The 56567-nt window shown below is 70.8% G+C and carries 54 protein-coding genes, 1 tRNA gene and 2 pseudogenes (2 of these 57 only partly in view); 34 read left to right on the forward strand and 23 right to left on the reverse strand.

What is annotated here, in order from left to right; genetic code table 11:
* Positions 1-149: the beginning of a hypothetical protein gene (locus Adu01nite_RS47785; protein WP_239132423.1), read on the reverse strand. The gene continues 622 nt to the left of window position 1, outside the view; only the first 149 of its 771 coding nucleotides appear in the window; it begins with the start codon at positions 147-149; its stop codon lies off the left edge, out of view.
* A gap of 79 nt (positions 150-228) precedes the next feature.
* The gene (locus Adu01nite_RS15125; RefSeq protein ID WP_203727471.1) at positions 229-2280 is read right to left on the reverse strand and encodes a CARDB domain-containing protein; all 2052 of its coding nucleotides are present in this window, start codon (positions 2278-2280) and stop codon (positions 229-231) included.
* A gap of 56 nt (positions 2281-2336) precedes the next feature.
* Between Adu01nite_RS15125 and Adu01nite_RS48920 the strand changes: the two are divergent.
* The 3 genes and pseudogenes from Adu01nite_RS48920 to Adu01nite_RS15135 all read left to right on the forward strand — a co-directional run.
* Positions 2337-2714, forward strand: a pseudogene (locus Adu01nite_RS48920) (toll/interleukin-1 receptor domain-containing protein); the annotation flags it as partial.
* Positions 2715-2952: 238 nt separating this feature from the next.
* A pseudogene (fxsT, locus tag Adu01nite_RS48925) lies at positions 2953-3726 on the forward strand (FxSxx-COOH system tetratricopeptide repeat protein); the annotation flags it as partial.
* Positions 3727-3763: 37 nt separating this feature from the next.
* Positions 3764-4384: a tetratricopeptide repeat protein gene (locus Adu01nite_RS15135; RefSeq protein ID WP_369076820.1), complete on the forward strand. Its 621-nt coding sequence runs from the start codon at positions 3764-3766 to the stop codon at positions 4382-4384.
* 65 nt (positions 4385-4449) lie between these two features.
* Here Adu01nite_RS15135 and Adu01nite_RS15140 read toward each other — a convergent pair whose 3' ends face one another.
* Positions 4450-5457 (reverse strand): LacI family DNA-binding transcriptional regulator, encoded by a 1008-nt coding sequence (locus tag Adu01nite_RS15140; protein WP_203727525.1) that lies wholly within the window; start codon positions 5455-5457, stop codon positions 4450-4452.
* 168 nt (positions 5458-5625) lie between these two features.
* Between Adu01nite_RS15140 and Adu01nite_RS15145 the strand changes: the two genes are divergently transcribed.
* From Adu01nite_RS15145 to Adu01nite_RS15170, 6 genes are all read left to right on the forward strand, one after another.
* The gene (locus tag Adu01nite_RS15145) at positions 5626-6885 is read left to right on the forward strand and encodes a sugar ABC transporter substrate-binding protein (protein WP_203727474.1); all 1260 of its coding nucleotides are present in this window, start codon (positions 5626-5628) and stop codon (positions 6883-6885) included.
* A gap of 2 nt (positions 6886-6887) precedes the next feature.
* Positions 6888-7829 carry a carbohydrate ABC transporter permease gene (locus Adu01nite_RS15150; RefSeq protein WP_203727475.1) on the forward strand — a complete coding sequence of 314 codons (942 nt, stop codon included), beginning with the start codon at positions 6888-6890 and terminating at the stop codon, positions 7827-7829.
* Between the two features lie 70 nt (positions 7830-7899).
* The gene (locus Adu01nite_RS15155; RefSeq protein ID WP_203727526.1) at positions 7900-8661 is read left to right on the forward strand and encodes a carbohydrate ABC transporter permease; all 762 of its coding nucleotides are present in this window, start codon (positions 7900-7902) and stop codon (positions 8659-8661) included.
* A 9-nt stretch (positions 8662-8670) separates the two neighbouring features.
* A complete protein-coding gene (locus Adu01nite_RS15160; RefSeq protein WP_203727476.1) occupies positions 8671-10554 on the forward strand; it encodes a glycoside hydrolase family 127 protein in 1884 nt (627 codons plus the stop codon).
* 26 nt (positions 10555-10580) lie between these two features.
* Positions 10581-12284 (forward strand): CBM35 domain-containing protein, encoded by a 1704-nt coding sequence (locus tag Adu01nite_RS15165; protein ID WP_239132426.1) that lies wholly within the window; start codon positions 10581-10583, stop codon positions 12282-12284.
* Between the two features lie 58 nt (positions 12285-12342).
* Complete coding sequence (locus tag Adu01nite_RS15170) at positions 12343-13341, forward strand: LacI family DNA-binding transcriptional regulator (RefSeq protein ID WP_203727477.1); 999 nt, start codon at positions 12343-12345, stop codon at positions 13339-13341.
* Here the strand turns inward: Adu01nite_RS15170 and Adu01nite_RS15175 are convergent.
* The 3 genes from Adu01nite_RS15175 to Adu01nite_RS15185 are packed head-to-tail and all read right to left on the reverse strand — an operon-like array spanning position 13313 to position 16363.
* A complete protein-coding gene (locus Adu01nite_RS15175; RefSeq protein WP_203727478.1) occupies positions 13313-13894 on the reverse strand; it encodes a 3'-5' exonuclease family protein in 582 nt (193 codons plus the stop codon). The two genes, Adu01nite_RS15170 and Adu01nite_RS15175, sit on opposite strands and share 29 nt — an antisense overlap.
* Positions 13895-13907: 13 nt before the next feature.
* Positions 13908-15677: a sensor histidine kinase gene (locus Adu01nite_RS15180; RefSeq protein ID WP_203727479.1), complete on the reverse strand. Its 1770-nt coding sequence runs from the start codon at positions 15675-15677 to the stop codon at positions 13908-13910.
* Complete coding sequence (locus Adu01nite_RS15185) at positions 15677-16363, reverse strand: response regulator transcription factor (RefSeq protein ID WP_203727480.1); 687 nt, start codon at positions 16361-16363, stop codon at positions 15677-15679. Before Adu01nite_RS15185 ends, Adu01nite_RS15180 begins: the two co-directional genes overlap by 1 nt.
* 80 nt (positions 16364-16443) lie before the next feature.
* Here Adu01nite_RS15185 and Adu01nite_RS15190 point away from each other — a divergent pair, with 80 nt between their 5' ends.
* Genes Adu01nite_RS15190 through Adu01nite_RS15205 form a run of 4 tightly spaced genes read left to right on the forward strand, consistent with a single transcriptional unit; the run spans position 16444 to position 19805 of the window.
* Positions 16444-16968: a hypothetical protein gene (locus Adu01nite_RS15190; protein WP_203727481.1), complete on the forward strand. Its 525-nt coding sequence runs from the start codon at positions 16444-16446 to the stop codon at positions 16966-16968.
* Complete coding sequence (locus Adu01nite_RS15195; RefSeq protein ID WP_203727482.1) at positions 16955-17968, forward strand: efflux RND transporter periplasmic adaptor subunit; 1014 nt, start codon at positions 16955-16957, stop codon at positions 17966-17968. The genes Adu01nite_RS15190 and Adu01nite_RS15195 overlap by 14 nt, the downstream gene beginning before the upstream one ends.
* Entirely contained in the window at positions 17965-18627 is a 663-nt protein-coding gene (locus Adu01nite_RS15200; RefSeq protein ID WP_203727483.1) for an ABC transporter ATP-binding protein, read from the forward strand. The genes Adu01nite_RS15195 and Adu01nite_RS15200 overlap by 4 nt, the downstream gene beginning before the upstream one ends.
* A complete protein-coding gene (locus tag Adu01nite_RS15205) occupies positions 18624-19805 on the forward strand; it encodes an ABC transporter permease (RefSeq protein WP_203727484.1) in 1182 nt (393 codons plus the stop codon). The genes Adu01nite_RS15200 and Adu01nite_RS15205 overlap by 4 nt, the downstream gene beginning before the upstream one ends.
* Here the strand turns inward: Adu01nite_RS15205 and Adu01nite_RS15210 are convergent.
* The 4 genes from Adu01nite_RS15210 to Adu01nite_RS15225 all read right to left on the reverse strand — a co-directional run bounded on the left by Adu01nite_RS15210 (position 19802) and on the right by Adu01nite_RS15225 (position 24844).
* Positions 19802-22609, reverse strand: coding sequence for a M48 family metalloprotease (locus tag Adu01nite_RS15210; protein ID WP_203727485.1), 2808 nt, complete (start codon positions 22607-22609; stop codon positions 19802-19804). The two genes, Adu01nite_RS15205 and Adu01nite_RS15210, sit on opposite strands and share 4 nt — an antisense overlap.
* A complete protein-coding gene (locus Adu01nite_RS15215; RefSeq protein WP_203727486.1) occupies positions 22606-23079 on the reverse strand; it encodes a hypothetical protein in 474 nt (157 codons plus the stop codon). Before Adu01nite_RS15215 ends, Adu01nite_RS15210 begins: the two co-directional genes overlap by 4 nt.
* Before the next feature lie 146 nt (positions 23080-23225).
* A complete protein-coding gene (locus Adu01nite_RS15220; protein WP_203727487.1) occupies positions 23226-24749 on the reverse strand; it encodes an acetyl-CoA acetyltransferase in 1524 nt (507 codons plus the stop codon).
* A 22-nt stretch (positions 24750-24771) separates the two neighbouring features.
* Positions 24772-24844: transfer RNA gene (locus Adu01nite_RS15225), tRNA-Gly, on the reverse strand.
* Between the two features lie 62 nt (positions 24845-24906).
* Here Adu01nite_RS15225 and Adu01nite_RS15230 point away from each other — a divergent pair.
* The 4 genes from Adu01nite_RS15230 (at position 24907) to Adu01nite_RS15245 (ending at position 28550) form a co-directional block, all read left to right on the forward strand.
* Positions 24907-26577 (forward strand): FAD-dependent oxidoreductase, encoded by a 1671-nt coding sequence (locus Adu01nite_RS15230; protein ID WP_203727488.1) that lies wholly within the window; start codon positions 24907-24909, stop codon positions 26575-26577.
* A 50-nt stretch (positions 26578-26627) separates the two neighbouring features.
* The gene (locus tag Adu01nite_RS15235; RefSeq protein WP_203727489.1) at positions 26628-26948 is read left to right on the forward strand and encodes an STAS domain-containing protein; all 321 of its coding nucleotides are present in this window, start codon (positions 26628-26630) and stop codon (positions 26946-26948) included.
* A gap of 66 nt (positions 26949-27014) precedes the next feature.
* A complete protein-coding gene (locus Adu01nite_RS15240; RefSeq protein ID WP_203727490.1) occupies positions 27015-27341 on the forward strand; it encodes an effector-associated constant component EACC1 in 327 nt (108 codons plus the stop codon).
* A gap of 150 nt (positions 27342-27491) precedes the next feature.
* Entirely contained in the window at positions 27492-28550 is a 1059-nt protein-coding gene (locus tag Adu01nite_RS15245) for a glycoside hydrolase family 26 protein (protein WP_203727491.1), read from the forward strand.
* Positions 28551-28591: 41 nt separating this feature from the next.
* Here Adu01nite_RS15245 and Adu01nite_RS15250 read toward each other — a convergent pair whose 3' ends face one another.
* The gene (locus tag Adu01nite_RS15250; protein WP_239132427.1) at positions 28592-29848 is read right to left on the reverse strand and encodes a cytochrome P450; all 1257 of its coding nucleotides are present in this window, start codon (positions 29846-29848) and stop codon (positions 28592-28594) included.
* Positions 29849-30082: 234 nt separating this feature from the next.
* Between Adu01nite_RS15250 and Adu01nite_RS15255 the strand changes: the two genes are divergently transcribed.
* Positions 30083-30760: an endonuclease V gene (locus Adu01nite_RS15255; RefSeq protein WP_203727528.1), complete on the forward strand. Its 678-nt coding sequence runs from the start codon at positions 30083-30085 to the stop codon at positions 30758-30760.
* Between the two features lie 52 nt (positions 30761-30812).
* Here Adu01nite_RS15255 and Adu01nite_RS15260 read toward each other — a convergent pair whose 3' ends face one another.
* Positions 30813-32321, reverse strand: coding sequence for a lysyl oxidase family protein (locus Adu01nite_RS15260; protein WP_203727493.1), 1509 nt, complete (start codon positions 32319-32321; stop codon positions 30813-30815).
* 192 nt (positions 32322-32513) lie between these two features.
* On the opposite strand from Adu01nite_RS15260, the gene Adu01nite_RS15265 reads away from it, so the two are divergent.
* Positions 32514-33533, forward strand: a complete 1020-nt coding sequence (locus Adu01nite_RS15265; protein ID WP_203727494.1) for a M48 family metallopeptidase — start codon at positions 32514-32516, stop codon at positions 33531-33533.
* On the opposite strand, the gene Adu01nite_RS15270 is transcribed toward Adu01nite_RS15265, so the two are convergent.
* A complete protein-coding gene (locus tag Adu01nite_RS15270) occupies positions 33520-35469 on the reverse strand; it encodes an acyl-CoA dehydrogenase family protein (RefSeq protein ID WP_203727495.1) in 1950 nt (649 codons plus the stop codon). The genes Adu01nite_RS15265 and Adu01nite_RS15270 overlap by 14 nt on opposite strands.
* Before the next feature lie 37 nt (positions 35470-35506).
* Between Adu01nite_RS15270 and Adu01nite_RS15275 the strand changes: the two genes are divergently transcribed.
* The 3 genes from Adu01nite_RS15275 to Adu01nite_RS15285 all read left to right on the forward strand — a co-directional run bounded on the left by Adu01nite_RS15275 (position 35507) and on the right by Adu01nite_RS15285 (position 38939).
* Positions 35507-36142 carry a TetR/AcrR family transcriptional regulator gene (locus tag Adu01nite_RS15275; protein ID WP_203727496.1) on the forward strand — a complete coding sequence of 212 codons (636 nt, stop codon included), beginning with the start codon at positions 35507-35509 and terminating at the stop codon, positions 36140-36142.
* 163 nt (positions 36143-36305) lie between these two features.
* Positions 36306-37406: a hypothetical protein gene (locus Adu01nite_RS15280; RefSeq protein WP_203727497.1), complete on the forward strand. Its 1101-nt coding sequence runs from the start codon at positions 36306-36308 to the stop codon at positions 37404-37406.
* A gap of 567 nt (positions 37407-37973) precedes the next feature.
* The gene (locus Adu01nite_RS15285) at positions 37974-38939 is read left to right on the forward strand and encodes a hypothetical protein (protein ID WP_203727498.1); all 966 of its coding nucleotides are present in this window, start codon (positions 37974-37976) and stop codon (positions 38937-38939) included.
* 59 nt (positions 38940-38998) lie between these two features.
* On the opposite strand, the gene Adu01nite_RS15290 is transcribed toward Adu01nite_RS15285, so the two are convergent.
* A complete protein-coding gene (locus Adu01nite_RS15290) occupies positions 38999-39253 on the reverse strand; it encodes an SDR family NAD(P)-dependent oxidoreductase (protein ID WP_239132428.1) in 255 nt (84 codons plus the stop codon).
* On the opposite strand from Adu01nite_RS15290, the gene Adu01nite_RS15295 reads away from it, so the two are divergent.
* The 3 genes from Adu01nite_RS15295 to Adu01nite_RS15305 all read left to right on the forward strand — a co-directional run bounded on the left by Adu01nite_RS15295 (position 39246) and on the right by Adu01nite_RS15305 (position 40255).
* Entirely contained in the window at positions 39246-39473 is a 228-nt protein-coding gene (locus Adu01nite_RS15295) for a hypothetical protein (RefSeq protein ID WP_203727534.1), read from the forward strand. The two genes, Adu01nite_RS15290 and Adu01nite_RS15295, sit on opposite strands and share 8 nt — an antisense overlap.
* A 2-nt stretch (positions 39474-39475) precedes the next feature.
* Positions 39476-40006, forward strand: a complete 531-nt coding sequence (locus tag Adu01nite_RS15300) for a DUF1877 family protein (RefSeq protein ID WP_203727529.1) — start codon at positions 39476-39478, stop codon at positions 40004-40006.
* A 75-nt stretch (positions 40007-40081) separates the two neighbouring features.
* Entirely contained in the window at positions 40082-40255 is a 174-nt protein-coding gene (locus Adu01nite_RS15305) for a CsbD family protein (RefSeq protein WP_203727500.1), read from the forward strand.
* A 137-nt stretch (positions 40256-40392) separates the two neighbouring features.
* Here the strand turns inward: Adu01nite_RS15305 and Adu01nite_RS15310 are convergent, their stop codons facing one another.
* From Adu01nite_RS15310 to Adu01nite_RS15325, 4 genes are read right to left on the reverse strand one after another with little or no spacing between them, the layout of a single operon-like run.
* Positions 40393-41067: a glycosyltransferase family 2 protein gene (locus tag Adu01nite_RS15310; RefSeq protein ID WP_239132435.1), complete on the reverse strand. Its 675-nt coding sequence runs from the start codon at positions 41065-41067 to the stop codon at positions 40393-40395.
* 2 nt (positions 41068-41069) lie between these two features.
* Positions 41070-41669 carry a class I SAM-dependent DNA methyltransferase gene (locus Adu01nite_RS15315; protein ID WP_203727502.1) on the reverse strand — a complete coding sequence of 200 codons (600 nt, stop codon included), beginning with the start codon at positions 41667-41669 and terminating at the stop codon, positions 41070-41072.
* Positions 41666-42385: a PIG-L deacetylase family protein gene (locus Adu01nite_RS15320; RefSeq protein ID WP_239132429.1), complete on the reverse strand. Its 720-nt coding sequence runs from the start codon at positions 42383-42385 to the stop codon at positions 41666-41668. The genes Adu01nite_RS15315 and Adu01nite_RS15320 overlap by 4 nt, the downstream gene beginning before the upstream one ends.
* On the reverse strand, positions 42379-43290 hold the full coding sequence (locus Adu01nite_RS15325) for an acyl-CoA dehydrogenase family protein (RefSeq protein WP_203727531.1): 912 nt from the start codon (positions 43288-43290) through the stop codon (positions 42379-42381). Before Adu01nite_RS15325 ends, Adu01nite_RS15320 begins: the two co-directional genes overlap by 7 nt.
* A gap of 107 nt (positions 43291-43397) precedes the next feature.
* On the opposite strand from Adu01nite_RS15325, the gene Adu01nite_RS15330 reads away from it, so the two are divergent.
* Positions 43398-43538 (forward strand): hypothetical protein, encoded by a 141-nt coding sequence (locus Adu01nite_RS15330; protein WP_203727503.1) that lies wholly within the window; start codon positions 43398-43400, stop codon positions 43536-43538.
* Between the two features lies 1 nt (position 43539).
* On the opposite strand, the gene Adu01nite_RS15335 is transcribed toward Adu01nite_RS15330, so the two are convergent.
* On the reverse strand, positions 43540-44313 hold the full coding sequence (locus Adu01nite_RS15335) for a TIM barrel protein (RefSeq protein WP_203727504.1): 774 nt from the start codon (positions 44311-44313) through the stop codon (positions 43540-43542).
* The gene (locus Adu01nite_RS15340) at positions 44310-45305 is read right to left on the reverse strand and encodes a Gfo/Idh/MocA family oxidoreductase (RefSeq protein WP_203727505.1); all 996 of its coding nucleotides are present in this window, start codon (positions 45303-45305) and stop codon (positions 44310-44312) included. Before Adu01nite_RS15340 ends, Adu01nite_RS15335 begins: the two co-directional genes overlap by 4 nt.
* 82 nt (positions 45306-45387) lie before the next feature.
* On the opposite strand from Adu01nite_RS15340, the gene Adu01nite_RS15345 reads away from it, so the two are divergent.
* Positions 45388-46401: a LacI family DNA-binding transcriptional regulator gene (locus Adu01nite_RS15345; RefSeq protein WP_239132430.1), complete on the forward strand. Its 1014-nt coding sequence runs from the start codon at positions 45388-45390 to the stop codon at positions 46399-46401.
* 120 nt (positions 46402-46521) lie between these two features.
* Complete coding sequence (locus Adu01nite_RS15350; RefSeq protein ID WP_239132431.1) at positions 46522-47613, forward strand: tetratricopeptide repeat protein; 1092 nt, start codon at positions 46522-46524, stop codon at positions 47611-47613.
* An 8-nt stretch (positions 47614-47621) separates the two neighbouring features.
* Here Adu01nite_RS15350 and Adu01nite_RS15355 read toward each other — a convergent pair whose 3' ends face one another.
* Positions 47622-48827, reverse strand: a complete 1206-nt coding sequence (locus tag Adu01nite_RS15355; protein ID WP_307836634.1) for a pectin acetylesterase-family hydrolase — start codon at positions 48825-48827, stop codon at positions 47622-47624.
* A 163-nt stretch (positions 48828-48990) separates the two neighbouring features.
* Between Adu01nite_RS15355 and Adu01nite_RS15360 the strand changes: the two genes are divergently transcribed.
* Entirely contained in the window at positions 48991-49866 is an 876-nt protein-coding gene (locus tag Adu01nite_RS15360; RefSeq protein ID WP_203727508.1) for a tetratricopeptide repeat protein, read from the forward strand.
* Positions 49867-49872: 6 nt separating this feature from the next.
* Here Adu01nite_RS15360 and Adu01nite_RS15365 read toward each other — a convergent pair whose 3' ends face one another.
* Both Adu01nite_RS15365 and Adu01nite_RS15370 read right to left on the reverse strand, forming a co-directional pair.
* Positions 49873-51336 carry a benzaldehyde dehydrogenase gene (locus tag Adu01nite_RS15365; protein WP_203727509.1) on the reverse strand — a complete coding sequence of 488 codons (1464 nt, stop codon included), beginning with the start codon at positions 51334-51336 and terminating at the stop codon, positions 49873-49875.
* Positions 51337-51403: 67 nt separating this feature from the next.
* The gene (locus tag Adu01nite_RS15370; RefSeq protein ID WP_203727510.1) at positions 51404-52198 is read right to left on the reverse strand and encodes an IclR family transcriptional regulator; all 795 of its coding nucleotides are present in this window, start codon (positions 52196-52198) and stop codon (positions 51404-51406) included.
* A 107-nt stretch (positions 52199-52305) separates the two neighbouring features.
* Between Adu01nite_RS15370 and Adu01nite_RS15375 the strand changes: the two genes are divergently transcribed.
* The 5 genes in view from Adu01nite_RS15375 to Adu01nite_RS15395 are tightly spaced (each overlapping or abutting the next) and all read left to right on the forward strand, a layout consistent with a single transcriptional unit that may run on beyond the window.
* Positions 52306-53607 carry an ABC transporter substrate-binding protein gene (locus Adu01nite_RS15375; RefSeq protein WP_203727511.1) on the forward strand — a complete coding sequence of 434 codons (1302 nt, stop codon included), beginning with the start codon at positions 52306-52308 and terminating at the stop codon, positions 53605-53607.
* Positions 53604-54329 carry an ABC transporter ATP-binding protein gene (locus Adu01nite_RS15380; RefSeq protein ID WP_203727512.1) on the forward strand — a complete coding sequence of 242 codons (726 nt, stop codon included), beginning with the start codon at positions 53604-53606 and terminating at the stop codon, positions 54327-54329. The genes Adu01nite_RS15375 and Adu01nite_RS15380 overlap by 4 nt, the downstream gene beginning before the upstream one ends.
* The gene (locus Adu01nite_RS15385) at positions 54326-55042 is read left to right on the forward strand and encodes an ABC transporter ATP-binding protein (RefSeq protein ID WP_203727513.1); all 717 of its coding nucleotides are present in this window, start codon (positions 54326-54328) and stop codon (positions 55040-55042) included. The genes Adu01nite_RS15380 and Adu01nite_RS15385 overlap by 4 nt, the downstream gene beginning before the upstream one ends.
* Positions 55039-55923, forward strand: a complete 885-nt coding sequence (locus tag Adu01nite_RS15390; RefSeq protein ID WP_203727514.1) for a branched-chain amino acid ABC transporter permease — start codon at positions 55039-55041, stop codon at positions 55921-55923. The genes Adu01nite_RS15385 and Adu01nite_RS15390 overlap by 4 nt, the downstream gene beginning before the upstream one ends.
* Positions 55920-56567, forward strand: the 5' portion of a protein-coding gene (locus Adu01nite_RS15395) for a branched-chain amino acid ABC transporter permease (RefSeq protein ID WP_239132432.1). The gene runs 345 nt beyond the window's last position; the window shows 648 of its 993 coding nt (coding positions 1-648); it begins with the start codon at positions 55920-55922; its stop codon lies beyond the right edge, outside the window. Before Adu01nite_RS15390 ends, Adu01nite_RS15395 begins: the two co-directional genes overlap by 4 nt.

Genomic DNA, 56567 nt, shown 5'->3' on the forward strand with positions numbered 1-56567 from the left:
TCGTTGGTGGCGAGCTGCCACCAGAGCTTCACCAGGGTCCGGCCCTCCGCCTGGTCGTGCTCGCCGTTGAGCCACCGCATGACGACACCCTGGGCGAGGGAGCGCTGGTCCTTGTCGCGGAAGCCGGAATGCAGATCGATCAAAGACACAGCCGGACCCTACTGAGCAACCGATCCGCCCGCGACGGATATCGGCCGGGGCCGGACGCGGATCCGGCCCCGGCGCTGGTCACGGGCAGTTGACCTTGATCTCGCCGGCCGTGCAGATGTCCCGGCCCGGCCCGCCGTCGATCCTGTCGAAGCCGGGGCCACCGGACAGGATGTCGTTGCCCGGGCCGCCGTAGAGGGTGTCGTTGCCGGTGTCGGCCTGGACCCGGTCGTTGCCGGAACCGCCGTGGATCACGTCGTTACCGCGGAACGAGTTGACCGTGTCGTTGCCGCCGAGCAGGCAGATGACGTCGTTGCCGGCGCTGCCGAGCAGGATGTTGTTGCCGGCGGTGCCGACGATCGTGCAACCGAACGCGTTGTTGACCGTCGTCGGCTGCGCGGCGGTGTTGTTCGCCGGCACCGGGTCCGCCGGGCTCCCGGCGGTCTTCGCCGTCGCCGTGATGACTCCGGTCGCCTGTGGTTCCACGGTCAGGGTGATCGTCGCGGTCGCGTCCTTGGCCAGGTTGCCGACATCGCAGGTCACCACGGACCCCGCGATCGAGCAGGTGCCCTGGCTGCCGGCCGCGTCCAGGACCAGCGCCGCACTGCCGGTCAGCGTGACGGCGGCGGTCACCGCGGTGGCCGGGCTCAAGCCCTTGTTGGTCACCTTGCTCGTCGAGACGAACGTGCCGGCCAGGGCGACCGGGTCCGCGCTGTCGGTGGTGACCACGCTCAGGTCCGCCGCCGGCGGGGGTAGCGGCGCGGCGGTGATCCTCGTCGACGTGGTGCTGGTGTTGTTCTTGGCGATCGGGTCGTCCGTGTCGGCGGAGACGACGGCCGTCACGGAGATCGATCCGGCGGCCTGCGGCTTGACCATCACGGTGATCGTGGCCGTCTTGCCGCCGGCCAGGCTGCCGAGGTCGCACGTGATGACCGGCGCAGGAGCGGTGCAGGAGCCCTGGCCTACGGAAACGCTGTGGATGGTACGGGCGTCGCCCGCGAAGGTCAGCGTCGCTTTGACACCGGCGGCCGGGTCCGCGCTGTTGTCGGTGACGGCGGCGCTGTAGGTGTACGTCGTCCCCACCTCGACGGGGTCGGCGGAGGATGTGGTGGTCACGATGAGGTCGGCCGAGGGCGCGGTCACGGTGGCGATCGCCACCGCCTGCGAATAGTCGAGTCCGATGGAGAACTTGTCGAGTTTGTTGGTCGCCGTGTCGAGAACGGCGGCCGTGCCCGTCATGGCGAAGTAGATGCGCCTGCCGTCCGGAGTGATGTCCGCGTCGATGGCGTAGGCGGCCGGGATGCTGGTCACGGCATCGGTCGCGGTGTCGATCACCGAGATCTGGTCGGTGTTGTGGCTGACGTAGGCGCGGGTGCCGTCGCGGGTGACCACCACCGCCAGCGGGCCCGGTCCGGCCTCGACGGCGCCCTCTTCCGACATCGTCGAGGTGTTGATCATGCGTACGCTCGTGCTGTTCGGGCTGGTGACGTAGACACGGGAACCGTCGGGCGTGATCCCCATGCGCACCGCATTGCGGACCGGAATGGTGCCGCTCACCGTGTCGGTGACGGTGTCGATCACGGTCATCTCGTCGCCGCTGTTATTGGCGACATAGAGGCGGTCGTTCGGTACGGCCAGCACTCCGTACGGCAGGTTGCCGACGGTGATCGTCCGGGAGACCGTGTCCGTCGCGGTGTCGATCACCGACACGGTCCCGCCCGAGCCGTTGGTCACGTAGGCCTTGGCCCCGGATTTGGTGAACGCGATCTGCCGCGGGCTGGAACCGACCGGGATCGTCTTGACCACCGCGTTGGTGGCAGTGTCGATCTTGAACACCGCATCCGAGATGTGCGAGACGACGTAGGCGCTCCGGCCGCCCGGGGCGACCGCGACGTCGAGCGCGTTGGCGGGGAGCGCGATGGTGTCGACCACGGCGTCGGTGGCGGTGTCGACGACCTTCACCCGGGGCTGGTCGTTCGCCAGGCCGACGAAGTAGGCCAGCGTCCGGGTGACCACCGCCGCGGCCGCCGGGCTCGCCGGCAGTGCGACCGAGATCATCCCGGCGAGCAGCAGCATCACCGCGGCCAGCGGCAGCCGCGGGCCGCCCGGCGTCGGGGCATAGGTGTTTGGCACGAGATTCTCCCCCTTGATACCGGACAGACAGCGCTCTACGTCCGGAACTACACCAGATGGTGGTGAACCTCGCGGCGGGCTCACCCGCATGGCACCCGTTTGGGGAGAGTCGGTGGTGGCCGCCACCCGGCTTCGTTGGCACAGTGGACGTCGTGACAGCGCCCTCGCCGGACGCGGAAGCGGGATCGGCACCCGCATCGACCGTCGTGTTCGTGAGTCACGCCGGGCGGGATCGGGCCTGGGCCGAGTGGGTGGCCTGGGAGCTGGAGCGGGCCGGCTACGAGGTGGTGCTCGACCTCTGGGACTGGGAGGCCGGCGAGAACTTCGTCGAGAAGATGCGCGACGCCCTCGACCGCTGCGGCGTGCTGGTGGCACTGTTCTCCACCGCCTACTTCGAACCGCAGCGCTACACCTCGCCCGAGTTGACCGCCGTACTCGCCGACCGCAGCCCGGCTGGTCCCGGTCCGGGTCGAGCAGGTGGTGCCGCCGAAGCTCTACCGGACGCTGCTCAGCGTGGACCTGTTCGGGCTGCCGCCGGAGGAGGCCCGGCGACGCCTGATCACAGCGGTCGCCGGGAAAGGCCGCCCGGCCGGCCAGCCGGCCTTCCCGGGCACGGGCAACCCGGAGGCGAGCGGCCCTCGGCTGCCCGGATCGCTGCCGCCGGTGTGGAACGTGCCCGCCCGGAACCCCGCCTTCACCGGCCGGGATCGGATGATCGTCACGCTGCGGGAGGACCTGCAGAGCGAGGGCCGGGTCCTGGTCCGCGCGCTCTCCGGTCTGGGCGGGGTCGGCAAGACCCAGCTCGCGATCGAGTACGCCCACCGGTTCGCCGGCGAGTACGACCTGGTCTGGTGGGTGGCGAGTGAGCAGCCGGAGCTGATCGGCGAGCAGATCGCCGCCCTCGCGGTTCCGGCCGGCCTGATCGGTGCCGTCACCGACGTCACGACAGGGGTCGCCATCGCCCTCAACGCGCTGCGGTCCCGGCCACGGGTGTTACTGGTCTTCGATAACGCCGAGGCCCGCGAGGACATCCAGCAGTGGCTGCCGGGCGGAGGTGCGCATGTGCTGGTGACCTCGCGGAACCCGATCTGGTCGGGCGTCGCCACCTCGGTGGGCGTGGATGTATTCGCCCGCGCCGAGTCGGTAGCCCTGATCGGCACGCTCCTGCCCCAGCTGACCGCGCAGGACGCCGCCCGGTTGGCCGAAGCCTTGGGCGACCTGCCACTGGCCATCGGCCAGGCCGGCGACATGCTCGCCGAGACGGGCCTGCCGGTGGAAGACTATCTGGTGGCGCTGCGCGACCACGCCGACGACCTGTTCCGGGACCGCGGCCCGGCGAACTATCCGGTACCGCTGGCCGCGGCCGTCACCGAGGCCGCGATCCGGCTGCGCGCGGCCGACCCGGCGGCGGGGCAATTGCTGACGTTGTGCGCCTACTTGGCGCCGGAGCCGACTGCTGGGCCGCTACGAGGAAGCCCGCCACCTGAATGCGGACATCCTCCAACGCTGTCGCAAAGCCTTCGGCGACGACGACGCGGACACCCTCCTGACAGCCATCAACCTGGCCTCCGACCTGCGAGAACTGCATCGTTTCGAGGAGGCACTGGAGCTGACCACGGACACCCTGGCACGACGCCGGCGGCTCTTGGGCGACGATCACCCGGACAGCCTCGACGCGGCCATCGGACTGGCGTTGAGCCTGTTCGGACTCGACCGGTTCGCCGAAGCCCGCGAGCATGATGAGGAGACCCTGCACCGTTGCCGGCGCGTTTACGGGGACGACCATCCGTCAACTCTCATTGCTGCGAACAATCTCGCCCGAGACCTGAGATTGCTGGGACAGTTCGCGGAGTCCCTGGATCTCTACGAGGACACCCATGCCCGCCACCGTCGGGTGCTGGGTGCCGACCACCCGGCCGCCCTGGCATCCGCCTCGAACCTGGCCATCGGCCTGGCCGCCGCCGACCGGCTCGAGGAAGCCGTCCGGCTGGGCGAGGAGACGGTGGAGCGCAGCCGCCGGGTCCTGGGTGCCGACCACCCGTACACCCGGCGGTCAGTTCAATATCTCGCCGGCCACCAGGAACAGCTGGACGCCCGGCCGTAGCGGGCGGACGGCCCGGTGTTGCAATCCGGGAGAACTGGATGGCGGGGGCTTGTGCTGACTCGTACTTAAAAAGGGTTTACCGCTGTTGATGCTCTGGGGATCAGGCGGCCCGGCAGCGCTCGTCGGCCGTGTTCGGGCTCGCCGTTTATCGCCGCCAGCAGGAGCTCGGCGGCGGTTCGGCCGATGCCCTCCAGATCCATGTCGATGCTGGTCAGGGCCGGGCGCGAGCCGTCGACCATGACGTCCCAATTGTCGAAGCCGACCAGCGCCACATCCCCCGGAACCCGTTTTCCGGCTTCCTGCAGCGCCTCGGAAAGGCCTCTCGCTATCTGGTCGCTGCCGCAGAAGACCGCGTCGACGTCGGCGCCGGTGGACAGCAGAATTCCGGCCGCCTGACGACCCCAGGCCTCGCTCCATTCGCCGAACAGCACCGGCGCCGCGGGCTCCAGGCCCGACGCCGAGAGGGTGCGCATGGCGGCGGCCGCCCGGACCGTGGCGGAATGGTGGTGCTCGGGGCCGGTCACGTGGGCGATGCGACGTCGGCCGATCGCCAGCAGATGCTCGATGGCTCGGCGGGCGCCGTCCTGCTCGTCGGGGACCACCGAGCAGTCGTCCGGGTCGGTCGAGCTGATGAAGGCGTAGACCACCGGGACCGGCAGTGACGCGCCGATCGGCGGGCGTGCCTGGGTGCGGCGGCCGGTCACGATGATGCCGTCGACCTGGCGGCCGAGCAGGGTGCGCAGGTAGTACTGCTCGCGGATCGGGTCGTCGCGGGCGTCGCACAGGAAAACGCTCACCTGGCCGGCGCCGAGTGCGTCCTCGGCGCCGATCAGCAGCGGGATGCTGAACCGGCCGATGCTGTCGGTGGTGATCATGCCGACCGTGTAGGTGCGGCCGGCCTGCAGGCTGCGGGCCGCGGCGTTGGCCACGAAACCCAGCTGCTCGGCGGCCTCCTGCACGCGCTGGCGTGTCTCGGGTCGCAGGGCTCCCCGCCCGTTCAGCGCTTTCGACGCGGTGCCCGGGGAAACTCCGGCCAGTGCGGCGACCTCGCTGATCGTGGTGGCCCGATCGATGGTTCCCAGTGTTTCCTCCCCCGTTTCCCGGCTCCGGCAATCAGACCGTAACTTCCCCTTGACATGGCCGCAAGAGCCTCCCTACGTTCAGGGCAATCGTTTTCCTTCCGTTGCCTCAGCGAAGCAAAAGCCTCAGCGAAGATCCTCGGAATCCAAGGGGTACCGAATATGACCCTCTCCTCCCGCCGGGGGCTGCGCGCCATCGCGGCCCTCTCCGTCGCGGTCTGCCTGACCGCCGCCTGCTCCAACGACAACTCCTCCTCGGGTGACGGCTCCACCGCCGCCGGTGGCGGCACCTACAACATCTGGGACCCGTACCCGCAGTTCGACGACTCGTCGGACTGGGTGAAGCTGCTGGCCAAGTGCGGCACCGACGCCGGCGTGACCGTGAAGCGCACCGGCTACGACACCACCGACCTCACCAACAAGGCCCTGCTCGCCGCCCAGCAGGGCAACTCGCCGGACGTGCTGATCGTCGACAACCCGGTCGTCTCCACGCTGGCCGAGGGCGGCGTGCTCACCACCACCGACGACACCAAGGTCGACACCTCGGCCGTGGAGCCCAATCTGCTCGCCGCGGGGCAGCAGGACGGCAAGACCTACGGCATCCCGATCGGGGCGAACACCCTCGCGCTCTACTACAACAAGAAGGTTCTGGACGCGGCCAAGGTCGACCCGGCCACCGTCAAGGACTGGACCTCGCTGACCGCGGCGCTGGAGAAGGTCAAGGCGGCCGGCAAGAAGGGCATCACGTTCTCGGCGATCGGCACCGAGGAGGGCTCGTTCCAGTTCCTGCCGTGGTTCTGGGGCTCGGGCGCGCAGCTCACCCAGCTCGACTCGCCGCAGGCGGTCTCGGCGCTCGCGCTGTGGACCGACTGGCTGAAGAAGGGGTATGCCCCCAACTCCGTCCTCAACAACACGCAGACCACCAGCTGGCAGGAGTTCGCCACCGGTGACTACGCGTTCAGCGAGAACGGCACCTGGCAGCTGGCCAACGCCAAGAAGGCCGGCTTCGAGTACGGGATCATCCCGATCCCGTCGCAGGCCGGCGGCACGGCTCCGGCCCCGACCGGTGGCGAGTTCGTGACCGCGCCGGTGCAGACCGACACCAAGCGGTACGCCACCACCGCGAAGCTCGTCGCCTGCCTGTCCAGCGCCGACAACGCACTCACCACCGACACCACCCTGTCCTACGTCGCGGCCACCTCCGCCGTGCAGGACAAGCAGGTCGCGGCGAACCCGGACCTGAAGGTGTGGGTCGAGGCGGTCAAGGCGGCCAAGGGCCGGACCAGTGACAACCTCGGCACCAAGTACCCGAAGATCTCCGAGCCGCTGTGGGGTGCCTTCCAGGCCGCCCTTTCGGGTGGTAAGTCGCCCGCGGATGCCCTGAAGGCCGCCCAGACGACGGCCGCCTCGGCTACCAAGTGACCGTGGCTTCCGATCTGATCACCCGCGCCGCGGCGGCTCCGGCCGCCCCGGCGCGGGCTCCCCGCAGACGATCCCCGCAGTGGGCGGCGTGGCTGTTCCTCGCGCCCGTGGTGATCTACCTGATCGCGTTCTACGCGTACCCGCTCTACCGCAACCTGGATCTGAGCCTGCGGCATTACACCGTACGGTCGTTCGTGCAGGGCGGGGCGCCGTTCAGCGGTCTCGACAACTACCGGACCGTGGTGGACAACGCCACGTTCTGGCCGGCCCTGCTGCACACGGTGTTGTTCACCGGCATCTCGCTGATTTTCCAGTTCGCGATCGGCATGGCGCTCGCGGTTTTCTTCGCGCAGAATTTCAAGCTTTCCGCGACGCTGCGGGCGCTGTTTCTGGTGCCGTGGCTGCTGCCGCTGATCGTGAGCGCGTCGACCTGGTCGTGGATGCTCAACAGCGATTCCGGCGTGGTCAACTTCGCGCTGAAATCGGTGGGGATCGACCCGGTCAACTGGCTGACCTCGCCGTCCTGGGCGCTGACGTCGGTCATCATCGCGAACGTCTGGATCGGCATCCCGTTCAATCTCGTCGTCCTCTACAGCGGATTGCAGGCCATTCCGTCCGAGGTCTACGAGGCGGCCGCGCTCGACGGCGCGACCGGGTGGCAGCGGTTCTGGCGGGTCACGTTCCCGCTGCTGCGGCCGGTTTCGGCGATCACTCTGCTGCTCGGTCTGGTCTACACGCTCAAGGTGTTCGACATCATCTGGATCATGACGAAGGGCGGGCCGACCGATTCGTCGACCACCTTCGCGACCTGGTCCTACAAATTGAGCTTCGGCAATCTGCTGCCGCAATTCGGGCCGGGCGCGGCGGTCGGCAACCTGCTGATCATCATGGCGCTGATCTTCGGTCTTCTCTACATCCGCCTGCAGCGGAGGCAATCGTTGTGAAAAGGCAGCGGAGGCAGTCCCTGTGAAAAGCCAGCTGAAAACCGGCGCCGGCGTGATCCTGACCGCGATCATGCTGTTCCCGATCTACTGGATGATCAACGTGTCCTTCACCAAGGACACCGACATGCGGCACGATCCGCCGCACCTGTTCCCGTTCAACGGCACGCTCGAGGGCTACCGAGCCGTTCTCCACCAGCAAATGCCCTATCTGGGTACGAGTCTGCTGGTCGGTCTCGGCACGGTGATCCTGACCGTCGCCCTCTCCGCGCCGGCCGGCTATTCGCTCGCCAAATTGCGGCCGCGCGGCGGTGGAGCACTGTCCTTCGTGCTCCTGATGGCCCAGATGATCCCCGGAATCATCATGGCGATGGGCTTCTACGCCATCTACCTGAAGCTCGGCGTGCTCAACAGCGCGGCCGGACTCGTGCTGGCCGATTCGACCATCGCCGTACCGTTCGGGGTCCTGATCTTCACGGCGTTCATGTCCGGCATCCCGTCCGAGCTGATCAACGCGGCCGAGATCGACGGTGCCGGAACGTTCCGCACCTTCTGGTCGGTGGTTCTCCCGGTCAGCCGCAATGCGGTGGTGACGGTGTCGCTGTTCGCGTTCCTGTGGGCGTGGTCCGACTTCGTCTTCGCCACCACGCTCGACGGCGGCGGTAACCAGCAGCCGATCACGCTCGGCATCTACCACTACATCGGCAACAACAACCAGCAATGGAACGCGATCATGGCCACCGCCGTCATCGCCTCCATCCCCGCGACGCTGCTGCTCATCCTGGCGCAGCGCTACGTGGCCGCCGGCGTCACCGCCGGCGCCGTGAAAGATTGAGGAACGCCCATGACCGGCCCCGCCGCGCCCACCCCGTCGGCGCTCGCCGCCCTGCACCCGCTCGCCCTGGACGCGGTCCGGCTCGACCCGGACGGTCTGCTCGGCGGCTGGCAGGCCCGCAACGCGGCCGCCACGATTCCGCACTGCATCGAGCAGCTCGCTACCTACGGCAACCTGGACAACCTGCGCCGGGTGATCGGTGACGCGGACGCCGAGTTCAAGGGCATGTGGTTCGCCGACACCGACGTCTACAAGACATTGGAAGCGGTGGCCTGGGAGATCGGCCGGTCCGGCGGCAGCGCGGAATTCCTGACCGACATCGCGGCCCTGCTGGAAAAGGCGCAGGAGCCGGACGGTTACCTGGATTCCTATTACCAGGTCGAGCGGCGCGATCAGCAATGGTCGGATCTGGGCTTCAGCCACGAGATGTACATCGCCGGCCATCTGATTCAGGCGGCCGTCGCCGCGGCGCGGGCCGCCGCGGCTCCCCAATTGCTCACGGTGGCGCGCCGGTTCGCCGATCTGCTGGTACGCCGTTTCGGCGCCGGCGCCGCCGATGTGATCGACGGCCACCCCGAGGTGGAAACGGCGCTCGTCGAGCTCTATCGGGTCACCGACCACCGCCCCTATCTCGACCTGGCGCTGCGCTTCCTCGACCTGCGCGGGCACGGTTCGCTGGGCGACGGCCGGTTCGGGCCACGCTACTGGCAGGACCACGAGCCGCTGCGCACCGCCGACGAGGTGACCGGGCACGCGGTCCGGCAGATGTACCTGCTGGCCGGCGCGGTGGACGTCGCCGTCGAGACCCGCGACGAGAACCTTCTGGCGGCGGCCGAGCGGCTGTGGGACTCGGCCCTGGCGAGCAAGACCTTTCTGACCGGCGGCCAGGGTTCGCGGCACAAGGACGAGGGCTTCGGCGACCCGTACGAGCTGCCGCCGGACCGCGCCTACGCCGAGACGTGCGCGGCGATCGGCAGTTTCCAGCTCGCCTGGCGCCTGCTGCTCGCCACCGGCAAGGCCGGCTACGCCGACGAGATGGAACGGCTGCTCTACAACGGGATCGCGGCCAGCACCGCCCTCGACGGGAAGTCGTTCTACTACTCCAATCCGCTGCAGCTGCGCACCGGCCACGACGGCTCGCACGAGGACACCCCGTCGCAGCGGCTCACCTGGTATTCCTGCGCCTGCTGCCCGCCCAACCTGGCCCGGCTGATGGCCTCGCTGCATGCCTACGCCGCGACGTCGACCGCCGCCGGGTTGCAGCTTCATCTGTACGCGGCGGGCACGGTCACCGCCGCCGGATACGCCCTGGACGTGCAGACGTCGTACCCGTGGGACGAGACGATCCGGATCACCGTGACCGAGGCCGGCGACGGCCCCTGGACCCTCTCGCTGCGCGTGCCGGCCTGGTGCGCGGACGCCCGGCTGACCGTCAACGGGTCGCTGGTCCGGTCGGGGGCGCAGTCCGGCTACCTGCCGATCACCCGCACCTGGAAGGCCGGCGACGTCGTCGAGCTGACCCTGGCCATGCCGCCGCAGCTCGTCGCCGCCCACCCCCGGGTCGACGCGGTGCGCGGCAGCGTCGCCCTCACCCGCGGCCCGGTCGTCTACTGCCTCGAACACGCGGACGTCCCCGCGTCGCTCGGGGTCTTCGAGGACCTGGCCGTAGATGCGGCCGCTCCGATCGGCTTGAGCACCGGCATCGCCCCCGTGACGCTTCTGCCCACGCTTCGTAGCCGTACGCATCAATCGCCGTTGCTTTATCGCCCGCTCTCCCCCAGCGGCGCCGAAGCCGCCGGTGCCACCGTGCCGGCCATCCCCTACTTCCTGTGGGCCAACCGGGAAGCCGGGCCCATGCGGGTCTGGATCCCGCTCGCCGCACGGGAGGAATAACCGACCACCACATCCCCGAGGTGCCAGTGAAGAATCAGCGCCGAACCGTCTCCGCGGCGACCCTGACCGTCCTCACGATCATCACCGCCGGTGCGCTCCCCAGCCCGGCACAGGCGGCAGGCACCACCCTCACCATCAACGCCGGAACGTCCATCCGTCCCGTCACCCACGTCGCAGCCGGCGGGCTCTACGCCCTCGCCGAGGGCAGCAAGCCCGCCGACTCGACGTTGCTCCCCCTCAAGTTGAACACCCTCACCCAGCCGGCGCCCGGCGTCGGGCAGAAGCCGAACGGGCAGCCGCCCGGCGGCGACGCCCTGCTCGTCGCCCCGCAGGCCGACCGGGTCGGGGCGGCCGAGATCATTCGGATGCCGGACATCTACCCCGATTTCCCGTACGGGTGGGTGTCCTGGGACGACTGGCTCGCCAAGGTCGACACCATGGTCCGGGCGCGGCTCGCGGCCACCACCGTCAGCAACGTCCAGGCCTGGGAACTGTGGAACGAACCCGACTGGACCTGGAACACCTCGGCCGCCGGCACCTGGAACGCGGGCTGGGTCCGGACCTTCCAGAAGGTTCGCTCGCTCGACACGGTGACCCCCATCGCCGGGCCGGGCTATTCCGCGTGGAACCAGAGCTGGATGAGCTCGTTCCTGACCTATGCCAAGGCCAACAACGCCGTGCCGGACGTCATGGTCTGGCATGAGCTGAGCGGGCCGTCCGGGATCGCCGCGCACGTGGCCGCCTATCGCGCGCTGGAGACGTCGCTCGGGATCACCGCCCGGCCGATCGTCATCAACGAATACGCGATGACAACCGAGGTGGACGTGCCCGGTTCGGTCACGTCGTACATCGCCAAGCTCGAAAGGGCCGGAGTGCAAACAGCACAACGAGCTTTTTGGTACGAGTACGGCACGGTCAACGGTTTGACCGTCAACAACCAGCCGACCGGTACCTGGTGGCCGTACAAGTGGTACGGCGACATGGCCGGCAACATGGTGCAGACCGTGCCGGCCACCCAGACCGGGCTTGACGGGTTCGCCTCCTACGACGGCACGCGGAAGATCGTCAACGCGGTCGTGGGCAACGAATCCGGCACCAACTCGGTCCGGGTCACCGGCCTGGCCGGGCTCGGCACCCAGGTGTCGGTGACCTTGGAATCCGCGCCCAGCTCGGGGCGGTTCACCGCGGTCGCGGCCCCGACGGCGATCTCCACCGCGACCTACCCGGTCAGCGGCGGGGCGATCACCGTGCCGGTGTCCAACATGGACGCCGGTCGGGCCTACCACCTGGTCGTCCAGCCGACCAGCGGGGTGCCGGCCTACCAGCAGCGGTACGAGGCCGAGAACGCCTCGGTGTTCCGGGCCGGGCGGTTCAGCTCGACCAGCGCGTCCAACGGCGGTTATGTCGGGCAGATCGACAACACCGGGGACTCGCGGAACTCCAGCTACGTCGACTTCGTGGTCAACGTGCCGACCGCCCGGTCGTACACGATGACGATCGGCTACGCCAACGCCACCGGCGCCACGTCCACCCAGGGCCTGGCCTACAACGGCAGCGCCTGGAGCACGATCAGCTACCCGGCGACCGCGGCGTGGGGCACCTTCGGCTCCACGGTCAGCACCACGCTGACCCTGAAGGCCGGCTACAACACGATCCGACTGGCCAAGGGCGCACCGTACTTCGCCGGCGGCACCGGTTACGCCGAGCTGGACTACATCCAGCTGACCTGATGTGACGGGCCGGGACCACATCCACGGTCCCGGCCCGCCCACACGGTAGTTTGCTCGCATGACCCGGCCGCGCACCGCCACCATCCGTGACGTGGCCGCCCTGGCCGGCGTCTCGGTCGGCACCGCGTCGAAGGCCCTGAACGGCCGCGGCTCACTGCGCGCCGACACGGTGGCCCGGGTGAAACAGGCCGCCGAGCAACTGGACTTCCACCCCAACCCGGCCGCCCGCAGCCTGCACGCGGGCCGCACCTTCACGGTCGGCATGATCACCACCGACACGATCGGCCGCTTCTCCATCCCGCTGCTGATCGGCGCCGAGGACACGCTGGGCGCCGGCGAGATGTCGGTGCTGCTGTGCGACGCCCGCGACGACCCGATACGCGAACAGCACCACCTGAAGGTCCTGCTCAGTCGCCGGGTGGACGGCATCATCGTCACCGGCCGCCGAGCGGGAACCCGCACCCCGATCACCGCCGCCCCCGGCGTCCCGGTGGTCTACGCGTTCCTGGCCTCAGCCGCCCCCACCGACTGCTCGGTGGTCCCCGACGAGGAGGGCGGCGCCCGCCTGGCCGTCGACCACCTGCTCACGGTGGGCCGCCGCCGGGTGGCCGTGGTGACCGGCCCCGAACACCACCACTCGGCCCGGGTCCGGGCCCGGGCGGCGGCCGACCGCCTGGCCGGCGCCCTGGCCGCCCCGCCGCTGCACGGCGAGTGGAGCGAGGCGTGGGGCCGCCAGGCAGCCGGCCTGCTGGCGGCTCAGGGCATCGACTTCGACGCGGTGGTCTGCGGAAGCGACCAGATAGCCCGCGGCTTCGCCGACTCCCTGCGCGAGTCCGGCCGCAGCGTCCCCCGAGACGTGGCCCTGGTCGGCTTCGACAACTGGGACGTGATCGCCCTGGCCGCCCGCCCCCCACTGACCAGCATCGACATGGACCTTGAGGGCTTGGGCCGGGCCGCCGCCAACCTCTTGCTGAGAGCGATCAACGGCAACCCGTCACCGGGCATCCACCGCCACTCGGCGAAGCTGGTTATCCGCGACTCGACGGTCCCGGCCTGAGGGGGTTGGCGGCCAGCATCGCGCAGAACAGGGCGCCCTGCTCGATCGCGTCGTCCAGAGCGACGTGGCTGTGCGGCAGCTCCTCGAACCACGCTTTCGGCATGGCGCGCTTCACCGTGGCGCGGAATTCGGTTCCCAGCAGGGCCATCGCGTACGTCTTGATGTCCAGCGCTGAGTGCGAGAACGGACTCGAACCGGTGAAGCGGATCAGGTACCAGTACACGAACATGAAGTCGAACGCGGCGGGATAGCCGACGAAGACCGGCTTGCCGGGCAGCGCCGTGAGCCAGTCGCGATAGCCGGCCATCGCAGCGGCCGGTTCCTGCTGGGCGGCCCGGGCCGCCGCCCACGCCTCCGGCTGCGTCGCCCACCACGCCATGGTTTCCGGGTTTCCCTCCGCGCCCGGCAGCGTCGCGAGGTTGGCGCTGAACGTGCCGATCAGCTCCCGATCAGCCGTGAAGGCCGCCGACGCGACGCTCAGCATCGAGTGCGGCCCGGGAATCGGCCCGTCGGTCTCGACGTCCGTGCTGACATAGATCTCTGGTCGCGCCACGCCCAAACCATAGCTATGGCGCTTGGGCCGGCAGACGCAAGGTGAACGTGGCGCCGGCGCCCGGTGGGCTCTGCACCGTGACCGCGCCGCCGTGGGCCTCGGCCAGTTTTCGGGTGATGGCCAGGCCCAGGCCGCTGCCGCCGGTCTGGCGGTTTCGGGACTTCTCGGCCCGCCAGAAGCGCTCGAACACCAACGGCAGGTCGTCGGGGGCGATGCCGGGGCCCTCGTCGGTGACCGCGATCGTCACCGTGTCGCCGGTCGGCCGCGCCGACAGGGTCACCGTGCCGCCCGGTGGGGAGTGGCGGACGGCGTTGCCGGTCAGGTTGCCGATCGCCTGGCGCAGGCGGATCGGATCGGCGGTCAGCGTCAGGCCGGGCGGGGCGTCGGCGACCATCGCCACCGAGGCCGTGCGGAACGTCGCGGCGATCTGGGACAGCAGCTCGGGCAGGTCGACCTGGGCCGGGTGCAGGCGCAGCTCGCCGGCGTCGGCGGCGGACAGGTCCTGCAGGTCGTCGATCACGTGCTGGAGCAACAGGGCCTCCTCCAGCAGGGAGTTGACCAAGGCATCGTCCATGACCGCCACGCCGTCCTCGGTGGCCTCCAGCCAACCCCGGATGTTGGTCACCGGAGTGCGCATCTCGTGGGCGATGTCGCCGACCATGTCGCGGCGCAGCCGCTCGGCCTCCTGGCGGCGGGCCGCCATGTCGTTGAAGGCCGCGCCCAGCCGGGTCAGCTCGTCGTGGCCGCGCACGTCGACGCGGGCCGAGTCGTCGCCGTCGCGCATTCGGGAAGCCGCTATCGTGAGCGCGCGCAGCGGCCGCACCAGGCGCCGCCCGACCAGGGCGCCGACCAGGACCGTGACCAACAGGACCAGCGCGCTGACACCGACGATCCGCAGGCGGTTGGCCCGCGACAGGTCGAATCCGGCGGCCGGCGAGACGCCCGGCGTCGTGAGGTAGAGCTGGGCGGCGGGGGCGGTCCACGCGACCAGCTGGGTGCGGCGCGAGGCGAGCACGCAGCTGTCCACGGTCTTGTCCTGGCCGAGACCGACCCGGACGTTCCCGGGGTCGTCCCAGCGCCAGCTGAAGTCCGGTGACATCCGCACGGCCGTGGTGTTGTGCGGCTTCAGGCAGTCGTTGACCAGGTCCTCGAGGGCGGCGATGGCCTTGCGCTCGGTCGCGGTCGGGGTGGCGAGGGCGCCGCGCGGGCGCAGGCACGCGGCGTCGCTGTCCAGGTCGGCGCCGGGGGTCTCGACCCGTGGGCGGCCACTGGGGTCGATGACGATCCGGGCGTCGCGGATCACCTGGTTTCCCGGCTCCGACCGGTCACCGGCCGGGGTGGTGCGCAGGCAGTCGAGGACGTCGGTGGCGATCGCCCCGAGCGCGGTCCGTTCGGCGGGGGGCAGCAGGAACGGTCCGACCGCGCGCGCGTCGATCCGCGCCGAGAGGTCGTGCAGCGGGTCCACCGTGGCGGAGGCCCGGGCCGGCAGGGGGCCGCTGCCGGAGTCGGCGATCGGGGTGCCGTCCTGGCTGGTCAGGGCGACCCGGTGGCCGGTCGAGGCGGCCAGCGACGTGACCATCGGGGCCACCGCCGACCAGTTGCGGTGGGTGGCGGCGTAGCCGACGAGCGTGTCGTAGACGCGGGCGTCGTCGGTCAGGGCCTGCGCCTGTTCCTGCTGGATGGCGCGGGTGGTGGTGCGCACGACCAGCCAGGCGGTCGCGGCGACCGAGCAGATCGAAACCACGGCAAGGGCGGCCAGCAGGCGTACGAGCAGGGAGCGCATCAGGCCGCGAGTTTGTAACCGACGCCGTAGACCGTCAGCAGCAGCGCGGGGTTGCGCGGGTCGGTCTCGATCTTCTTGCGGAGATTCATGACGTGGACGTCCACCGTCCGCACCGTCACGAAGCGGTCGAACCCGTGCAACCGGCGGAGCAGCTGGGCGCGGGTGAACACCCGGCCGGGCTCGGCGGCCAGGGCGGAGAGCAGCTCGAACTCGCCGGGCGTGCAGTCGATGTCGCGGTCGTCGAGGCGCACCTCATGGCGTACCGGATCAATGTGCAGCGGACCCGCCCGCAGTGACCGATCCGGCGGTGCGGAGCGCGCGCCGGAGGTGCGCCGCAGCAGCGAGCGCACCCGGGCGACCAGCTCGCGCGGGCTGTACGGCTTGGTCAGGTAGTCGTCGGCGCCCAGGTCGAGCCCGAGGAGCAGGTCGTCCTCGGCGGCCCGGGCGGTGAGCATCAGCACCGGCAGGTCCGACTCCTGGCGCAGCACCCGGCACACGTCGAGGCCGTCCATCCGCGGCATCAGCACGTCGAGAACCAGAAGGTCGGGACCGTTGCGCCGCCATTCGTCGAGCGCGGACCGGCCGTCGCCGACCACCGTCACGGTGTGGCCGTCGTGCTCAAGATAGCGGCGCACCAGCTCGGCCTGCTTCATGTCGTCCTCGGCGACCAGCACGTGTGCGCACATGGCGGCGAGTGTAGGCGTGATCATCGACGGCTCACGGAATCCTGACAGGTTCCATAAAAGTGCCGGGCAGGGTCTCGGCCATGCGAAAACTCGTTCTCGCCGTGGCCTGCGTGGTGGCCCTCGGCGGATGTGCGGCCGAAGCCGAACCGGAGCCGCAGGTCGCGGCCATCCACAGCGCCGCACCGGACAAATCGACCCAGGCAGCGGCCGAGACCCGGCCGCAACTACGGCTCGACACCAGTGATGCGGAGAAGGCCCGGCTGGCCACCGCGTACACCGACTGCCTGGTCGGGCACGGCGTGAAGGTGCTGCTGACCGACGGGAAGGGCGGGCGCCGGATCGACGACAGCGGCGAACCGAAGTCGGCCTATCTGGCCTGCGCGAACAAGCTGCCGCTGCAGCCGAAGGAGCTGGACGAACAGACCAACCCGAAGTTCGCCGAGCAGTGGCAGGACCACGTGCGCTGCCTGCGCAAACACGGCTTCCAGGTGCACGTGACCGAGCCCGGTTCGTGGACCTACGACAGTGACCACCCGGCGCACCCGCCGAACGAGGACCAGATCGAGAAGGACTGCATCCAGGAGGCGTTCGGTGCGGGCAATTAGGGTCGGCCTCGCGGTGCTGCTGGTCACCGCGGGCGGCTTGGCGGCGACGCGGGTGTTCACCGGGCGGGCGCCGGCGACCCCGGCCGAGGCGGCGGCACCGTCGCTGGCGGTCGCGACCGTGACGCGGGCCGATCTGGCGAACAGCCGGATGATGCCGGGCACACTCGGCTACGGCACGGGCGTGACGGTGCGTGGCAGCGGGCCGGGCATCGTCACGCAGCTGCCCACGGTGGGGGCGACGGTGCGTCGCGGGAAGCCGCTGTTCCGGGTGGACGACCAGCCGGTGCTCGTCCTGTTCGGCGACACGCCCCTGTTCCGGGCGCTCGACAAGACCGGCCTGACCGGCCGGGACGTGGCCGAGCTGCGGGAGAATCTCGCGATGCTGGGGTACGCGTCCCATCGCGTACGGGATAACGACGTGCTCGATGCGGGGCTCCTCGACGCCGTACACCAATGGCAGCCGGACGTGCCGATCTCCCCGGCCCGGGCCGTCGTCCTCGACGGGCCCGGGCGGGTTTCCGCCCTCACCGCCCACTCGGGTGACCCGGCCGCCGGCGACCTGTTCACCGTCACCGGCACCGCGAAGGTGGTCACCGTGCCGGTGGAGCCGACCGACACCGTCCGGCCCGGCGCCGCGGTCAGCGTCGAGCTGCCGAACGGCACTACGACGCCGGGCGTGGTGAGCACGATCAGCACGGTCGCCGGCGAGACCCAGCCCGGCGAAACCCCGAAGCTCAGCGTGACGATCAAGCTGGGCAAGCCCGCCGACGTGGCGAAACTCGACGCGGCGGCGGTCCGGGTGCGCTTCGCCGACCAGGTGCGCAAGCAGGTGCTGACCGTCCCGGTGGGGGCGCTGGTCGCGCTGCGCGAGGGTGGGTACGCCGTGCAGAAGCGCGACGGCACCCTCGTCCCGGCCAAGACCGGGATGTTCGCCGACGGCCTGGTCGAGGTCAGCGGCGACGCACTCACCGAGGGCCTGGAAGTGGTGACCACCCCGTGAGCGTCCTGGCCCTGGAGAACGTGACGAAGGCGTACCCGGGTGGAGTCACCGCCCTGGACGACGTGTCCCTGGTGGTGGCCGAGGGTGACCTGCTCGGCATCGTCGGGCGCTCCGGCTCCGGCAAGTCCACCCTGCTCAACATCATGGGCACCCTGGACCGGCCGACCACCGGAACGGTCCGCCTCGACGGCGTCGACGCCGGCACGCTGCGCGACAAACGCCTGGCCACCCTGCGCGGCACCCGGATCGGCTTCGTCTTCCAGCAGTTCCACCTGCTCGACGCCCTGACCGCGGCCGACAACGTGGCCACCGCCCTGCTCTACACCGGCGTCCCGCGCCGGCGCCGGCGCCCGATGGCGGTGGCCGCGCTCGACCGGGTCGGCCTCGGCCACCGCCTCGACCACCGGCCGCAGCAGCTGTCCGGCGGCGAGAAACAGCGGGTCGCGATCGCCCGCGCCCTCGTGCACCGGCCTGCCCTGGTCCTCGCGGACGAACCGACCGGCGCCCTGGACACCGCGAACGGCAGCGCGGTGCTGGACCTCCTGGAGGACCTGAACCGCACCGACGGCACCACCATCGCGGTCATCACCCACGACCGGGACATCGCTGAGCGGCTCCCCCGCCGGATCACCCTGCGCGACGGGCGGATCGTCCCGTGAGCCCCGGCGACGTCCTGCGGCTCGGCCTGCTCGGGGTGCGCGGCCGCCGGGCCCGGGCCGCACTGTCCGCACTCGGCATCGCGATCGGGGTGGCCACCATGGTGGTGGTCACCGGCATCCCGGCGGCCGGCCGGCAGGCCCTGGCCGACCGGCTCGCCGCCCTCGGCACCAACCTGCTGCGCGTGCAACCGGTCAGCGCAGGCGAGCAGCAGACCGTCCTGCCGAGCGAATCGGTGGCGATGGTGGCCCGGATCGGCCCGGTGACCGCGGTCGGCGCGGTCGCGAACACCCACGCGGTGGTGCGCCGCTCCGACCTGATCGACCCGAACGACGGCTCCGGGCTGAGCGTGCTCGCCACCCGGCCCGGCCTCCTCACCGCCGCTGGAGCAACCATGCAGACCGGTTCCTTCCTCACCGCGATCACGTCCCGCTTCCCGGTGGCGATTCTGGGGTACGAGGCGGCCGCGCGCCTCGGCTACGGCAGCCTGCCGCCGCCCGGGTCGGCCCCGGCCCGGGTGTCGATCGACAACCACTGGTTCAGCATCGGCGGGATCATGGCGCCCGCTCCCCTCACCCCCGAGTTGGACCACGCGGTGCTGGTCGGCTGGGAGGCCGCCCAATCCACGCTGGGTTTCAACGGCCACCCCACAGTTCTTTACGTACGCTCCCGCGAGAACGCCATCGACGATGTGCGCGCCGTCCTGCCCGCCACCGTCTACCCGGAACTGCCGGACCTCGTGCAGGTGAGCCGGCCGTCCGACGCGCTCGCCGCCAAGCGGGAGGGCGACCGCACGTTCGGGGCGCTGTTCCTCGGCCTGGCCGCGGTGTCGCTGCTGGTCGGCGCGATCGGGGTGGCCAACACGATGGTCATCTCGGTGCTGGAGCGGCGCCGCGAGATCGGCCTGCGGCGGGCCCTGGGCGCGCACCGCGCCCACATCCGGGCCCAGTTCCTGACCGAGTCGATGCTGCTGTCCGCGCTGGGCGGCGCGGCCGGCGCGACGGCCGGCATCGTGGCCACCGCCGCGTATGTGACCTGGCAGCAGTGGCCGCTGGTGATCCCGGCCGGCACGGTCGCGGCCGGCGTCGCGGGTGCGCTGGGCGCCGGTGTTCTGGCCGGCCTCTACCCGGCGATCCGCGCCGCCCGCCTGACCCCGACCGAAGCCCTGGCCACCACTTAGCCGGTGACCCGGACCAGCTGGATCTCGTAGTCGCGGGTGGGGTCGGCGGGTGTTTCGCGGAGCCGATCGCCTGCGCAGGTGTACCGGTCGTTTGTCGTGCCGGCGACGACCGGCTGATGCGACTGCTCGGTGCCGTCGACGGTCAGCGTGGTGGTCCCGGCCCGCTGTATCTTCGCCCCGGAGTAGGCGATGGTGGTGCCGTTCGCGCGGTACGACGCGGTCATGCTTCCGGTCTGGGTGATGACGTACCGGTGCCCGCCGCCGGCCGCGACCTCGGTGGTGCCACGGCCCTCGTCAAGGACGACCGAGCCGTCCACCCGGAAGGTCTGCAGCTGGCCGCGGCCGGTGAACGCCAGGCGCTTGCCATCGACCGTCCGCGTTGCCCGCAGCAGCTCCACCCGCCACTGTCCGATCAGGCACCGGTCGGCCGAGACCGGGGTCTGAGCCGGGATGAACGGCATCGGCTGGGGTTTCCACGAGCGGATGTCGTAGGGCATGGCGAAGGCGGCGGCGGCCGGGAGCAGCGCGGCGACCAGGCCGAGCCCGATCGCCGCCTCCCACCGTGCCGGCTGCCGGAACAGGCGCCGCGCGAACGCGGGCCTTCCCCGGCGCCTACGCACCAGCGTGCCCGCCCCGGCGCCGGCGAGGGCGGCTGGAATCGCGGCCGCCGCACCCCAAACCAGGATCATGTGGAAGGAGAAGACGGTCAGCGAGTCCGGCCCGGGCACCTCCGGCACGCACGACGGCAGGTAGGTGTCGTCCAGCGCGAGACACCGGGCCATCGTCCTGGTCAGGCTGCAGCCGGCCGCGCCGATGACGCTGGTGACGGTGACCGTGAGCGGCACAAGCACCGGTCGCAGGCGGGCGCTGGTGGCGGCCACGATCCCGGCCGCGGCCGCGGCGAGCAGGGCCACCACGGCGATGTAGGCCAGGCCGTACTCGACGGCGAAGGAGAAGGCGGAACTCCCTTCGACGGTGCGCCGCACGTCGGCCGGCACTACCGCGCGGGCCAGGTAGGGCAGCGCCACCGCCACGACCAGGGCGGCCGCGCCCGCCCCGAGGCCGGCCCGGACCGCCGGGCGCACCGGGATCCGCGGGCCGGACCCGCCGTACCGCCACCGGCTGCAGAGCAGGACCGGCACCGCCCACAGCAGAACGATCGCGACCGCGAGGATAGGGGTGGCGGCGAGCTTCACGCCCGGTAGGTAGAGGGCGAAGGCGTTGAGCCATCGGGCGAGCTCGCGGTACCAGTCGAGGGTGAGGCCGGTGGCCGGCAGGATGGTCAAGTCGAGGCCGGCGAAGTTGCTCTGGCCGTAGGTCTGGGTGAACCAGACCGCGATCAGCGGTCCGCCGGCCAGCACGGCGGCCACGGTCACGATCCGGTGCGGCACCCGCCGCCGCACCGAGCGCAGCCAGGCCGCGATCAGCGCGGTGACGGCGACCAGCACGATCAGGCTCAGTACGACCGGCGCGAGCCCGTCGTCGAACGGGTTCGCCGAGTCGCTGTAGGACACCATCAGGTTCAGCAGGTAACCCGCGGCGAAGCCGCCGGCCAGGCCGGCCGGGAAGGTCAGCAGGGCGGACTGCGTGCCGAGATCGGGCCGGTTCAGTGCGCCGGCCAGCAGGCCGATCACCAGCACCCCGAACGGCATCGCAAAGAACAGCAGGCCGACCGAGACGTAGTTCTCCAGGAGGTTGCCGAGGAGCAGGGTCACGTTGTTGAGCGCCAGGCCGACCATGAAGGCGAGCCCGGCCAACTCCCACCAGGTGCTGCCGGTCGCGCGGTCCGGGGCCGTCACCGCGACGACCCGGTCGGCGGGTGCCGGGTGCGGCCCGAGCCGGGCCAGCCGCTCCGGGATCTGCCACCGCCGGTAGCGAGGCGGCCAAGGCAGCACCGACAGCGCCCGGCTCAGTGCCGGGGCGGCGTCAGGCACCCGGGCGACGGCCGTGTCGGCGCAGGTCTCCCTGGCCCGCAGGATCGAGTTCCGCACGAGGTACCCGGCGGACGCCAGGGTCAGCAGCGCGACCATCCGGTAGGCCAGGGACAACGGCGATCCGGAGAGGACCGATCCCAGTTTCCGCGGATCCACCAGGAGATCCGGGTGCAGGGTGATCGCCACGAACGGCACCAGGGCGACCACCACGAAGGACCACCACAGGGCCATGGTCAGGTAGGTCCGCCCGACGTCCCGGTTGGTCAGGTGCGCGAGCTCGTGCCGGACCACCGACCGGAAGCCGTCGCGGTCGAGGTCGTACCGGACGAGCAGGCCGACGTCGAGGCAGACCCGGTACCGCCAAGGAAGGCCGAAGGCCTGCCCGCCGTGCGCGGCGGCATAGGGCGCGACAAACCACTCGGGAGGCCGGGCGAGCCCGGCCGCCCGGGCGAGCCCGTCGAGCTCGGCCACCACGTCGGCCATGCCCGGGTCGAGCCGCTTCATCCGGCGGCGGCGCACCAGCCACCAGGGATGCAGCAGATAGAGCGCGGTGGCCAGTAGGAACACCGTGAGCAGGCCGGCCGCGACCACCTTCACCTCAGCCCGGATGAACGGCCGCATGCACGAGTTGGCCAGCCAGATCTGGGCGCTGAGCCGGTCGCCGGAGTCCGGGACGGTCGAGGTCCGCTCGTCGAGGGAGTCCATGCACGGCTGCACGGAATCTGCGTTGATCCGCGTGATTGCCGGCGAGGCCACCGCCAGCGCGGTGAACGCGAAGACGCCGGTGGCGAGCACCGCCGCGACGAGGATGATGAACCGGATGTCGGTGTGGGTCCGCAGCCGCCGCGGATCCCCGGCGGCCGCGCTCACGCCGCCCGGTCCGGCCCTGCGATGCCGTCGCCGACCACGGCCGACGCGATCGTCTCGGCGCGTTGCGGCGACATCTTGGTGTGCTGCATCAGCGAGTTCTCCACCACGGTCCGGACGTAGGCCCACTGCTCGACGGTGAGCTGCGGGACCTCGCGCGGCGCCGGCCGCGACAGGATCCGCCGCACGGTCTTGCGGGAGAACCCCTCCACCCGGCCGGACAGGTATTTCACCACCTCGGCACCGGCCGCCAGAAAGACCGGGGTGAGCAATTCCTCGATCCCGGGCAGTCCGAATTTCAGATAGCCACCGCCGTTGCCATTCCCGGCGAGCGCCCGTTTCGGATCGGCGAAGTAAGCCTCGCTCAGCACGTCGAATGCCCGGCGCTCCGCGGTCACCGCCGGTTCGGCGTCGGCGGCCCGCTCCAGCAGCGCTTTGGCCACCTCGGCGACAAGGAGATCATCTTCGGTCACTCGGCCAGAATTCACTCGCCCAAGATAGGGATTCGGACCAGGGGCGGCGTCGTCCGGTAAACATTCGGACTGCGTTGATCCGGGCCACTCATTCGAACGGATGACTCTAATCAAGATCGACGCTACAGAACGCAGCAGATAGCTCGCTATTCGAGGGTGACCGCGTTGGCGAGGCCGGTCGGGGTCACCCGCACCCGCGTGCCGATCGGCTCGGTGGCCGGGTCGGCGAGGTAATCGGCCAGGCCTTTGGCGAGGAAGCGCCGGCCGTCGTCGAGGCGGCCGACCACGATGCCGCGGCGGCGACCTTCGCGGCCGTGCTTCACCGTGTACGTCTCGATCGTCGCCGGACCGTCGGCCTCCTCGGCCTCGGTGACGACCGGGACCGCGTCGAGCGCGGCCTGCAGGCGGGCGCTCTCGTCCGGCACCCACTCCGACGGCGTGGTCCGGTAGACGCCGGCTGAATACTTCGTCATGGAGCCGCCGTTGGCGCCCACGAAGCCGACCCCGCCGCCGGCGCGAAGGCGTTCGACGGTCGCGGCGATGGCGTGCATCGAGTAGTTGTTGCCGGGTCCGCCGAAGAACGGCAGGCCGCCGGTCACGGTCAGCCCGCGCGGGTCGTCGGCGGCCAGGCCGAGGGCGTCGGCCACGGTGAAGACCGCGATCGGGAAGCAGCTGTACAGGTCGATCGTGGTCAGCTCGCCGGCCTCGACGCCGGCCATCGACAGTGCGTGCCGGGCGGCCGCGGCGGCGGCCGGGGACGAGCCGAGGTCGGGTCGCTGCATGAGGTCGCGTTCGCGCAGGTCGGCGTGGCCGGCCAGGAAGATCCACCGGTCGGCCGGGATGCCGAGGCGCTTGGCTTCGGACACCGGCATCAGCAGGACGGCCGCGCCCTGGTTGACCTTGTCCCGGGCGACCAGGAAGCGGGTGTAGGGGTCGGCGATCGGCCGGTTCGCCTCGCTGACCGTGGCCAGCGATGCGGCGTCGCGGGCCACCGGCGCCGCCGCGAACCGATTGCCGACGGCCACCCGGCTGAATGGGGCGAAGAGGGCACCCATCGCCGCCGCGTAGGCCGATCGGGACAGGCCGAGGCGGGCCCGGCGGGCGTTCTCCAGCAGGGCGTACTGGGCCGGCATGTCGGCGAGCCCGTGCGCGAGCAGGGTCATCGACACCATGCCGTCGAGGCCGTAACCGCGGTCGTCCAGGTCACCGTCGGCGTGCTCGGTGAAATCGGGCCGGTCGTCGGCTCCGGCGTACCGCTCAATGGTGGAAATGGCTTCGCCACCCGCAAGGAGTACGACGCCGGCGTCGCCGGCGGCAATCGCCGCCGCGAACTCGTTCACCAGATGCTGGGGTGACTGGCCGCCGGTGACTTCGAGGACCGCACGGCGTGGCTTGGCACCGAGCCGGGCGGCGACCGAGCGGGGAAAATTGTCCGAGCATCCGAGCGGGATGTCGGCGCCGGGCACCGAGATCTCGAACTGCCGCACCCCGGCGACCACGTCGATGGCGGCGGCCACCGCGACCGGATCGGCGCCGGTGTCGGCCAGCGCCGCCTGCGCCGCGGCAGCCGCGAGCTGAACTGCGGAAAGGCGCTGATAACCGGGATCGTCGAGCCGTTCGGCGAATTGGCCGACACCGACCAGGACCGGAGTGCGAGAGTCGATCAACACGGCCCCATCGAGGGAGAAAAAGAGCGGACGACGGGATTCGAACCCGCGACCCTCACCTTGGCAAGGTGATGCGCTACCAGCTGCGCTACGTCCGCGTTGGGAGAACCATACCGGATGCCCGTTGAGGTCTGCGGGAGGCCTCTGCGACCATTCCGGGGTGTCGTCCTACCCCTCCGCGTTTCCCGAGCTCGGCGAGCAGGAGAACGAGCTCTTCGCCAGCGCCTTCTACGAGTTCGGCCCGGCCCAGTTCGCCCGGGCGTCGTCCTACGGCTCCCCGCAGGAGGTGCGAGCCGGCGACGTCCTGTTCGACGTGGGTGACGAGGACTGCGATCTGATCCTGGTCGGCACCGCGACCGTCGAGATTGTCCGGATCCCGGTGTCGACCTCCGAGGAGGAGCTGTTCCTGACGGCCGGGCCGGGCCAGTTCGTCGGCGAGATGAACCTGCTCACCGGTCAGACCCGCCTCCTGGCCGGCCGGGTGACCGCGCCGGGCGTGATCCACCGCATCGACCAGGCCGCGTTCCGGCTGCTGATGGCGCAGGACACCGAGCTCAGCGACCTGCTGCTGCGCGGCTTCCTGGCCCGGCGGCTGCTGATGCAGATGCGGTCCGGCCGCAACCTGCAGGTGATCGGCGACGTCGGCACCGGCCCGGGGATGGCGTTGCAGACGTTCCTGGCCCGGCAGGAGCAGCCGCACCTGTGGCTGGCGGAGGAGTCCGACGACGGGCAGCAGGCGATGGCCGAGGCCGGCCTCACGGCCAGTGACCTCCCGGCGGTGGTGACGCCGCGCGAGACCCTGCGGAAGGTCAATCCGGGCATCCTCAGCCAGCATCTCGGTCTGACCTATCGGCGGACCCCGAAAGGGGTCGCCGACCTCACCATCGTCGGCGCCGGGCCGGCCGGGCTGGCCGCCGCCGTCTACGGCGCGTCCGAGGGCCTGGAGACGGTGCTGCTGGACGCGGTCGCCACCGGCGGGCAGGCGGCCGCGAGCTCCCGGATCGAGAACTACCTGGGCTTCCCGTTCGGCCTCAGCGGGGCCGCGCTGACCGGCCGGGCGGCGGTGCAGGCGCTGAAGTTCGGCGCCCACCTGGCCAGCCCGTGCGGGGTGGCGTCGCTCGAGCCGGGCCCGGACGGCCACCTGATCACCCTCGCCGACGGCGTGGCGATCCGGACCAGGACGGTGCTGGTCGCGACCGGCGCCGCCTACCGCAACCTGCCGCTGGAGGGCTGGCCCGGGTTCGTCGGCAACGGCATCTACTACGCGGCGACCGAGCTGGAGGCGCAGGCGGTGGCCGGGCTGCCGGTGACGGTGGTGGGCGGGGCCAACTCGGCCGGTCAGGCGGCGATCTACCTGGCGCGGCGGGCGGCGCACGTCACCCTCGCCGTACGCGGCGCAGATCTTTATTCGAAGATGTCCAGCTACCTGGTCGACCGCATCCTCGCCGATCCGGGCATCACGGTGCGGACCGAGACCGAGGTGACCGGGCTGAGCGGCACGCAGCGGCTGGACGAGATCACCCTGACCACGGCCGGGCTGCCCGACCCGTGCGGCTGCTTCGGCCTGTTCTGCTTCATCGGGGCCACCCCGGCCACCGAGTGGCTGACCGGCGTCGCGCTCGACGAGAACGGCTTCCTCCCCACCGACGTGCAGCTCGGTGAGCGCTGGACCGGCACCACCCGCGCGCCGTTCCCGTTCGAGACGAGCGTCCCGGGCGTCTTCGCGGCCGGCGACGTCCGTTCCGCGTCGATGAAGCGGGTGGCGGCCGCCGTCGGCGAGGGTGCGAGCGCGGTCCGGTCGGTGCATCAGGCCCTCGCGGCGTCCTCCTGACGGGGTCCGCCGCCGTGCCGATGATCATCGCGGCGGGTAGGGTCCGATAGATGTCGAACGACCCCACTGTGAAATACGAGCCGGCCGACCCCGATGGCCTGGTGGTCGCCGCCCTCACCGGCGAGCTCGACATCGACCGCGCCGACGAGGTGCGCGACGATCTGGCCGCCGCGTCGGCCGCACCGGGCTGCCGTTTCCTCCGGATCGATGTCAGCCGGCTCGACTTCATCGACTCCTACGGCCTGGGCGCGCTGGTCAGCGCCCGCAACAGCGCGGCCGCGCACGGCGTGACGATGACGTTGGCCGAGCCGTCCCCGCCGGTCCGCAAGGCGATCGCGGTGACCGGCCTCGGCGACGTCTTCGGTTTGTGATCGGTTGAACGGTCGCCGCGGTCCGTCCGTATTCGCAGGCGTGCGGGACTGGCGGGGAGAGTAAGCGTGGAGGCGCGCATCAGCGTCGACGGCAGCAACGCCGATCGGGTCGCCCTCTGGGACTGGCTGTTCGACGACCCCGATCTGCGCGACCTGCTCGGGCGGGACGCCAGCATCGAGGTCAACAGCCTTACCGAGTACGTGGTGAGCGTCGACGGCCCGGGCGCCGCGATCTGGGCCGCCCTCGCCCATTCCCTGGCGATCTGGCTCGGCCGCTGCCGGGCCGCGCTGGTCATCGCCGGGCCCTACGGCGCGACCGCCGTGGTCACCGCCGGCCAGGAGGTAGCCCTGCGCCGGGTTCTCGGCGTCCGGGAATTCTCAACCCCGGCCTGACCCCGCCGATCACCCTGGTCGACCTCTCCGGGGTCCGGAAAACGCGCAACCGGGCGGCACCCGCACGGGCACTTGTCGTGCACCGTACGCCCGGCAATCTTCTCTCCATGCCCGGCCGAGAACGCGGCCGGACAACGCGGGGGAGATTGAATGTTTCGCAAGTCCGTGTACTCGCTGGCCGCTGTGATCGCCGGTGTCGGTGCCGCGCTCGCCGGATCCGCGGGGGCCGCTCAGGCCGCCGACTCGGTCCCGACGACGCCCGCCAAGACCGCCTGCGTGACCAACGCGAAGCTGGTGCCGAGCTGCAACGTGCTGTGGGGTGCCGCCGCCGGCGGCTTCACCGGCAAGCCGCGGGACCTCGAGCTGCGCAACTGGGAGAAGCTCAGTGGCCGCACCTCCACCATCTTCCACACGTACCACAAGGGTGACGAGAAGTTCCCGACCGCCGGCGAGATCGCGATGACGTCGGACCCGGCGAACCCGCGGGTGCTGCTGATGAACTGGCGCGTCGAGTACGGCTCGAACTGGCACAACGTCGCCGCCGGCAAGCTGGACCGCCGCATCGACGCGTTCGCGAGCCGGGTCAAGTCGACCTACGCGAACAAGAAGTTCTTCCTGATCCTCAACCACGAGCCCGAGGACGACGTCCGTCCGGCCGCCCGCTCGGGCATGACCGCCAAGGACTTCGCCGCCTCGTTCCGCCACGTCATCCAGCGTCTGCGCGCCCAGGGCGTCACCAACATGGTCAGCGTCGTCGCCTACATGGGCAACGAGAAGTGGATGGCGCAGTCCTGGTGGAAGGACCTCTACCCGGGCGACGACGTCACCGACTGGATCGGCCTGGACTCGTACGTCAGCGCCGAGCCCGGCTACTACCACCACGGCCTGTTCGGTGACCTGGTCAACCGGCGCGCGCCGGGCGGCGACGGCTTCTACGACTGGGCCGTCAAGAACCACAAGAGCAAGCCGATCATGATGGCCGAGTGGGGCGCCTACCACCGCGTCAACCGCGTCTTCGACAAGTCGGCGCAGTTCAACAGCGTGCTGCCGGAGCTGGCGAAGCGCCCCGCGATCAAGGCGATCGTGTACTTCGACACCAAGCGTGACCAGTTCGGCGACCGTGACATCAGCATCAACAGCTCGGCCCGTAGCCTCGCGACCTTCCGCAAGCTGGCCGCGAACCCGCTGTTCAACGTGCAGGTCCGATAGTTGTGATAGCCGCCCGGCATTCTGCCGGGCGGCTATTTTGATTATCGGCCCAGGTCTACCGGCAGCTCGTCCAGACCGAAAACGATCGAGGCCCGGCGGAACTTCAGCTCGGCCGGCGGCACGGCCGGCTTCATCGCCGGGAAACGACGGACCAGGGCGGGGTACGCGATCCGCAGCTCCATCCGGGCCAGTTCGGCCCCGATGCACCGGTGGATGCCGTACCCGAACGCGACGTGTGACCGGTTCGCTGCCCGGCCCGGGTCGATGCTGTGCGGGTCCGGCCCGAACTGCACGTCCCGGTCGGCCCCGCTGAGCGAGCACATCACCACGTCCCCGGCCCGGATGTCGGCGTCGCCGATCCGGACGTCACGCACCGCGACCCGCGGGAACGCCACCTGCACCACGGTCAGGTAGCGCAGCAGTTCCTCGACCATCGCGTCGACGTCCTCGCCGGCCCGCATCTTCTCGGCCATCACCGGGTTGGCCATCAGCACCAGGGCACCGAGCGCGATCATGCTGGCGCTGGTCTCCAGGCCGCCGGTGAGCACCCCGTCGGCGACCCCGGCCAGCTCCCGGTCCTCGATGTCGTCGCCGTGCGCCCGGATCAGCGCGCCGAGCAGCCCCTCCCCCGGTTCCCGGCGCTGCTGCTCGATCAGCCCGCCGATGTATTCGAGCGACTCGCCGATCGCGCCGAGCGCCGCATTGCCGCCCGCGCCGAGGTCGAAGCGGGTGGTGCTGAGCTCCTGGAAGTACTCCCGGTCGGCATACGGCACGCCGAGCAGCTCACAGATGGTGAGCGCGGGGATCGGCAGCGCGAAATCGTGCCACAGGTCCGCCGTACCGTCGGTAGCCGCCAATGCGTCGAGACGGCCCGCCACGATCGACTCGATGCGCGGCTGCAGCCGCGCGAGTCGCCGCATGGTGAACTCCGGGGTGAGCATCTTCCGCAGCCGGGTGTGGTCCGGCGGGTCGGCGAAGCCGAGGCCGCCCGGGTCCCGTTCGACGGTGATCCCGATCCGCCCGGCGAACCGGCCGAAGTCGTTGCTGTAGGTGTCCACGCTGCCCAGCACCGCCCGCACCGGTTCGTAGCCGGTGACCAGCCAGGCCCGCATCCCGAACGGCAGCGGAAGCCGGCTGACCGGCTTCTCCTCCCGGAGCTGCCCCATCTTGGCCACCGGGTCGAGCCCGTCCCGGTGCAACGGCCAGAGGATCTTGTCGGGGAGCATGGACAGCCCCGCATAGGGCCCGTTACCACCGGTGAAGCGACGGGCCACCATTCCTAGGACCTGTGACCGCACCGCCGACACCATCGACGTCATGCCCACCGCGTTCCTCCACCCCTCGCGTGTTCGGAGCATGATCACACGCGTCCCTCGGTTTTCACCGCAGTCCCGCCATGAAAATCCTCACGTACCGGTGTCACCCTGTCTGCCACCTGGCCGCATGCCGACAGCGCCGCATTATTTCCACGCGACCGGGTGCACTCCGTGGTGGGATGCATCGACGCCGAAGGGGCAGGGATGAAGTTCGAGATGCCGGTGGACGCCGCGGACGGCGAGCGCATCCAGCGGGAGCTGCACGAGCATTTGATACTGCCGACCGAGTCGTCGGCACCGCCAAAGACAGTAACCGGCCTGGACATCTCCTACGAGATCGGCAGCGAGCGCGCGGTCGCCGCGGCGGTCACGATCGACGTGACCACCCGGGCGGTGCGCGAGGTCGCGGTGGCCGAGGGCAAGGTCCTTTTCCCGTACGTTCCGGGCCTGCTCGCCTTCCGCGAGATTCCGCTGCTGCTCGAGGCCATCGGCCGGTTGACCGCGGAGCCGGAGGTGCTGGTCTGCGACGGCTACGGCATCGCGCATCCGCGCCGCTTCGGACTGGCGTGTCACCTGGGCGTCCTGCTCGATCGGCCGGCCTTCGGCGTGGCCAAGACCAGCTTCATCGGCACCGGCGACGACCCGGCCCCGGCGCGCGGCGAGTGGTCGGCGCTGAGCGACGGCGGCGAGGTGATCGGCCGGTCGGTGCGCACCCGGACCGGGGTGAAGCCGGTCTTCGTGTCGGCCGGCCACCGGATCAGCCTGGCCGACGCCACCGAGCTGGCGGTCGCGCTCAGCGGCCGCTACCGCATCCCGGAACCGACCCGCCAGGCCGACATCATCTCCCGCCAGGTGCTCCGCGGCGAGCCTTTCCCCAGCTGGCAAAGGGGGTGACGGCCGGCCCCCTTCGCGATGGGGGCCGGCCGCCACGTCTAGTTTGGCAGGGTCAGCCGGGGATGCCGTTGACCGGCGGAACGGTCAGCGTGCGCTGCTCCGGCGTGCCGCCCAGGACGATCTGGCGCAGTGCCGAGTTGTTGGTGGTGCTGAGCTCGGCCAGCTTGTTGGCCGGGTTGGCCAGTACCTGAATGTAGTACGTACCGTTCGGCAGATCGGTGATCTCGAACGACTGGCCGGGTCGTGACTGGCTGTAGGTGTCGCCGTTGCCGATGTCGAGGACCTCACGCACCGCGATCACCGTGTTGGCGCCGCAGGAGGTGGAGAGGTCGGTGTTGTCCGGCCGCCACTTGGCGTTCGGCAGGGTGTAGTCGACCGCATCGGTGTTGGCCAGGCAGAACGCCTCCTTGCCGCTGCGCTCGACCTGCTTCTGGTCGGCGCCCAGCAGGTTGTACTGCGCGAAGTCGGTGAAGTGCCAGTGCTTGTGGCCCTCCCGGTTGTCCCACTCCATGGTGCCCGCGGCGGTCGAGCCGACCTGGTTGCCGCTGGCGTCGAAGAAGTACTGGTACGCGTCCATCAGCTCGGTACCGGTACGCCGGAAACCGTCCACGAGCAGCGGCGACGTACCCCCGTTCCACACCGTCGCGCCGAAGTTGACGTACCACTTGCCGTCCGCCTCACGGGAGAGGTCGATCCCCCAGGCCGGCAGGGACCGCAGGTCGGGCCGCGGCCCGCCGGTCGGCTTCGCCTTGAGCGTCACCGGCCGCTTGGCCGGCGCCCGGTACGCCGAGTTGAACTCGGAGACCTGCACACCGGCGCGCGGGTTCTCGTCGGCGACGACCTCGGCCTTGCGCGCGGCCAGGCCCTTGCCGCCGTTGTCACCGTCGATCACGGTCAGGCTGACGGTGGCCGTCGACTGGTCGGCGGGGATGCCGAACAGCTGCTGGTAGGCCGGGTTCACGGTGGCGGTGGCGGTGTAGCTGCCGAGCGCCAGGTCGAACTGCCCGCCCGGCTGGTCCGGGACCGAGGCGTCCCAGCCCGCCTGCACACCCCAGACCGCGCCGAGCGCGAACGGGTTCTCCCCGCCGCACTGGGTCGGATAGGGCGAGGTGGCCGGCGCGTCCGGCCGGGTCCGCGCCGAACCCCACGTGTTGCCGCAGAACGACGTCTTGTAGGTGGTGACCACCTGACCGGCCGCGTCCTTGATGGTGATGCTGGTGAAGTCCTTGAGGCCGGTCAGGTCGGTGACCATGCCGGCCGGCATGGCGACCTTCTTCTTCTTGCCGTTCTGCACGACGACCCGCTCGGCCGCGACCGGCTTGTCGTAGCCGGTGCGCTTCGCCCAGATCTCGAACGGGTCCTTGCCCGCGATCACGTGCAGGCCGAGGTCGAAGTACAGATAGACCTCGTCGTCCCACACATAACGCTCGGCGGTGACCGCGTTCGTGGCCGCCACGAACTGCATCGGCGGCGGGTTCGCCGCCGCCTGTGCGACCCCCACCCCCGCCGCGGTCAGCACCAGCACGCCGGCGGCTGCCCCGTACGTCAGAAGCTTCCTCATCGATGTCCTTCCCGGTTGGAACCCTGTCGGGGGAACATCCAAAAGGGAGAGTTGTGCGTTTCCTGTGAAGGAAACGACCGTTGGCACGAATTCGGGATGGTCACCGTCATCGGCCGAAAGTCATACCGGATGCCGTCGAATCCAGCTCAGGACGGATGCCCCGGGTTGCGCCGACCGGGCAGGCTGTCGGCCATGACAATCGACGACGACAACCGGCCGGAGCGGCAGCGGGTCATCCTGACCGGCATCAGCTCCCGGGCCTGGGAGCATCCCGCCGACCGGGGCGCGCTCACGGCGCTTCGCGAGCTGCGTGGCTTCGACGACCTGGTCAAGGCGTTCTTCGGCATGTGGAACGAGCGGGGGTTCCGCCTGTCGTACCTGGCCGGGGCGATCCGGGTCGACCACCGACAGTACCCACGCGTCTATCAGCGCTTCACCGAGGCGGCGAGAACCCTCGACATCGAAGACCTTCCCGAGCTGTACGTCGAGCAGGCGCCCGTCATCAGCTCGAAGGCGATCGGGATGGACCGCCCGTTCATCGTGATCAGCACGGCGGCGGTGGAGAAGCTCGACGACGAGGAGCTGCGCACCCTGCTGGGCCGCGAGCTCGGCCACGTCCGCAGCGGGCACGCCGTCTACCAGACGATCCTGACCATCCTGACCCGCTGGGTCACCAACATCAGCTGGATCCCGGTGGGGGCCCTCGCGCTGCGGGCGATCATCGTGGCGATGTACGAGTGGTGGCGCAAGGCGGAGCTGTCCGCCGACCGGGCCGGGCTGCTCGCCGCGCAGGACCCGGCCGCCTCGATCCGGCTGTTCATGAAGTCGGCCGGCGGCGGGGACCTGTCGCAGATCGACACGGCCGCGTTCCTGGAGCAGGCCGCCGAGTACGAGGGCGGCGGCGACCTGCGCGACAGCATCCACAAGCTGGGCATGACCGCGTTCAGCAGCGAGCCGTTCCCGGTGGCCCGGGCGGCCGAGCTGCGCCGCTGGGTCGACTCCGGGGAGTACGCCCGGATCCTCAGCGGCGACTACCCGCGCCGCGACGACGACCGGAACGCCTCGGTCACCGACGCGGTCAAGGACGCCGCCGCGAGCTACCGGGACACGTTCCGCGACTCGCCGGACCCGCTGGTCAAGCTGGTCCGGAAGGTCGGCGGGGGCGCCGCCGACCTGGCCGGTTCGGCTCGGGACTGGGTCAGCGGCCGCTGAGGAGATCGTCGTGGGCCGCCATGCTCTCCTGGCGGCCCACCTCCTCGCGCAGGATCGCGCTGTTCAGCCACTCGTCCGGGATGGCGAACGCGTCGACCAGCTCACCCATCCGCGGGCGGAGCTGCTTGAGCAGGTCGTTGACCTTGCCGGTGACCGCCTTCGAGCGGGCCGGCGTGATCCGCCCGTGCTCCAGGAACCAGCCCTTGTGCGCTTCGATGGTGGTCAGCGCGTACAGATCGCAGATCTTGGAAAGAAGGGTTTTGGTGTCGCCGGAAGCCCGGTCGATGCCGGCCACGAACGCCTCCAGGACCACCCGGTCGACATGCGCAAGAGCAACGTCAAGGACGTGATCCTGTACGTCGTTGAAGATGTCGAACGGGCGGTCCTTCTTCTGCGCCGCGCCCTTGCGGAGTCGCCGGATCACCCCGTCCAGCAGGTGCTTCTCCCGGTCCTCGAACATCCGCAGGTGCCAGCCGCGGTCGGTGAGCGCGACCTCCTCGTCCCGGCCCGGCACCGCGTCGACCAGCCGCTGGATCAGTGACCGGGCGGCGGTGCGCTCGAGGACCATCTCGCGCACCTGCTCGGCCACGAACGCGGCCCGCCCCCACCCGTCGAGCGAGCCGAACGCGTCCCGGTAGCCGGTGAGCAGCCCCTTCGCGACCAGCTGCAAGAGGACGGTGTTGTCGCCCTCGAACGTGGTGAACACATCGGTGTCGGCCTTGAGCCCGGCCAGCCGGTTCTCGGCCAGGTAGCCGGCCCCGCCGCACGCCTCCCGGCAGGCCTGGATGGTGCGGGTGGCGTGCCAGGTCTGCACGGCCTTGAGCCCGGCCGCCCGCGACTCCAGCTCCCGTTGCCGGTGCTCGTCCACGTCGCCAATTGCTGTTTGCACCTCGTGCAGGGCGACCGTCAGCTCCTCCTGGGCGAAGGTCAGCGCATACGTGTGGGCCAGCGCGGTCAGCAGGATGCGCTGGTGGGCCAGGTAGTCGTTGAGGGTGATCTCGCGCGTCTCGCCGGGCGCGGTGAACTGCCGGCGGCTCTCGCCGTAGCGGACCGCGATGGTCAGCGCGCTCTTGGTCGCCGCCGACGACGAGCCACCGACCACGATCCGGCCGCGGACCAGGGTGCCGAGCATGGTGAAGAAGCGCCGGGTGTCGTTCTCGATCGAGCTCGTGTAGGTGCCGTCCGCCGCGACCTGGCCGTAGCGGTCGAGCAGCTGGGCCCGCGGCACGCTCACGTGGTCGAAGGAGATCCGGCCGTTGTCGACGCCGAGCAGCCCGGCCTTGTGGCCGTCGTCGCCGATCGTCACGCCCGGCAGCGGATTGCCCTGCTCGTCGCGGATCGGCACCAGCCAGGCGTGCACGCCGTAGCTCTTCCCGCCGGTGATCAGCTGGGCGAAGACCACCGCGATCCGGCCGTCCCGCGCGGCGTTGCCGATGTAGTCCTTGCGGGCCGACTCGTGCGGGGTGTGCAGGTCGAACGTCTCGGTCACCGGGTCGTACTCGCAGAGCGTGCGCAGCTGCTGCACGTCCGAGCCGTGGCCGGTCTCGGTCATCGCGAAGCAGCCCATCAGCTTGGCCGCGATGATGTCCGGCAGGTAGGTGGCGTGGTGCTGCTCGTTGCCGAGCGCGACCACGGCGCCACCGAACAGCCCCCACTGCACACCGGCCTTGACCATGAGCGACAGGTCGAGCTGCGCGAGCATCTCGGCCGCGGCCACCGAGCCACCGGGGTCGGCGCTCCCGCCGTACTCCTTGGGGAAGGCCGCGCCGACGCCCGGGTCGGTGGGCAGCTCGGTGATCAGGCGGGAGATCCGCGCCCGGGCCTGCTCGATCGTCTCGCCGGGGACCGCGACGAAGTGCGAACCGGCGAGTTGCTTGCGGGCCTCCTGGCGCACATGCGCCCAGCGACCGTCGAGTGCGTCCTGAAGACCCGTCATGGGTACGAACTGTACCCATGCAGGTAGTCTCCGGGCTGTGAAACGGGACACGATCGCCGCCCGCCGGGCCGGCGCCACCGACGACCGGCGCCGGCGCATCGTCGAGGCCGCCACCCGCGCGATCGAGGAGCACGGCACCGACGCCGGCCTCGGCGCGATCGCCGACCAGGCCGGCGTCCCCCGCCCGCACGTCTACCGGCACTTCACCGGCAAGGACGACCTCGACGAGGCGGTCGCCCGGCACGCGGCCCGGATGCTCAGCGCCTGGATCCGCCCGTCGCTGACCGCCAGCGGCACACCGTCGACGGTCATCCACGGCCTGATCGACCGGGTCCTGCAGTGGGCGGTCGAGCACCCGAACCTCTACCGCTTCCGGGCCCGGCTCGGCTCGCCGGCCGCGGTCGACGAGCTGGTCGACGCGCTCGCCGCCTACCTGCGGGCGGCCGGCTACGACACCCGCCCACCGGCCTACGTGATCGCCGGGGTGGTCGGCATGGTCGACGCCGGCATCGTCTGGTGGCTCGACCACCCCGACGAGACCGGCGCCGGCGCCCTCGGCACCTGGCTGGCCGACCAGGTCCTGCTGGTGCTGCAGGACATGCTGCGCCGCATCGGCCTGCCGGTCGACCCGGCCGCCTCGCTCAGCCCGCTGTCCGGACCACCGGACAGCTGAAGGTCGACTGCCGGATGCCGCGCGGGTGCCGCGGAGGTCCCACGGGATCCGGTCGTCGGGCCCTGGCGACCGGCTCGGCGGGGGGCATGGTGGAGGTGTGGGGCCACGTTCCGGCACGGCATCATCGAGCACGAGTTCGCGGGAGCCGCAACCGTGGCCGTGGATGGCGCTCGGTGTGGCCGATCCGCGGCGATGGTTGCTGGAGCGTGCGGAGCCGGCCGCCCGATGGGTCACCCTGACCGCAGTGCTCAACCGTCCGGCGGACGACCCGGAGGTGACCGCGGCCCACCGGGCGGTCGTAGCCGATGCGCCCACGCGGGCGCTGCTCGACCGGATTCCGGACTGGACGGCAGGCGACAAGCTCGGCGGCCACGACAGCCCGGGGTTCGCGCCGAATCTGCTGATGATGCTGTTCGATCACGGTGTAACGCCGGGTGACGATCCGCGGATCGGCCGGCTGCTCGATCAGATGCTCGACCACCGGGACTGCGAGGGGCGCTTCGAGTCGTACGCCGCACGGCGGGCGAGCGAGGCACCGGTCTGGGGGGCGCTGCTCTGTGACAGCCACGCGGTTCTCGACGTCCTCGTCCGTGCCGGCCGAGCCGCTCACCCGGACGTCCAGGCCGGTTTGCGACGCCTCGCCGCTGACATGACGAATACGGCACAGGGCCGGGCGTGGCCGTGCCGCCCGCATCCGGTCACCGGATTCCGCGGCCCTGGGCGACGGGATGACTTCTGCCCGCAGGTGACGCTGGAGGGTCTACGGGTGCTGGCCGGTGCGCAGCCACCGTTTCCACAGGCGGAGGAGGTATTGGCGGTCGCTCAGGTTGCGTTGCGGGCCTGGCGGATGCGCTCGACCGAGAAGCCGTACATGTTTGGCCACGGCACGGCGTTCAAGACCGCCAAGTGGCCGCCCACCTGGTACGGCGCATACGCCGTCCTTGATGCTCTCGGCCGCTACCCGGCGCTGTGGCGGGGCGGGCAGGCGGACCCGGCCGACCGGGCCTCGCTGGCCGAGTTGGCCGCCTGTCTGGTCCGGTACAACCTGAGCCCGGACGGCACGGTGACGCCCCGTGCCGCCTTCCGGGGTTTCACGTCGTTCTCCTTCGGCCAGAAGAGGACACCGTCTGGTTTCGCAACCGCCCGGGTCCTCGCGGTGCTCCACCGCCTCGACGAGCTCGCAACCGACGCGGCAGCCGTCGACGTGAGCGCACTGGGCAGCTCGAAGGGTGGCCTCGGCACGGCCCGCCCACCTGCCTGTTGATGACGTTTGACCGACCGACGTGGACCAGCGGACCCCGAAGGTGGCCGGATGACTGCCGCACATCGCGGGGCTGCTCAGGCCTGCCCGGCGACGCGGGCCCATCGGCCCTGTCTCGCCACCCGATCCGAGCGCACCGTGGAAGACAAGGCCGCCAACCACCGTTACCGCTTCGCCCCGGTCGGGACGAGATCCACGAGACGAACTTATGTGGCAGTCATGACGAGACGTCGTCACCAGCGCTGAGGAATCGCTCGGTATCGAGATTCCCGACGCCGCCTCGGCGGCTGAACCTCGGACGACCAACAATCCGCTTGATACGGCTTAAATCCGCCTGCAGGAGGAACCGATGCCGACGCTATCCCAGCGCCTCCGCGAGTTGATGAACGACCCTCGGAGCAAGCGCCTCATTGAGCAGGGCCGACGCGAATTGGCCAAGCCGGAGAACAAGCAGAAGGCAAAGCGGCTGCTGGGCAAGCTACGCGCTCACCGCACTCAGGGCCGGTAGAACCGCCGCGGGCGATGTGACTCCATCCGGGCCGCTACCGGCGGGTGCACGGTCCCGAGATCGTGACCACACTGCTGGAGATGGCCGACGACGGCCAGACCCGGCCGACCCCGTCGGACGCCTGGCACCTCTTCCTCAGCGGCCTGCGGCAGCGCTTCCGGCTGCCATCCGGCCGGCCGCTAGCGGTGATCGCGGCGGTGCTGATCGCGTCGATCGTCGGCGGCTTCGGGGCGGCGGCGGGCTCATGGGCGGCCGAGCGGACCTTCGCCGACCTGCCGAGCCAGGCCCGGGTCGAAGCGCTGACCAGGCAGGCGTCCCCCGGCGACGACTACTCCTACGACCGATCCACCTCGGCGTGGGGAACCGACACGACGATGGGCGCGCTGACCGTCTCCGACTGGGACCCGGCCTCCGCCCGTGACCGGTTCGCGGCCGACGGCTGGCAGGTCACCACGGTCCGGGACATGAGCGCCGGCGCCTTGGCATACACCAACGACCCCGCCACCGGGTCGATGACGCCGCTGCCGGTCCGCGGCAGCCAGTTCGACGCCGTCCGGGACGGGGTGTTCCTCCGGGTCACCGGCTACGTCTCGCCCGGCCACGGGACCGTGTCGGTGATGCTGTGGCCGGACGACACCGCGGCGATGCTGCCGCTGATGCTCGCCGGGGCCGTGCTCGGGCTGGTCGCCGGCTGGATGCTGGCCGCGGCCGGGGCCTATCGGATGCGGCCGCTGCCGGCCGGTCGCCGCCGGGTCGCGACGGTTCTGACCGGACTGGCCGTCACCGCGCTGGCGCTACCGGCGTTCGCTTTCTACGTGAACATGACGCGGGTGCTGGGCCCCTCCGGGTCGTTCGTCAACACCGTGCACAGCGCGCTCAACGCGAGCCCGTACTGGTCGTACAGCACGCCGCGGATGTTGCTGCTGCTGACCGTGACGGGCGCGGTGCTGGCCGGCGCGGCCTGGGCGACCATGGGCCGCCGCGGCCGATCCACGCCGGCCGCCGATCAGATTCCGACCACCGGGTAGACCGGCACGAACGGGGGCCGGGGGCCGCCGCCGTCGACGCGGCGGCCCCCGGAGTTTCGTCAGCGCGCTATGCAGCCGCCGTCGACGTAGAGCTCGGAGCCGATGATGAACGAGGACTCGTCGCTCGCCAGGAAGACGATCGCGGCGGCGACCTCGTCGGAACGACCCAGGCGGCCGAGCGGGGTCACGTCGATCAGCGGGGTGCGGTCGATGTCGCCCATCAGCGGCGTTTCGATGAAGCCCGGGTGCACGCTGTTCACCCGTACCCCCAAAGGCGCCCACTCGACCGCGACGTTCTTGGTGAGCGTGCGCACCGCGCCCGCCTGGCACCCCCCGAGACACCCGCCACCGGGCAACGTCACTGCCAACGCCCTGACCAAGCTGACCGGCCTGGTCGGCACACTGACCCGCTACGGCGACGCGAGCGTGGTGGCCGCCGCGATGACCTCCCGAGGCGAGGCCAGGCGAGCCGACCTGGTCGCCCTCGTCGGCGGGCGGAAATTGTCGGACCCGGGTTCTACGCTGCCGGCGTGAGCATGAACGGGAACTGGCTTCGGCTTACGCCGGCCGAGTTGGCGCACGCCGCTGAGGATCTGCCGTGGGCGCAGGATCACGCCTGGGCGGCCTACGAAGCGGGCAGCCCCCGCTGGTTGTGCACCGAGAAGACCTGGCACGCCCTCAGCTATCTGCTGGGCCGGCATGGCCTCGGCATCTCGATCGTCTTCGGCGAGGAGTCGTTCCGCGAGGAGCCGGAAGCCTCCGAGGAGACGGACGACGAGGAGTACGGCGACGAGGAGTACGGCGACGAGGACGACTGGGGTTACGGGCCGCCTCGCTATCTGACACCGGCGCAGGTCGCGGCTGCGGCGGCGGCCATCGCCACGCTCACCGAGGCGGATCTGGTCCGCGGCGTCGACCCGGGCGAGCTGGCCCGGGCGAATGTCTATCCGGAGATCTGGAACGACCCGCGCGAGCTGGCGTGGGCGGTGCACTACCTGCCGGAGGCCCGGGAGTTCTTCGCGGCCGCGGCCAAGGACGGGGACGCGATCCTCTGCTGGCTGGATTGACCTTGCGCCGGAGTGATTGCCGCCCGGCAACTATGGGTATCCCCCGATCGTTGGCACGACGATGTGGAGGCTGTCATGGCGTTTGACGACAAGGTTGACAACAAGGCCGAGGAATTCGGCGGCAAGGTCAAGGAAGGCGTCGGCAAGGCCACCGATGACGAGCAGCTCGAGGCCGAGGGTAAGGCCGACCAGAGCAGCTCGAAGATCAAGCAGGCCGTGGAGAACGTCAAGGACGCCTTCAAGTCCTGAGCGATCCCCCACCCGCAGGCCGTCGTCCACACCGGACGTCTCGGATCGCCGCCCAGTGCGGCAATGACCTGCTGAATTAATGAACGGCCTGGCGGTTCGCCAGGCCGTTCGGCATTTCCCGATAAGCCGTGGGTGGCTCAGCCCTCCGCGGCCAGTGCCAGCAGGTGGGCGGCGAAGCCGTTCGGGGCTCGGCCGTCGGGGCGGGCGCTGGTGCGCACGGGGCAGCCGGCGTCGGTGACCACCCGGCCGCCGGTTGCGCGGACCCGGGCTACCAGGCCGCGGTCCTCGTCGTGGCGCAGCTCCGGGAAACCGCCCGCCGCCGCGTAGGCGAAAGCGCTGAAGCCCAGGTTGGCGCCGTGGATGTGGCCGTGCCGGGCGCCCGCGACCAACCCGCGGTAGCGGCGCTCGTAGCGGCTGGGCAGCGGTCCCGCCCAGCCCGACCAGTCGCCCACCTCGACCGTGCCGGCCACCAGGTCGGCGCCGCCGCGGGCATGATCCAGCTGCCATCGCAGCCAATGCGGCGGCACCCGGCTGTCGGCGTCGGTGGTGGCCAGCCAGAGCGCACCGGCACCGATCGCCCGCGCGATTCCGGCGGCCCGCGCCCGGCCGACGTTTCGCTCCTCGATCGTCAGCACCTCGGCGCCCGCGGCGGCGGCCACGGCCGCCGTCTCGTCGGTGCAGGCGTCGGCCACCACGATCAGCCGCACCGGGACCGGGGCGATCTGCTCGGCGGACCGGTGCAGGGCGGCCAGGCAGGCGGGGAGCAGGGAGCGTTCGTTGTGGGCGGGCACCACGACCGCGACGCGGTGCATGGTCAAGCCAGGCCTGCGCGCTGGGCGACCGAGCGGCCGTCGCGGCTGAACACCTCGAGCACGAAGTCGGCCTCCTCATGCCGGGTCAGGCGGTGCAGGCCGGGCCGGGCGGACAGCGCCGCGTGCACCTCGTCGCCGGAGCGGGCGTGCTCCTCGACCGGGTGCCGCCAGTGCACGGCCACCAGGTCGCCGTCCGGGGCCAGGGTCGACACGGACCGGTCGAGCAGCGTCGCGAGGTCGGCGTCGGCGAAGTAGTAGCCGAGCTCGGACAGGACGATCAGGTCGAAGGTCTCGTCCGGCCACTCGTGCGGCATGCGTGCGGCCCGGACCGTCACGTGCGGCCGGTCGGCGACCCGCGCGGCGGCGGACTCGACCGCGGCCGGGACGGCGTCGACGGCCAGGAGGCGGTCGCAGCGGGCGGCCAGGCGGGCGGTCAGCATGCCGGTCGAGCAGCCGGGCTCGAAGGCCGACCGGTAGCGGCGGGCCGGCAGGGCATCGACCGTCAGCGCGTGCTTGCGTGCGTCGTACCAGCGGGTTTCGAAGCTCCAGGGGTCGGGGTCGGCGGCGTACATCCGCTCGAAGTAACTGATCGGCGTGGTCATTCGAAGATCACCTCGAACGGGCGGGCGAAGCGGGCGAGCACGTGCGGCGGCAGGATCGCGGCGTCGGCCTCGGCCGGCCCGAGCGGCGCGATCTGGCTGGGGAAGGCGGCGATCGCGGCGGCCTTCGCCGCCTGCGCGGCCGGCGGCAGATCAACGCGGCGGGCGCGGTCCCAGGGCACGTCCGGATCATCGGGGTACGCCCAATGCCACGCCCAGATCGGATATTCGAGCAGGCGCGCCCCCGTCGCCGCACAGGCCCGCGCCGTGGCCCGGCCGACCGTCTCGTGGTCGGGGTGCCCGTCGCCACGCCAGGTGGTCAGGCACCACCGGCCCGGCGTGAGCAGCCTGGCGAGGTCCGCGGCCAGCCTTTCCTCGTCGATGCCGCCGTCGGGCTGCCCGAGCCGGTAGACGGTGGTCGTGACCCGCAGCCGCCGCAACGCCTCGTCGGTCTCGGCCTGCCGGATGGCGGCCAACTCCTCCTGCGGGTAAACGGTCGACCCCGGATGCGAGGCCTCCCCATCGGTCACGGCGACCAGATCGGCCGCGCCGAGCATGGTCATCAGCCCGGCCACCCCGAGGATCTCGTCGTCGGGGTGCGGCGCGACCACGAGCGGCGGCCCGGGCGGGTCGAGCGACAACGCCGGCCACTGCTCCATCGCCGCCCAGGCACGCCACGTGCCTTCGGTCGTGCCTTCGCCGGCAATCGGCCTCACCACTGCCCTTCCCCCTCCGCGAGCAGGCGGCCCAGCTGTTCGAGGTCGGCCTCGGCGTGGCTCTGGCGCAGGTAGACGGTGAGGTCCGCGACCCGGCGGGCGTGGTCGGGGTCGCGGCACAGCGGGCCGGCCCCCAGCGCGCGGCCCACCCGGTCGAGGACCTCGGTCGCGGTGGCCTCGACGGTGGCGCGGACGCGCAGGGCCAGCCGGTGGGCGTCGGCCTTCGGGTCGGCGTCGATCCGGGCGGCCGCCTCGTCGAGAACGGCCCGCGCGGCGCCGAGGGCGACGTCGACCGCGCCGAGGTGGGCCAGGGCGTGCGGGCCGGGGTCCTTGCGGCGGGCCGCCGACAGCAGGGTGTCGGCCACCCCGAGGGCACCACCGAACCAGCAGGCCGCGACGCCTACGCCGCCGTGCCAGAAGCCGGGGCGGTCGACGTACGCGCCGGGGTCGCCGACCGGCCGGGCCGGCGCGTCGGTGAAGCGGATCGTGCGGCTGTCGCTGCCGGCCATGCCGATCGCCGGCCAGGTGCCGTCGAGCGGGGTCGCGTGCGGGTGCTCGGTGCGGACCGCGAACAGCCGGATGCCGTCGTCGGCGGCCGCCGTCACCAGTGCATCGGTGCACCAGGCCGCGCCCGAGCACCACGGACGGTCGCCGGTGAGACGCCAGCCGTGGGGGCCGTGCTCCGCGCGTACCGAAGAAGGCGCCGCCGCCCAGACCCCCCAGCGCTCGCCCGAGCGGTTTTGATCTTGATCGAGATCGCCGAGCTCGGCGCGGATCGCCACCGCGTCCACGTGGCCCTCGGCCAGGCGGCAGGTGACGAGGTCGGCGCGGCCGAGGGCGGTGAGGCCGCGCAGGCGCTCCGCGGTGGCGCCGTGGCCGGGAAGGGGCAGGTCGGGCAGGTCGGTCATCGGCACGGCGAGCGATTACCCCTACCGTGGCCGGTCAACCGTGGTTCGGCCGGGCACCTGCGGGTATCGCAAGGTCATGCGTGTGGTGTTCGTCGGGGCGACCGGAAATGCTGGAGCTGCGCTGCTGGCACCCGCAGCGCGACGCGGTGGCGGCGCTGCGGGAGATGGTGTCCGGCATCGCCGAGCGCTCTCACCAGGCGGCGAGCCCACCGCTGTCCGCCGGATTGACGGGTCGGCGCTCCCGCTGACTCAGTGCGCCTCGAAAGCCTCGCGGAAGCGGGTCAGCGCCTGCTCCGGGTCGCCGGCGGCCCAGCCTTCGAGGGCCACGACGCCGTCGTAGCCGAGCTTGCGCAGCGCGGCGGCGACCGCCGGGTAGTGGATCTCGCCGGTTCCCGGTTCGCAACGGCCGGGGACGTCGGCCACCTGGATCTCGCCGACGTACGGCAGGGCCCGCTCGACCAGCTCCACCAGGTTTCCCTCGCCGATCTGGGCGTGGTAGAGGTCCAGGTTGAGCCGCAGGTGCGGGCTGCCGACCGCCTCGACCAGGGCGAGCGTGTCGGCCGCCTTCGCGAACGGGGTGCCGGGGTGGTCGACCGCGGTGTTCAGGTTTTCCAGGGTGAACACCCGGCCGGCTCGCTCACCCAGCGCGGCCAGGCGTTCCAGGGTGCGGGCGGCGGTCAGCCACATCGCCGGGGTGACCTCGGTGGCCGCCACCACCGGCAGGCCACGGTCGTCGAGGCCGGTGCCGTGGATGTTCAAGCGGGGGCAGTCGAGCTGCTCGGCCCGCTGCAGCGACAACTCGGCCGTGCAGAGCAGGCGCTCGGCGCCGGCCGGGTCGGCCAGCGTGCCGGTCAGGTAGCCGGTCATCGAGGAGAACGTCGCGCCGGTCTTGGCGAGGACGTCCAGGTCCTTCGTCTGCCAATCCCAGATCTCCACCTCGAAGCCCAGGTCGGCGATGCGCCGGACCCGCTCCGCGAACGGCAGGCCGAGGAAGAGCATCTCGGCGCAGGCGGCAAGTCTCATTTGCCCTCGACTCCCACCGGCCGGCCGGTGCGCACCGACTCGGCGGCGGCCAGCGCGATCGCGAGGGCGGCGCGGGCGTCCTCGCCGGTCGTCGGGGGCGGCGTGCCGGTGCGGATCGCCGCGACGAACGCGGCCAGCTCCGCGGTGTAGGCGCCGGCGAACAACTCCTGGTCGCCGCGGGCGGTCTCGATCATCCGGCCGGCCGCGTAGGAGAAGGTCAGGCCGGTGCGGCGGCCGTCGCCCATGGTGGCCATCCCGCCCGAGCCGAGCACCTCGCCGCGTACGTCGTACCCGTAACTCGCCTCGAAGCACGCCTCCGCCGTCCCGACCGCGCCGTTGTCGAAGCGGATCGTGACCACCGCGGTGTCGAGCAGCCCGCGGTCCCGCCACTCCGGCTCGACCAGGGCGTCGGCGACCGCGAAGACCTCGACCGGTTCCGCGCCCGGGTTGAGGAAGCGCAGCGTGTCGAAGTCGTGGATCAGCGTCTCCAGGAAGATCGTGCCGGGGGCGACCCGGGCCGGGTCGAAGCCGCCCGGGTCGCGGGTCAGCGAGCGCAGCAGCCGGGGTGTGCCGAGCTGGCCGGTGTCGAGCAGGATGCGGGCCGCGGCCCAGTCGGGGGCGAACCGCCGGTTGAAGCCGACCTGCAGCACCACCCCGGCCGCGCGGCAGGCGTCGATGGCCCGGTCGGCGTCGGCGAGGGTGAGCGCCATCGGCTTCTCGCAGAACACGTGCTTGCCGGCCCGGGCGGCCGCCACCACCAGGTCGGCGTGGAAGCGGGCCGGCGCGGCGATCACGACGGCGTCGACGTCGTCATCCGCCCAGACCTGCTCGGGGTCGGTGTAGGCGCGGTCGGCGCCCAGTCGCTCGGCGGCGCCCGGCACCGGGTCGGCCACCGCGGCCAGCCGGGCATCCGGCAGCCGCTGGCGGATCGTCTCTCCGTGGAACGAGCCCATCCGGCCCGATCCGATCAGCGCGATTCTGGAACGTTCCATAGATGCGAGGGTCCGGCCATGGGGATGCCGCGGTCAAGACGTAGGCCTGGAACGTTCCAGGATGTGCGATTACGCTGATCCGGTGCCCGAAGATCGAAGACCGACGCTGTCCGACGTCGCGGCCGAGGCCGGCGTCTCCAAGTCCCTGGTGTCGCTGGTCATGCGGGCCGAGCCCGGCGCGAGCCCGTCGACCCGGCGGCGGGTCCTCGAGGCGGCCGACCGGCTCGGCTACCACCCGGACAGCCGGGCGAGGCTGCTGCGCAGCGGCCACAGCCGCCTGCTCGGCGTCGTCTTCGGCATCCAGCACACGTTCCACGCCGACCTGGTCACCGACCTCTACACGGCGGCCCGGGAGACGGGTTACGAGCTGGCGCTGAGCGCGGTCACCCCCGACCGCGACGAGAAGGAGGCGATCACCGGCCTGCTCCAGGACCGCTGCGAGGCCCTGATCCTGATCGCGCCGCAGTCGACCACGGCCGAGCTGGCCCGGCTGACGACCCGGCTGCCGGTGGTCGTGATGGCCCGCGGGGTGCGCGGGGTCGACGTGGTCCGCAACGCCGACGCCGACGGCCTGCACCTGGCGGTCGATCACCTCACCGGCCTGGGCCACCGCCGGATCGCGCACATCGACGGCGGCCGCGCACCGGGAGCCGCCGACCGGCGCCGCGGCTACCGGTCGGCGATGCAGCGGCACGGCCTTCCTTTAGAAACCCGGATCGTGCCGGGCGGCCTGACCGAGGAGGACGGCGCCGCCGCGGCCCGGATCCTGCTCGACGAAGGCCTGCCGACGGCGGTCGCCGCCTTCAACGATCGCTGCGCGATCGGTGTCCTCGACGTGCTGACCAGGGCACGGGCCGAGCTGAGCGTCATCGGCTACGACGACGACCGGCTGGCCCGCCTCAGCCACATCAACCTGACCACGATCGCCCAGGACACCGCGGCGATGTCCCGCCTGGCGGTGGCTCGGGCGGTCGAACGAGCCGAGCACTCCCCCGCCGGTCGCCGCGAGCTGGTGGTCCCGCCGAGGCTGGTCATCCGCGGCACCACCGGGCCGGCCAGCGCCAGCCCGGTCAGCGCTGCAGCACGGCGTAGGTGACGGCGCCGTAGACATGCGGTGGGCGGCGGCCGGCGAAACAGCGCTGATCGCCGATGCAGGGCTTGCGGGCCCTCGAGCGGAGCGCAAAGGTGAGCAGAGCTGAGGCGGGAGGATGCCGAGTTGACCGATGACTCAGGGCCGGTGGCCGGGCCCTCGGCCGGGACGGTCGCTCGGTGGGTGGAGGTGCACCGGCTGGCGTTGGCCGGTCAGGAATCGGCGATTGCCCAGGACGTCGGTGACCGCGTCGGGCGGGTGTGGCTGGGCAGGTCCCGGTTCGCGGATGTCGCGGCCCTCGCGAGCGGCACCCTGGCTCTCGGCCCCAACGCCCACGCCCACTTCCATCTGGGTTGGGCCCGCTCCGCCACCGGCTTGAGCCAGCCGGCCCTGGCCAGCTACGAGCAAGCCCTGCGCCTGTACCGCGAGGCCGGCGACCACGGCAGCGAAGCGGCCACCTTGACCAACATCGGCAATGTGTACGACCGGCTCGGCGACCGGCAGCAGGCCCTGACCTACCACGAACGAGCCCTGCCCGTGATGCGGGAGGTCGGCTATCGCGCCGGCGAAGCGATCACCCTCAGCAACATCGGCAGCGTGCACGAGAGGCTCGGGGACATACAGCGGGCCCTGGCCTACTACGAATTGGCCCTGCCGATCATGCGGGAGGTCGGCGACCGTTCCGGAGAGGCGACCGCCCTCAGCAACATCGGCAGCGCTCACCACGGGCTCGGGGATCCGCGGCGCGGCCTGACTCACTACGAGCAGGCCCTGCCCATCATGCGGGAGACCGGCCACCGCTCCGGCGAAGCGATCACCCTCAACAACATCGGCGGCGTGCACAACGAGCTCGCCGACCAGGAACGCGGCCTGACCTACTACCGACGGGCCCTGGCCATCACCCGTGAGGTCGGCGACCGCGCCACCGAGGGGACCACTCTCAACAACATCGGCGGCGCCTACGACCGCCTCGGCGACCGGCAGCAGGCCCTGACCTTTTACCGGCAGGCCCTGCTCATCGCGCAGGAGGTCGGCGACCGCGCTGCCGAGGCGATCACCCGCTTCAACATCGCGATGATCCACCGGGCATTCGGAGACCTCGACCAGGCGATCGACGAGCTAGAACGGGTCGTCGACCTCGACCGGCAGGTGGAACACCCGGACCTCGCCTCCGACACCGCCGCGCTCGAACGCCTACGCCAGGAACGGGCGACCTGACGTCCTGGTCATGGGCGTACGTCGCTCGGTGGGTTGCCGCTGATGAGCTGCTTGAGCCAGTCGGGCAGCCGGACGTCCCCGACGTCGAGATCGTAGAAGTCGTCGGACTCGAAGACGCCGTGGCCGTCACCGGGTGCGGTGTAGCTGTGCATCGTCACTCCCGCGGCCTCGATCGCGGTCTCGTTCGCGTCGACCATGGCCGTAAGGCTGCCGGGTATCCAGGCCGCCACCTCCGAGGCCGCATGCGGGTCGGCGGCGTAGTCGAAGCGGGCCAGCACGAGTCGCGGAGCATGCCGGGCCGCCTGAACCCAGAATCGGGGCACGCCCCAATCACGCGCGGCGAGCCCGTTGACGGCCCAGGCCGGCACGGCCGCGTAGGCACCCCAGGCCTTGTCGAGGACCGTGGTGTTGAGGTCCGGGTTGTCGGGCCAGGCGCCGGACTGCCCGCCGAGGACGGTGACCCGGGCATGCGGAAGCCGATCGGCGACCAGCCCGCCGTAGATGGGCGCGGCGATCGACCCGGCGGTCTTGCCGATGACGACGACCTCGGTGGCGTTCGGATAGTGCTTGGTGAGGTAGTCAAGGGCAGCGGTGCCGTTGACGTATCCGCGGTGCTGCACGGTAAGCGTCGGCGAGAGCTTCTGCGCGGCGTTGCCGAGATGCGCGTCCCCGGTGCAGGAACTGACGTAAACGATCGAGTAACCACGGAACGGATTGTCGGCCCGACTTAGGTCAAAGAAGCCGGCTTGGTGGTCCGCCGGCGCCTCCGCGCTCTCCTGACTCCAGTTGTAGAAGTCGTTCTCCCCCGCCGAGTCAGTGCTCTCAAAGCCACACATCCTGACGTCCCAGCAAACGCCCCCACCGTTCAGGAAGAGCACGACCTTGGCCGGATCGGCCGGCCGGTCCCAGAACGAAAACTCACTCCCATCGGCACACTGACAGTCACCGCCCGGCACGACCTTCTGCCAGACGAGCGCGACAGTCGCTGCCGGGGCACCTGGCCGCCGGTCACGCAACAAGGCAAACGCCGCGCCCCCACCCACGACCAGAAGAAGGGCGGCAATGGCTAGGAGCACTCGTCTCGTCACGGCGAGGACGCTACGTAGACCCTCGTCAACTTCGAGTTTCCACAATGTCCACGCCCACAGGTTCAACGGCACAGGTCGGTCGCACGGGTCTTCGGGTGGCGCTTTCAGGCAGTTGCGAGGTCTCACAGGGAACGCCAAGGTGAGACCGCAGAGCCGAGGCAGGGAGGATGCCGCGTTGATAGACGATCCGGAGTCGGCGGCCGGGAGCAGGCAGGCCGGCCTCTCGGCAGCGACGGTCGCCCGGTGGGTAGAGGTGCATCGGCTGGCGGTGGCCGGCCAGGAGCCAGATATGGCACGGTCGGTCGGTGGCCGGGTCGCGCGTGTTTGGCTGCGGTGGTCCCGGTTCGGCGACGTAGCCGCCCTGGCGAATGCGACCCTGGCTCTCGGCCCGGACGCCGGCGCCCTATACGACCTGGGCTGGGCCCAAACCGCCACCGGGGAACCCCGAAAAGCCTTGGTCAGCTACGAGCACGCTTTGCGGCTGTTCCACGAGGCTGCCGACCGTCAGGGCGAAGCAGTCACCCTCAACAACATCGGCAACGTTTATAAACACCTCGGGGAGCGGCAGCGGGCACTGACGTACTATCAGCAAGCTCTCCCCATCATTCGTGCCGTCGGCGACCGCGCCGCCGAAGCGGCCGCCCTCGCCAACATCGGCAACGTCGAGGACGACATGCGGGCCCTTGGCTACTTCGAGCAAGCTTTGGCCATCCAGCGGGAAATCGGCGACCGGGGCGGCGAGGCAGCCACCCTCAATAGCATTGGCCACGGTTACGACGTGCTCGGGCACCAGCCGCAGGCCCTGACCTACTACCTGAATGCCCTGCCCATCCGACGAGAGGTAGGCGACCGCGCCGGCGAAGCAATCACCCTCAACAACATCGGGCACGTGCACAAAGGGCTCGGGGACCAGCCGCAGGCCCTGACCTACTACCTAGGATCCCTGGCCATCATGTGTGAGATCGGCGACCGCACCGGCGAAGCGGTGACCCGGTTCAACATCGCGATGCTCCATCGAGACGAAGGGAACTTGGATCTGGCGATCGCCGAGATGGAAATCGTCGTCGAACTCGACCGGCAGGTCGAACACCCGGACCTCGCCTCCGACACCGCGGTGCTCGAACGGATGCGGGAGACGCGGGCGGAGGCCCGGGAAGCGACCTGACGAACGTCAGAACGGGAAAGAGGCGGGCTGGGCTCGGACCGTTAGCCAGCGGGTGTCGGTGAAGGCCTCGATGTTTGCCTCGGCACCGCCGAAACGGGAACCCGTTCCTGATGCGCCTGTTCCGCCGAACGGGGCGTTGGCCTCGTCGTTTACCGTCTGGTCGTTGATGTGGACGATTCCGGTGGGGATCTTGTCGGCCAGCTCTATGCCGCGCATCGCGTCTCGCGTGACGATGCCCAGGGACAGGCCGTATTCCGTGTCGGTGGCCAGGGCGATCGCCTCCTCGATGGAGCCGAAGCGGGCCACCGGGGCCACCGGTCCGAAGATCTCGCGGGCGAATGCCGGGGTTGACGACGTCACGCCGGCCAGGACCGTCGGGCGGTAGAAGAGGCGGTCGAACTCGCCGCCTGCGGCCAGGCGGACTCCGTCGCCGACGCTTGCCGTCACGATGTCGTGGATCTTGTCGCGCTGGCCGGCGTCGATCACCGGGCCCAGGGCCACCTGCTCCCGCGCCGGGTCGCCGACCGGCAGCTTGGCCGCCTTGTCGGCCAGGCGCTCGACGAAGTCGTCGTAGATCCGCTCGTGGACCAGGTGGCGGCCGGTCGTCATGCAGATCTGGCCCTGGTGGAACCAACTCCCCCACGCTGCCAGGTTGACCGCGGCGTCGACATCCGCGTCGTCCAGCACCAGCATCGCCGAGTTGCCGCCCAACTCCAGGTGGGCGCGCTTCAGGTGGCTGCCGGCGATCGCGCCGACGCGGCGGCCGGCCTCCGTCGAACCGGTGAACGAGATGACCGCCACGTGCGGGTCGGTCACCAGGGCCTCGCCCACGTCGGCGCCGCCCGGCAGGACCTGCAGCAGGCCGTCGGGCAGGCCCGCCTCCTGGAAGATCCGGGCCATGATGACGCCGCCGGTCACGGCGGTTCGAGGATCAGGCTTGAGGAGTACGGCGTTGCCGAGCGCCAGTGCGGGGGCGACCGAGCGGATGCCCAGGATGATCGGCACGTTGAACGGGGAGATCACGCCGACCACGCCGACCGGATAGCGGCGGGTCAGCGACAACCGGGGTTCCTCGGACGGGACCAACTGGCCATAGGGGCGGCTGGGCAGCGACGCCGCCTCCCAGCACTCCTGCTCGGCTACGTGCACGGCGAAGCCGGCCATGCCGGGGATCGCGCCGACCTCGCGCACGTTCCACCAGGTGATCTCCTCGGCGTACGTGGTCCACAGCTGGGCGGCCTTGCGCAGCACCGCCGAGCGGGCCGAGTGCGGCAGGGCGGCCCAGTCGCGTTGCGCCTCGGCGGCGGATTTCGCGGCCCGGGCCACGTCGGCGGGGGTGGCCAGGGCGTACTCGCCGAGGCTCTCGCCGGTGGCCGGCTCGATCACCTGGGTGGTGGCGCCGCTGCCGGGCCGCCACGAGCCGTTCTCGAAGATCAGGTCTTGCCAGCGGGCAGGGTCCAGCAGGGCCATGGTCGGCTCCCTCCACAACGAGTGCGCCGAATCTAGGCCGAGATTTCGCGGCAATCAACACACTGTTTCAGATGTTCGAACGGTAACCCAGTTGGTGGGATATCTCGGCGGCGGTTCGCCGGAGCGGGCCGCCCAGCCGGTTGACCACCGACTCGGCCGAGGTGGTCCAGGTGGTCAGGTGCAGGGCGATGTTGATGGCCGCGACCACCTGGCCGGACCGGTCCCGGATCGGGGCCGCGATCGAGCGCAGCCCGGGCGCGAGCTCCTCGTCGTTGACCGCGAGTCCGGCCTGCCGAACCTTGGCGAGGGCGGTTACCAGCTGTTCCCGTACGGTAATCGTCTTCGGGCCCCGCCGGGCCAGATCCATCCGGTCCAGCAGCGGCCGCAGCGCCACCGGGTCGCGGTAGGCGAGCAGCACCTTCCCCATCGACGTGCAGTAGGCCGGCAGCCTGGAGCCGACGTGCAGGTTGAGATCGACCGCGAGCCCGGCCGTGCGGCGGCTGCGGCGGCGCTCGACGTAGACGATGTCGCCGCCGTCGAGGACCGCCATGCTGGCCGCGCATCCGGTCTCGTCGGAGAGGATCTGCAGGTAGCCGGCCGCCACCCCGGTGATCTCCATCGAGCTGATCGCGGCGAAGCCGAGGTCGACGACGCGCGGGCCGAGCGAGTACTTCCGGGTGTCCGGGTCCTGCTGCAGGAAGCCCAGGTTGGTCAGGGTCGCCACGTAGCGGTGGGTGGTGCTGCGGTTGAGCTCGACCGCGCGGGACAGCTCGGCGATGCCGAGGACCGGCCCGTTCTCCGCGAACTCGGTGAGGATCCGCAGGCCGCGTTCGAGCGACTGGGAGAACGAGGGTGCCGTCATGCCGTCGCACTGTATCAACCGGTGTTCCGGATATTCGAACAACCGATTGACTGTGACCTGGCGCACTCCTAACTTCCTCGGCACCAGTCCTCGCCAGGAGGCAATCCATGGACGTCAGTTCGACTGGACCAACCCGGCGCGACGTTCTCCGCGCGACCGGCCTCGGCATCTCCCTCGCCGCCGCCAGCCCGTTGCTCGCAGCGTGCGGCGGCCTCGGCAGTTCCCCCAAAACCGAAAACACCAAGAAAAACCTAAAAATCGGATTCGTCAGCCCGCGTACGGGAGCGGCGGCGAGCTTCGGCGAGCCGGATGCGTACGTTCTTGATCTTGCCAAAAAGGCAATCAGCGGCGCCACGGGCTACGACGTGCAGATCCTCGACCGCGACAGCCAGTCCAACCCCCAGCGCTCGGCGCAGGTGGCCAACGACCTGATCAACGGCGACCAGGTCGACCTGATGCTCACCACCAGCACCCCGGAGACGGTCAACCCGGTCAGCGACGCCTGCGAGGCGGCCGGCGTCCCCTGTGTCTCGACCGTCGTCCCGTGGGAGGCCTGGTATTTCGGCCGCGGCGCCAAGCCGACCGACCAGAACGCCTACAAGTTCACCTACCACTTCTGCTTCGGCGTCGAGCAGTTCCACAACATGTACACGCACGAATGGCCGCAGGTCACCACGAACAAGAAGGTCGGCGTGATGTGGCCGAACGACTCGGACGGCAACGCCATCCGCGCCGCCCTCGGCCCACTGCTGACCAAGTCCGGCTACACGATCGTCGACCCGGGCGCCTACACCGACGGCACCAACGACTTCTCCGCGCAGATCGCCCGGTTCAAGGCGGAGAACTGCGAAATCTTCAACACGTTCCCGATCCCGCCGGACTTCGCGACGTTCTGGCGGCAGGCCGCCCAGCAGGGCTACCGGCCGAAGATCTGCCAGGTGGCGAAGACCGGCCTCTTCCCGTCCCAGGTGGAGGCGCTCGGCCCGATCGGCATCGACATCGCCGGCGGCGCGTACTGGGCGCCGACCTACCCCTACAAGTCCTCGCTGACCGGGATCAGCAGCAAGGATCTGGGCGACGGCTACCAGCAGGCCGGCAAGCAGTGGAACCAGCAGCTCGGCCCGAGCCTGGCGCTGTTCGACGTGGCCGCGGCCGCGCTGAAGGCCACCGGCGACCCGAAGGACAAGGCCGGCCTGGCCAAGACGATCGGCAGCCTCGACGTGGAGACGCCGATCGGCCGGCTGCAGTGGGGCAAGGGCCCGAACGCCAACGTGGTCGCCACCCCGATCCTCGGCGGCCAGTGGATCAAGTCGACGGACAGCCGCTACCAGGTCGAGTTCGTACTGGTGGAGAACTCGTCCGACCCGAACGTGCCGGTCGCCGCCAAGCTGCGGGAATACGGCGCGTGACCACGGTTCTCGACGGTCACGGCCTGTCGGTGCGCTTCGGTGACCTACAGGTGCTCGACGGTGTCGACTTCGCGGTGCAGCCGGGCGAGGCGGTCGGCATCGTCGGCCCGAACGGCGCCGGCAAGACCACGATGCTCAACGTCCTGGCCGGCGCGATCCGGCCGCAGCAGGGGACGGTGCGGTTCGAGGGGCGCGACGTCACCCGCACGCGCCCCGATCAGCGCTGCCGGATGGGGGTGGGCCGGGCTTTCCAGGTCCCACGCCCGTTCGGCGGCATGACCGTCCTGGAGAACGTGGTGGTCGCCGCCTCCTACGGCGGCGATCTGAAAGGCCGCCGGGCCTATGCGCGGGCCGCCGATGTGCTCGACGAATGCGGGCTCGCCGAGATCGCCAATCGCCGGGCCGAGAGTCTCGGCCTTCTGCACCGTAAGCGGCTGGAATTGGCGCGCTGCCTGGCCACCACGCCGAAGGTGGTGCTTCTCGACGAGATCGGCGCCGGATTGACCGATGCCGAGGCGGCCGAATTGGTCGACGCCGTCCGGCACATCAAGCAGGGCGGCACCGCGATCGTCTGGATCGAGCACATCGTGCACGTCCTGGTTCAGGTGGTCGATCGTCTGGTCTGCATGGACACCGGCCGGGTCATCGCCGACGGCGACCCGGCCGAGGTCCTCAAGGACGCGGTAGTGATCGACGCGTACCTCGGAAAGGCGACCTCATGACCCTGTTGCGCGCCACCGATCTCGGTGCTCGCCACGGCCTGCTGAACGCCGTCCGCGGCGTGAGTTTCGACGTCGCCGAGGGCGAAATTCTCGCCCTTATCGGCGCCAACGGCGCCGGCAAAACCACGCTCCTGCGCACGCTGGCCGGCGCCCATCCGCTTTCCACCGGAACTATTGTGTACGCAGATGAAGACCTCGCCGGGGTCGCGGCTCATGACCGGGTCCGCCGCGGAATAGCGCTGGTCCCGGAGGGCCGCAAGCTGTTCCCGGAGATGACGGTCGAGGAGAATCTCCTGGTCGCCGGGCATCGCGCCCGCCCCGGCCGATGGAATCTCGACACCATCCTGGAGGCTTTCCCGGCACTGCGTCCGCTGCGGGGACGCCTGGCCAGCCGCCTCTCCGGCGGTCAGCAGCAGGCCACGGCCATCGCGCGGGCGCTGATGACCAACCCCCGGCTCCTGCTGATCGACGAGGTCTCGCTCGGCCTGTCCCCCAAGGCCGTCGAGGAGGTGTACGCCAACCTCGCCGCCCTGCACGACGACGACGCCACGGTCGTGCTCGTCGAACAGGACCTCAACCGTGCCCTGTCCACCGCCGGCCGGGTGATCTGCCTGCTCGAGGGCCGGATCGTGCTCGACGCCCCGACCGCGGGCCTGACCCGCGACGAGGTCGTCACCGCCTACTTCGGGTTCAACGCGGCGAGGCAGCCATGACGTACGCAAATGCGGTTTTGCAGGGTGTTTTTCTGGGCGGGCTCTATGCGCTGTTCGCCTGCGGCCTGTCGCTGATCTTCGGGGTCATGCGGATCATCAATCTCGCGCACGGTGACCTGGCCGTTCTCGGGGCCTTCCTGGTCTGGTCGCTGACCACGCACCTCGGCGCCGGTCCGTTCGTCGCGCTCATCCCGGCCCTGCCGGTCATGCTGATCGTCGGCTACCTGCTGCACCGCACGGTGCTCGCCCGGAGCCTGCGGGGTGGACCGCTGACCCCGCTGCTGACCACGTTCGGTCTGGCCATCGTGGTGCAGAACGCGCTGCTCCAGGCGTACTCACCGGATGTTCGCTCGCTCGGCGGCGCCGCCGGTGGCATCGCCACCGGAAGCTGGCGGCTGACCGACCAGATCTCGCTGTCCTACCTGGGGGTGCTGATCCTGGCCACCGCGGTGCTCGTGCTCGGCGGGCTGCATCTGCTGCTGCGCCGCACGGCCTTCGGCCGCGAGATGCGGGCGACCGCCCAGGATCCGGACACGGCCGCGCTGGTCGGGGTGCCTGCCTCTTCGGTGTACGCGAAGGCCACCGCGATCGCCGTCGCCACCGCCACCCTGGCCGGGGTGTTCCTGGCGGTGCGCTCGACCTTCGACGCGTCCAGCGGCCCGACCCAGCTGATCTTCGCGTTCGAGGCGGTGGTGATCGGCGGCCTCGGCTCGCTGTGGGGAACGCTCTGGGGCGGCATGGTCCTCGGCGTGGCCCAGACGATCGGCGCGACGATCGACCCGCAGTACTCGATCCTCGCCGGCCACCTGGTCTTCCTGATCGTCCTGGCCAGCCCGCGCGGGCGATCGCTGTTCGCCTTTCGGCGGGAGGCCACGGCATGAGCGAGCGATGGACCGTGATCCGCTCCGGCACGCCTACCCGGATCTCGGCGTCGGTGCTGGTCGTCGTGGGGATCGCGATGTTCGGGGTGCCGTTCGCGTTCCGGACCGACATCGTCCAGCAGCTCACCACGCTCTGCACCCTGTTGATCATGGCAATGATGTGGAACGTCCTGGCCGGTTACGGCGGGCTCGTCTCGGTGGGTCAGCAGGCGTTCATCGGCTTCGGAGCGTACGCAACGATCTTCCTCACCCAGCGTGACGTGCCCGCCTACCTCGCCATCGTCCTGGCCGCCGTCGCCTCCGGAATCCTGGCGATCGCGCTCGCACCGCTGCTGCTGCGGCTGCGCGGCGGCCAGTTCGCGGTCGGCACCTGGGTGGTCGCCGAGGCCCTGGCGCTGCTGGTCGCGCTGGACGAGGAGCTCGGCGGCGGCACCGGCGTGTCGCTGCGCGGTCTCAACGCGATCACCCCCGACTGGCGCCGCGCGTACACCTATTGGTTGACCCTGGCGTTCACGTTGCTGCTGCTCACCCTGGTTTTCCTGCTGCTGCGCCGGCGGAGCGGCGCCGCGATCCGGGCCATCCGCGACGATGAGGAGGCGGCGGCTTCCCTCGGCGTACGCGTCAAGCCGTTGAAATTCATGCTG

The organism is Paractinoplanes durhamensis (genome assembly GCF_016862175.1).
GTDB lineage: Bacteria > Actinomycetota > Actinomycetes > Mycobacteriales > Micromonosporaceae > Actinoplanes > Actinoplanes durhamensis.

Coding starts and splice junctions, on each gene's coding strand:
- Adu01nite_RS15340 (WP_203727505.1), bottom strand. CDS start 45,305: ATGGAACGTTCCAGAATCGCGCTGATCGGATCGGGCCGGATGGGCTCG.
- Adu01nite_RS15185 (WP_203727480.1), bottom strand. CDS start 16,363: ATGTGCGCACACGTGCTGGTCGCCGAGGACGACATGAAGCAGGCCGAG.
- Adu01nite_RS15180 (WP_203727479.1), bottom strand. CDS start 15,677: ATGCGCTCCCTGCTCGTACGCCTGCTGGCCGCCCTTGCCGTGGTTTCG.
- Adu01nite_RS15305 (WP_203727500.1), top strand. CDS start 40,082: ATGGCGTTTGACGACAAGGTTGACAACAAGGCCGAGGAATTCGGCGGC.
- Adu01nite_RS15335 (WP_203727504.1), bottom strand. CDS start 44,313: ATGAGACTTGCCGCCTGCGCCGAGATGCTCTTCCTCGGCCTGCCGTTC.
- Adu01nite_RS15155 (WP_203727526.1), top strand. CDS start 7,900: ATGCTGTTCCCGATCTACTGGATGATCAACGTGTCCTTCACCAAGGAC.
- Adu01nite_RS15160 (WP_203727476.1), top strand. CDS start 8,671: ATGACCGGCCCCGCCGCGCCCACCCCGTCGGCGCTCGCCGCCCTGCAC.
- Adu01nite_RS15325 (WP_203727531.1), bottom strand. CDS start 43,290: ATGACCGACCTGCCCGACCTGCCCCTTCCCGGCCACGGCGCCACCGCG.
- Adu01nite_RS15385 (WP_203727513.1), top strand. CDS start 54,326: ATGACCCTGTTGCGCGCCACCGATCTCGGTGCTCGCCACGGCCTGCTG.
- Adu01nite_RS15265 (WP_203727494.1), top strand. CDS start 32,514: ATGACAATCGACGACGACAACCGGCCGGAGCGGCAGCGGGTCATCCTG.
- Adu01nite_RS15255 (WP_203727528.1), top strand. CDS start 30,083: ATGCCGGTGGACGCCGCGGACGGCGAGCGCATCCAGCGGGAGCTGCAC.
- Adu01nite_RS15315 (WP_203727502.1), bottom strand. CDS start 41,669: ATGACCACGCCGATCAGTTACTTCGAGCGGATGTACGCCGCCGACCCC.
- Adu01nite_RS15390 (WP_203727514.1), top strand. CDS start 55,039: ATGACGTACGCAAATGCGGTTTTGCAGGGTGTTTTTCTGGGCGGGCTC.
- Adu01nite_RS15360 (WP_203727508.1), top strand. CDS start 48,991: ATGGCACGGTCGGTCGGTGGCCGGGTCGCGCGTGTTTGGCTGCGGTGG.
- Adu01nite_RS15190 (WP_203727481.1), top strand. CDS start 16,444: ATGCGAAAACTCGTTCTCGCCGTGGCCTGCGTGGTGGCCCTCGGCGGA.
- Adu01nite_RS15300 (WP_203727529.1), top strand. CDS start 39,476: ATGAACGGGAACTGGCTTCGGCTTACGCCGGCCGAGTTGGCGCACGCC.
- Adu01nite_RS15375 (WP_203727511.1), top strand. CDS start 52,306: ATGGACGTCAGTTCGACTGGACCAACCCGGCGCGACGTTCTCCGCGCG.
- Adu01nite_RS15270 (WP_203727495.1), bottom strand. CDS start 35,469: ATGACGGGTCTTCAGGACGCACTCGACGGTCGCTGGGCGCATGTGCGC.
- Adu01nite_RS15280 (WP_203727497.1), top strand. CDS start 36,306: ATGGCGCTCGGTGTGGCCGATCCGCGGCGATGGTTGCTGGAGCGTGCG.
- Adu01nite_RS15370 (WP_203727510.1), bottom strand. CDS start 52,198: ATGACGGCACCCTCGTTCTCCCAGTCGCTCGAACGCGGCCTGCGGATC.
- Adu01nite_RS15310 (WP_239132435.1), bottom strand. CDS start 41,067: ATGCACCGCGTCGCGGTCGTGGTGCCCGCCCACAACGAACGCTCCCTG.
- Adu01nite_RS15170 (WP_203727477.1), top strand. CDS start 12,343: ATGACCCGGCCGCGCACCGCCACCATCCGTGACGTGGCCGCCCTGGCC.
- Adu01nite_RS15260 (WP_203727493.1), bottom strand. CDS start 32,321: ATGAGGAAGCTTCTGACGTACGGGGCAGCCGCCGGCGTGCTGGTGCTG.
- Adu01nite_RS15235 (WP_203727489.1), top strand. CDS start 26,628: ATGTCGAACGACCCCACTGTGAAATACGAGCCGGCCGACCCCGATGGC.
- Adu01nite_RS15365 (WP_203727509.1), bottom strand. CDS start 51,336: ATGGCCCTGCTGGACCCTGCCCGCTGGCAAGACCTGATCTTCGAGAAC.
- Adu01nite_RS15245 (WP_203727491.1), top strand. CDS start 27,492: ATGTTTCGCAAGTCCGTGTACTCGCTGGCCGCTGTGATCGCCGGTGTC.
- Adu01nite_RS15145 (WP_203727474.1), top strand. CDS start 5,626: ATGACCCTCTCCTCCCGCCGGGGGCTGCGCGCCATCGCGGCCCTCTCC.
- Adu01nite_RS15330 (WP_203727503.1), top strand. CDS start 43,398: ATGCTGGAGCTGCGCTGCTGGCACCCGCAGCGCGACGCGGTGGCGGCG.